Here is a 57,671-nt window from a genome sequence, read left to right as displayed (position 1 = left end):
TTATGCGGGGTTGCGTAATATTGATTCTTACATCAAAGCCAATGGCGTGATTGGCTTTGAAGATAAAGAGATTTACGTTAAAGCCGATAGTTTATTAATTGCAGCCAAAGCCGAGATTGCAATTGGTCAATTACCAGGATCGCTATATAACTGTTCTGGGGCCTGTGGTACTAAAATTGTCCCAATTGATAATTTTGGTCGCAAAGATGATGTACTTGCATCGATTGCTTTTAAACTGGATGGGCAAGGTGAGTTATTTATTATTCCAGGTTTAGAAACAACAGACGGGACACCGGATACAAACTTCTTATCTTTACAAGCAAATTTTCAATTTAAACCATTAACAGATAAGAATGACCGCGGTAGTTACATCAGTTTAATTAATGAAGATGTAAAAGCTGATGGTACTGTGGCAAATGAATCGAGTATTAACCTAAATCGCCTACAGGGTGATCTTGGTTTAGAAACGCGTATTCATATGCAAAAAGACAGCGTGGTTTTGGATAACCAAGTTAAATTTAATCGCTTGTCTACAAAGACAGACACCATTACAAATGGTGCTAAAGTGTTTACAGCTGAACTGGCAATTGCACCTGCAGGGGCAATGCAAAAAATCGCAGATATAGCAATTCCAGGTGGGGTAATGCGCAGTTCAATGGGTATTACACCACGATAATTATAGTTTTACAGGGAATGACAATAATGAAAAAAATATTAGTGGCGACGATCGTCAGTAGTTTGTGGGTTTCAGGGAATGCAACTTCATTTCAAGCGCTATCGGATTCAGAATTATCTTCGGTTGATGGTCAAGCTTTACTGAATTTTTCGAAAGATAATTATACTTATACCAATGCCAACAGTGAAAAAGTTGAATTCTTCAAACTTGGCTTGGGCGCAGAGATGGAGCTAAACACCAATATTAAATCGCTACAATTAGGCTGTGGTGGTGATAAGGGTGCTGGTAAATGTGATATTGATATTTCAAACCTTTCTATTAGTGGTATGCCTTCAAGTTTTGATGCCAATGGTGTGCCAGTTTATGATTCCAATGGTCGTGCGAGCACCAGTGCAAAAATCACCAACCCATTTATTGAATTTGCAATTAAAAATGGGGGGAAAGCATCCACACGTGAAGTCGTTGGCTTTCGTTTAGGTGCTGATGCCATTAGTGGGCTGTTGACGGCAGGTACTGACAATACAGTAAACCCCTCAGATGGTATTCAGTCTTTTTCAGGTTATATGAAAATGGCAGCCACCACAGGTGATGTAAATACCAAGCAGAGTACCTTTGGTGATTCAAAAACTGAAGAAATTAAAGGGAACCTTACAGCCAGTATCTTAGGTTTGGAATTTCCTCGTGAATTTAAAAGTGATTCAACAGCTGCAGACAACAAGGGTGTAACAGTTCCAAGTATTAATGTGAAATTTAATATGCCAGAAACCGTCGTTTCAGGTTCGCGTTTATCTGTTGCGAATGTATCAGGTATTACAGCAAGCATTAAATCTATTCCTTTAGCAGCCAATTCAAGCATGACGCAAGCGCAAAAAGATTTGTTTGCTAATGATCAGTTGTTGGTAACTTTTGATCCGATTCTAGGTTTGGCTAAAAAAGCAATTTTCAAAATGGGGGAAGGCTCAGATATTCAAAACCTCAATATGGAAATTGCATTTAATCAGTCTTTAAGTATGGTACATAATATTCCATTATCTGGTACAGGAGGGTATTTGTCCTTACAAAGTGAGACTTTGAAGTGGGCAGGTACTGAGGTGCAAGATACAGCCCAAAAAGGCTGGTGGATGTCCTTTAAAGACCCAATTCAGTTGGGCTATTTACAAGCTAAAGATCAAGTGGATATCTCGGCAGTACTACCTCAGGTGGCTAATTTAGTTTCGGACTTTTTATTAGATGAAAATAACCGAATTACAACAGGTACAGGAGAATCATTGGGTACCCTATTTAATACTCCTGTAGTGAAACTTTTAAATATTGATTTGGGTAATTATACGCAAGCGAAGCCAGCAACTATTGCTTTAAACTCGCAAATATTGCAAAACCAAACGGTTGTGTCGAACTGTTTCGGTGGTCTAAAGTTCTGTTAATCGGTGATCATAAAAAACCCGCATTAAGCGGGTTTTTTATTTAGAAAAAATTATTTAGCAATCTTAGCTAATAATTCTTCTTTAGTGATATTTACAGATTCAGCATCACGGCGACCTTTATATTCAAAAGTACCCGCATCCAAACCTTTTTCACCAATCACAATACGGTGTGGAATACCTGTGATTTCTAAGTCAGAGAATTTCACACCTGGACGTTCGTCACGGTCGTCTAGAATCACGTCATAATCTGCAGCTTGAAGTTCTGCATAAAGCGCTTCAGCAGCTTCAACAGTACGAGGTGATTTATGTGCATTCATTGGTACGATCGCAACTTCAAATGGCGCAATCGCTGCAGGCCAAATAATGCCTTTGTCATCAAAGTTTTGTTCAATGGCAGATGCAACAACACGGGTAACACCAATACCATAACAACCCATTGTTACAACTAATGGCTTACCATCTTTACCTAATACTTTACAGCCAAGTGCTTCAGAGTATTTTTGGCCCAATTGGAAGATGTGGCCAACTTCAATACCACGTTTAATTTGCAGTGTACCTTTGCCATCTGGAGATGGATCACCTTCAACCACATTACGTAAGTCATAAACTTCAGTGAATTGGGCATCACGCTCCCAGTTCACTCCAACTGCGTGTTGATCAACAATGTTTGCACCTGCCACAAAGTCAGATAATACAGAGGCTGCGCGGTCTACAATTACAGTAAGGCCTTTTTCAACCAAACCTTGTGGACCACAGAAGCCAGCTGTTAAACCGTATTGCGCCAGCTGTTCTTCAGTTGCAAATGTTAATGGTGATGTAATTAAAGGATGTTTTTCAGCTTTAATTTCATTCAGCTCGTGGTCGCCACGCAAGAATAATGCAACAACAGGAACTGCTTTGCCTTCTTCTGCTACGCCCTGAACAAGTAAAGCTTTAACTGATTGAGCTGGATCTGATTTTAAGAAAGCAGATACATCTTCAATGGTTTTTTGATCTGGCGTTGCGACCAATTCAAATGCTTTGTTTGGTGCAGCACGCTCACCAACCAATACAGCTTCAGCCATTTCTACGTTGGCTGCATAGTCTGATTCAGTCGAGAATGCGATATCGTCTTCACCACTTGATGCAAGCACATGGAATTCGTGTGAACCTGAACCACCGATTGAGCCCGTATCTGCTTGTACTGGGCGGAAGTTTAAGCCCAGACGTGTAAAGATACGGCAATATGCGTTATACATATTGTCATAGGTTTCTTGCAGTGACTCTTGGTCAACGTGGAAAGAGTAAGCATCTTTCATAACGAATTCACGTGAGCGCATTACACCAAAACGTGGACGAATTTCATCACGGAATTTAGTTTGAACTTGGTAGAAGTTTGCAGGCAATTGCTTGTAGCTTTTGAGTTCATTACGCGCAAGGTCTGTAATCACTTCTTCGTGTGTAGGCCCAAGTACGAAATCATTGGTATGGCGGTCTTTAAAGCGAAGTAGTTCAGGACCATATTGTACATAACGACCAGATTCTTCCCAAAGTGAAGCGGGTTGTGTGACTGGCATTAAGACTTGAAGAGAGCCTGCACGATCCATTTCTTCACGAACAATCGCTTCTACTTTATTTAATACGCGAACGCCTGTAGGCAACCAAGTGTATAAACCAGAAGCTAACTTACGGATCATCCCCGCACGAAGCATCAATTGATGAGAAATAACTTCCGCATCGTTTGGAGTTTCTCTTAACGTTGCAAATAAAAAGCGGCTTGCGCGCATGAACGGTGTCCTAAAAAGATTAAGCGTTAAAGCTGAGATTATACAATAAAAAATGAGGTGTACATTTTTCAAGTCACCTCATTGTGTTGGATAAAATTATGACATGATTTTTTTAAATTGGCGCATCATAAAGATTTTAAAGTCATCTAAATAGGTGAAGATAACGGGAACCACGACCAATGTTAGGAGGGTAGAGGTAATTACACCACCAATCACGGCATGTGCCATAGGTGCACTTTGTTCGCCACCTTCACCTAAGCCGAGGGCTAAAGGGACCATACCCATGACCATTGCACTGGTCGTCATTAAAATTGGGCGCAGTCGAGTTTTACCTGCAGCAATAATTGCATCATAACGTGAAGTGCCTTCATCCATGGCTTTCTTAATGAAGTCGATTAGTAGAATCGCATTTTTGGTGACCAGCCCCATCAACATAATAATGCCAATGATGGAGAATAAGTTCATGGTCGATTTAAATAAAAATAATGCTAAAAATACACCAATTAACGATAGCGGTAGTGAAGCCATAATCGCTGCTGGATGAATAAAACTATTAAATTGTGAGCCCAGCACAATGTAGATAAAGACAATCGATAAAGTAATAGCTGTAATGGCATAACCTGCTGATTCAGCCATATCTTTATTGGCACCTTGGGTTGCAAAGCGATAGCCCGGTGGCAAGTCAAATTGATCTTCTACTTTTTTAATGTCTGCACCAATGTCACCCGCGGGTCGGCCCGCTGTATTGGCTTGTACCAAGACCTCACGTGCTAAATCACGGCGGTTAATTTGTGAGGCCCCTAAGGTTTCTTCAAAACTAGCCACTGAAGAAAGTGGTACAAGTACGGGTAAACCAGTGGCATCGGTTTTTTGCGAAGTGATATACATATTTTGTAAGTCAGTTGGCAAGCGACGAGTATTTTCGGCTAAGCGCACATTGACATCGTAGGTTTCACCTTTCGGATCTTTCCAAGTGGTGATGTTGTCACCTGCAATCAATGGACGGACCACATTAGCGATTTGATTCACCGACAAGCCTAAGTCGCTGGCCACTACACGATTAATATGTACACCCAAAGTTGGTTTTGGCTCTTTTAAAGAGCTTTCTAAATCGACAATGCCATCAATTTTTGCCACTTCATGCATAAAGCGATCGGAAATTTTTTGAAGTTCATCAAGGTCGGGCCCTTTGATGGAAATCATCACAGGTTTTTGCCCGCCAGACACGGTTTCATCCGCGGAAGCCACAGAAGTAATGGTAATGCCTGCAACACTTTGCAATCGTTGGCGGAATTCATTGTTGAGCTGGGTGAGTGTTTGTTTGCGTTCAGTGCGTGGTGTAACACCTACACGAATACTAATATGGTTTTTACCACGATCTGTAACGCTATTGATTGATCCATACGTTGAACGAACTTCTGGATGTTCACGAATAATGGCATCGACCTGTTTTAATTTGGCTTGTGAATATTGCAAGCTGGCATCTACAGGCGTTTCAAATTTAATGCGAATTTCGCCTTTATCAGGTACAGGTACAAATTCTGTCCCAATCATTTTAGATAATGCCAAGGCACCAAATAGTGACGCAACAGCAACTAAAATGGTTACAAAACGGAATCTCAAGGCAAGTTTGAGGAGCTTTTCATAATGATGACTCAAGTTATCTAATTTGCTTGAAATCCAGTTGAAAAAGCGCTGTAGGGCATTGGGTTTTTTATTTGGATTATGCTTTTCGGCCCAATGCGCGGAAAGCATCGGGTCTAATGTGAAGCTGACAAACATTGAAATCAGTACGGCTGTACTAACGGTCACACCAAATTGATAAAAGAAGCGACCAATAATCCCGCCCATGAAAGCCACTGGTAAAAACACAGCGACAATCGTTAGTGTAGTTGCTAATACGGCCAAACCAATTTCTTTGGTACCATCTAATGCAGCAGTTACATGGTCTTTGCCCATATCGGCATGACGCACGATATTTTCCCGAACCACAATCGCATCATCAATTAATAAACCAATACTGAGCGATAAAGCCAGTAAGGTCATCATGTTGATGGTAAAGCCGAAGGCCCAGATAAAGGTTAAGGTGCCAAGTAATGCAATAGGTAAAGTCAGACCTGTAATGGCTGTAGAACGGAATGAGCCTAAAAACAGTAAGACAATAAAGATGGCTAAAATGGCGCCTTCTACAATTGTGCGCGCGACATCTTTAATACTGCCACGAATCCCTTTGGAAGAATCAACAACAATCTCGGCTGTTGTACCTTCAGGTAATTGGGTTTTAATACGTTCCAATGTTTTACGGGTATTATCCACGACCTGAATAACATTCGAGTCAGAGCTTCTTAAAATATCAATAGCCACGGCAGCTTTACCATTTAGGAAAGCGCTGGATTCCATTTCTGCTTGGCTATCTTCAATTTTGGCGACTTGCTTTAAAAAAATGGGCGCGCCATTTTTATTGGCAATCACCAAGTCACCAAAAGACTGCGGGTGGATTACACGCGATTTAATTTCGACGACAAGTTCAGAGGTGGCTTGATCGAGCGTACCGCCAGGTACTTCAATGTTTTCATTTTTTAAGGTATTCAAAACCTTATCAATACCAATACCAAAACTTTGCAGTTTTTGAGGCTCAATTTGAATACGGATTTGGCGTTGTGAGTCACCCAACAGGTTAACAGTCCCCACACCACTGACTGTTCTGAGCTGCGGTACGATACGTTGATCTAAATAGGAGCTTAGGTCACGCAGAGACATATTTTTAGATTCAAATACAATCGACATGACCGCACTAGCCGTCGGGTCATAGCGTTCTACAATGGGGTCATCAATTTCATCACGAAATTGAGCACTGACGGGTGCAATTTTGTCGCGAATATCTTGCGCTGCAACAGAGGAGGGCACATCTAAATTAAATTCAACGATAATTGTTGATAACCCTTCACTGGATTTAGAAATAACCTGTTTTAAACCAGAGATGGTGTTGATCTGATCTTCCATTTTCTTGGTAATTTCAGATTCGACCGACTCTGGAGATGCGCCAGGATAGTTGGTATAGACCACCACGAAAGGAAAGTCGACATCTGGAAACTCTTCGACGCCCATGCGTTGCCATGATGCGAGCCCTAAGACCATCAGACAGAACATCATCATAATGGTGAATACAGGGTATTTGACACTAATTCGGGTGAACCACATAACCGCTATCCTGCTTTGTTATTTTAGTTTTTGCTGATACTGACATCTTGTCGGATTTGATTGTCGCTAAACTTGACGCGACTTACGAGATCGCTATCTTCTAAGCCTGTTACCACAGCAATATTGGTGCTGTAGCGCTGTTCTAAAACTTTTATGCTGGCCTTAGCAATTTTATTTTGACGCACGACCCAAACATAAGGGTTATTATCGATGTCTTGTACAGTATTCAGTGGAATTAATTGCCCCGAAACCTGATCTGAACCTAAAATTTGGCCTTCAACAAATGCACCAATACTCAAAGAAGTAATGGCTTCTTTGGGTTGGGCAAAAAATTCAATTTGACGGCTGGCAGGATCGGCAATCGGTGAAATTCGACTTAAGGTTGCATTCAATAGGTTATTGTTGCCTTGAATACGATATTCAATGGCTTGGCCAAGTTTTAATGCTGACTGTGAGTCACTTGGTAGCTGTGCCTGAATTTCTAAGTGTGCTGGATCGATAATTTCAAATAAAGTTGTACCCGCAGCAACTGTTTGACCAGGCTCAACTTGACGCTTGGTAATTACACCACTGATTGGGCTGGTAATTGTACCGTCCTGATCTGCTTTACGCGCAATGTTGACATTAGCCTGTTGCGCATTGGTATTTTCTAATTGCGCTTGGTAATCCACTTTGCTTTGTTCGTATTCTACTTTTGATACAAAGCCCTGTTGTAATAAGCGTTCTTTACGTTGCACCATAAGGCGGGCTTGATTGGCCTGTGCTTGAGCTGAAACTAAATTGGCCTGTGCTTGGGCAAGACGTGCTGCATTGTCTTGGTTGTTAAGGCGGACCAACACTTGACCTTTTTGCACAGTTTGACCCACTTGGGCATTCACTGCAGTAGCTGTTGCCGTAACTTGAGCTTGAATCGTACTTTGATTTACAGCACGAATAGTGCCTGTAAAAGTGGTCTTGCTGACAGAACTGCCTTGTTGAATGCGCACTAAATCCTGCTGAATAAGTTCAACTTTAGTGATTGGTTTTTCAGTGGCCACGGGTTCACTTTTTTGACATCCGACGAAAGCAAGGCTTAAGCAAATTAAGCCAATTGAAGCTAAGCGCGCTTGTAATGTAAGTGGGGTATACGTTGAATGCTGTGCTGATTGCATAATCGTCCTTTATATTCAGCTGTCAACAGAAGCAATTGAAACTGCAAAATTATTCCATTGCTTTTAAGCGGGTGATAATTTTGTCGTATTCGGCTGCTGTATTTCGATAGCGCGTTTGTAAAGATTGAATATCTTGTTTTTTCGCTACGATATTTTTTTGGTTATTATTCAAAATACTTTGTAATTGTGCAGGTACAGGTTGCCCTTTACGTGAGTATTCACGTTCTTGACGAACAAACATAATACGGTCTTCCTGTAATTGCTTTAATTGTTGTTGTTGGAAAATAAGTTGTTTCGAAATTCCAGTAAGTATTTCTTTCTTTTTTTGACTTGCTACACTGCTGTTATTATAAGCACTTTTTAGTTGTGTGTCTGCGGCTAATTTTTGGGCAGCCACGGCGCGCTGTGGCGCTTGCTTAATATCTGCTTCTGCATTATAAGGTCTATTACGCTTAATCACTTGCATATTCTGATCAAGTGCTTCATAGCCGTAACGAATATGGTTAGGTGTAACATTGGTGCTTACATTTGCAACACCTTTACTATCATAATAACGAAACCAAGTTGCTTTTTGAGGGAGATTAGTCGCAAAAGTAAACGGAGTTAGTGATACCAATACTAAGACTAAAATGAGTTTCTGGGTCATTTTTTTATAAGCAATATAAGAGTGATTTACGCTAAACTGACTTCGCATTGGGCTCCCCAATATAAAGTTGACTAAATTACTTATTTTTAAGTAATAATAGTGCTATATTAGACTTAAAATAGAGAATTAAAAACTATTCCAAGTTAAAAATAAATTGTTGGTCATCGGAAAGTGTGAAGCTGTTAATGGTATTGAAAAATACTGTGTGCTTGAGCAGAAAATGTTCATTGAAAATGAAAGTAAATATATGTTAAAAATGTTAACAACTGTTAACTAAAAGTAACTGCGAATAAAATTCCAGCATTCTATATATCCATATTTTGGGAAGGGTCTTTAAATGGACGATAAATTTCAAAATCTAAAAGTCATGGTAATTGACGACTCAAAAACTATTCGCCGTACAGCAGAAACTCTTCTTCAACGTGAAGGTTGTGAAGTTGTGACTGCAGTAGATGGCTTTGAAGCCTTGTCAAAAATTGCTGAAGCAAATCCAGACATTGTGTTTGTTGATATTATGATGCCTCGCTTAGATGGCTACCAAACATGCGCATTAATTAAAAATTCGCAAAATTATCAAAATATTCCAGTCGTAATGCTGTCAAGTAAAGACGGTTTATTTGATCAGGCGAAAGGCCGTGTCGTGGGTTCAGACGAATACCTAACAAAACCATTCAGTAAAGATGAATTATTGAATGCGATTCGTAACCACGTAACTGCTTAATTAGTTTTATTTTTTATTGGGGAAAGGCATGACACGTATTTTGATTGTAGATGATTCACCGACAGAAACATTTCGATTCAAAGAAATTTTAGGCAAACATGGCTTTGAAGTTCTTGAGGCGTCAAATGGTGCAGACGGTGTAACAGTCGCACAAGCAGAACTTCCGGACCTCGTCCTCATGGATGTGGTCATGCCAGGTGTAAACGGTTTTCAGGCAACTCGTCAAATTGCACGTGGTTCAACAACGAAGCACATTCCAATTGTGATTGTAAGCACAAAGGACCAAGCAACAGACCGTGTTTGGGGTAAGCGTCAAGGCGCATGTGATTATTTAACAAAGCCTGTAGACGAAAAACAATTAATTGATGTGATAAAACAGCACCTCAATGCAGGATAAAGCTCTATGGCAGCAAATGGATTTATCGAATTGCTTCGAATTGCGAAACGTGGAAATAAAAACTACGTTTCAACTGAGAATGAAGTCAACCGATGGTCAGGCATTGCTTTTGAGATGATGGGGCAATATTTTGTTGCTCCTTTAGGTGAAGTATCCGAAGTGATCTATCCGCCTAAGTGTACGCCAGTTCCAAACACTCAATCATGGGTGCAAGGTTTGGCGAATATTCGGGGACGTCTACTTTCAGTTTCAGATTTGGCTCAATATATTACGGGTCATAGAAGTAGCTATACTCCGACTCAAAAAGTTTTATGCATTAGTCATAATGATCATTATGTTGGTTTGGTCGTTGATCAAGTTTTGGGTATACAGCATTTTAATAAGAAGAGTTATTTTTCTAAAGACGCTGAATTAGGCAGTAATTTACAAGAATATTGTCAGGGATATTTTCACCAGCATAACCAGCAGTGGCATGTCTTTTTATTCAGTCGTTTATTGCAAAATCCAAAATATATGAACGCATCTATAAAATTTATAAATTAACTGTCACGCATTTAACGAATGAAGACGTAAATCGGGGAGAAGCTGAATGGGCTTTAAACTTAAAAAGAAAAATACAGGTGAAAGCGCAGGCCGTCCAAGTGGCAATGCTTTATTAGCTAAGATTCAATCACAAACAGATCAGTTATCGCGTGTATTTGGTGATAGTGAAAAGTCAAAGCCATTGATTTACGGTGCTGTTGGTTCACTGGTACTGGCAACTCTGATTTTATTTTACCTTTTCTATAGCGTTCCTCGTAATAACGAACTTACGCGTAGCCTAGGTGAATTACGTCTTCTTTCACAAACCATTTCGCGTCAAGCAACAGAAGCAACCGCTTCTGGTACGCCTGAAGCAATGAAAAAATTAACTGAATCTCAAGAAAGTTTTGCTAAAAACTTGGAGACAGTTACTGATATTCATGCGAATACTGATTCACTCAAATCTGTAGAATCACAATGGAAAACAGTATCTTCAAATATTGATTTGATTTCTTCGCAACAAAAAATCATTAATCAACTTTATGATACGAACATTGCAATCGGTGAAACGATTCCGGGTATTCAGGCTGAATACAACTTGATGGTTGACCAAATGGCGCGTCAAGACATGCCATCTAACCAGGTTGTAATTGCAAAAAACCAAGTATTCATTGCGGAACGTATTTTACGTTCGATCAGTTCTGTACTTACAGGTTCAGACAGCTCACGTGAGTCTGCAGATGACTTTAGTGCCGATACAGAAACATTCGGTTCATACTTAAATGCACAGCTTAATGGTAGTGCAGAATTAGGTGTGCAACGTATTGAAAATGCTGAATTACGTGAATCACTAAAAGGCATTAAGTCTGAATATGATGATGTACTAAAATCAGCTGCAGCGACGATCTTGCAGAACTCACAACAAATTGTGAAAGTACGTCAAGCATCTTCATCAATTTTTGCTGAATCAGACAAACTATTAGATAGCTTAAATGGTTTGAAATCAGGTTCAGGTTGGGCAACAGTTTTACCTGCATTGCTCTTAATTTTAACGTTAATTGCCTTCTTGATTTGTGTATTCAAATTACTTTCTTTACGTGGTCAGTCAGATAAACAACGTGTAGGTCGCTTACAAGAAGAATATGACCGTAACCAAAACGCGATTTTACGTTTACTTGACGAGATTGCCGACTTAGCAGACGGTGACTTACGTTCATACGCAACAGTATCTGAAGACTTTACGGGTGCAATTGCCGACTCGATTAACTTCGCGATTGATCAGTTACGTGACTTAGTATCGCGTATTACAGAAACATCAGAAGAGGTTGCACAATATACGGCAAATACGCAGGGTATTACCAACCAGTTAGCAGAAGCTTCTGAGCATCAGGCACAAGAGATTGCAGGTGCCTCTGCCGCAATTAACGAAATGGCACTGTCAATTGACCAAGTATCTGCCAACGCTGAAGAATCAGCAGTCGTTGCGGAACGTTCGGTACAAATTGCTGCCAATGGTGCAGACGTTGTAAACCGCTCGATCGAGGGTATGGACACGATTCGTGAACAGATTCAAGAAACATCTAAACGTATTAAACGTTTGGGTGAATCTTCTCAAGAGATTGGTAACATTGTTGCCTTGATTAACGATATTGCCGACCAAACGAACATCTTGGCATTGAACGCAGCAATTCAGGCGTCGATGGCGGGTGAAGCTGGTCGTGGTTTCGCCGTGGTTGCCGACGAAGTACAGCGTCTAGCTGAACGTTCAGCATCTGCAACAAAACAGATTGAAGGCCTTGTAAAAACCATTCAAACGGATACAAACGAAGCCGTAATCTCAATGGAGCAAACAACTGCCGAGGTTGTACGTGGTGCGAACTTGTCTAAGGATGCGGGTGTAGCCCTAGACGAAATTCAAACGGTATCGAACAGCTTGGCAAAACTGATTGCAAACATTTCGGATGCTGCAAAACTTCAGGCTGCTTCAGCGGGTCATATTGCTACAACGATGAACGTTGTACAGGAAATTACGTCGCAAACAACGAGTGCAACATTCGATACTGCGCGTTCGGTTTCTGAATTGGCAAATATGGCCGAAACATTACGTGACTCTGTATCTGACTTTAAACTTCCAGACTAAAGTTAGCGCGCTTTGGGGAAAGGCATACCGTGCAATTGAGCAGGGTATGCCAATAAGAAACAGACTAAGCATCGGCAAGATGAACTTAACTTTTTCTAAAGTTAAGTCTCGCGTGATGGTCACAATTAAGTTTGAGCACCCTTCTTGGTGGCAAAACGTAAGAAGCCTTAGCTATGAAAGAAATATTAAAAAATTTAGTCGAAACGACAACGCTTCCTGAGGATAGCTATCTCGATCAAGATGCAGAAATTTTAGAAATTTTTGTTGAAGAGATCGAGGAGATTTTTGGCGAGCTTGATAATTTATTATCTGATTGGCTGGACAAACCGCAAGATAAAGACTTGCTCACGACAATTCGTCGCCATTTCCATACCTTAAAGGGTTCTGGTCGTATGGTGGGCGCAAAGACGGCGGGTGAGGCGGCATGGACAGTTGAAGATACTTTGAACCGCGTTATTGGTGGTTCGCTTACGCTTAGCCCAACGATTCAACAGTATGCTCAAACGGTTTTAAATGTTTATCAATATAAGCTGTATCCAAGCTTTAAAAATGTCACCGAGCTGACGGTTGATTTGCGTCCGATTGTCCTTTTAGGACAACAATTACAACAAGGTCTAAGCCCAGAGCCAGCATTACAAGAGCTCTTAGGTTTGGCAACTCGCTTAAAGTCCTCTTCGGATGTCACAGGTCTAGAGCTTGATACAGTTGAGGCAGTTGAAACAACAGAATTTGTAACACCTGATTTGGCAGCGATTGAACTTCCTGCTGAAGATAATTTAATTGCAGAAACAGTTGCGATCTTCATTGAAGAAGCAGAAGAGCATCTGCAGACAATTGAAAACTTCTTGAAACAAGAAGATACCAAACATCAAGATTATAATGCCTTAATCCGTGCGCTACACACTTTGCGTGGTAGTTCATCAATGGCACAAATCGATCAAATTTTTGAAGCAAGCTCTAAAGTTGAAAATTTATTCAAAACACAGCTTCAAGAAGAAATCGGTTCGACTTCAAAAGAAACTGCATTGCTGATTCAGTACTCTGAGTTTGTACGCGACTTTTTACATACCTTACGTAAGGGTGAAACAAGCCAGTTAAATGCAATTTACAATACCTTCAATGATGCATGGAATGATTATGGTTTTGCATCTGAAAGTATGGAGTCAGATATTCAACCACAAGGTTTAGTATCGAAACTCATTGAATTAAATATTGATTTGTTATTGGATGCTGAGTTTGAGTTTGATACGCGAGCTAAAGCTGAATTCCCAGAATACTTAGAAACACTGAGCACGCAAGCAGATGAACTACTTGCACATACTGATAATCGTGCCTCTGTGGGAATTCATCAGTTTACCACTGAGCTAAAATCAGGCTATGACAATCTACGTCAAAAACCGCAACTGTTAAATCTGGATTATGCTTATGAGTTATTTGCTCAAGCACATCAAGAATTTATTCATTTATTTGATACCTTGGCTGCAGGTCAGCGTGTAGTATTATCAGATGAAGCACAAAAGTTGCTGAGTGATTTAACTGCATTTGTACAACAAGATATTGAAGATACAGCTGAAAGTAGCAATGTATTGTCTACATTAAGTGCGAAAGTTGAAATTGCACCAAGTAGTGCCTCAACAGCTGTAGAGTCAAGCAGTCTCCATGTTCCTGCGCCTGCTGAAACCAGCACTGCAGGTATCGATTTTGCGACCTTAAGTCAAAAATTAGCTAAAGATCAAGCCAAGCATCAATCTACAGACTCAAATACTGACTTTGATCCAGATTTGCTTGAAATCTTCCTTGAAGAAGCTGATGAGTTATTGTCGGGTATTGATAGCGACTTAAATACTTGGAATAAAGATCTAACAAATACAGGATCTTTAAATAATTTAATGCGCTATTTGCATACGCTGAAAGGCGGTGCAAACATGATTTCAGCGACCAATATTGGCTTAATTGCACATGAACTAGAGTCTATCTACGAACGTGTAATTCGTGGTCAGATGCAAGCTACTGTGCCATTGGTACAAGTCATTCGTTTGGTGCAAGATGATCTTTCAGATCGTATTCAAACGATTCGTGATGTGGGCGTAGACTACGCTGCGACTGAAGCTGTTGATATCCTTACCCATATCCAAAGCATTGTTGAAGGTCAGGTCGAATCAAGTGCGACTGTGGCAAGTACTCCTGAAGTTGTGGACATTGAGGTGCACCCTGCACCAGTCGAAGACAGTCCAGTCATTGAATTTGAAGTACCAACTGTTTCAATTGAAGCGATTGAATTTGAAACACCTGCTGTGATTGAACCAGTTGCTCAAGTCATCGAGCCAAGTTCTTCAGTAGCAAGTGCTTCTACATCGGTGGACGATGAACTTCTTTCAGTGGTGGAAGAAACCTTTCTGGAAGAAGCTGAAGAGATTCTGGAACAAGCTGCTGAGTTATTAATTCAATGGTTTGATCAGCGTAGTGACCGTAGTATTTTGCTTCAATTACAACGTGCAGCCCACAGTATTAAAGGTGGCGCGCGCATGGTTGAAAATGAGCCAGTCGCGGCTGTTGCTTATCAGTTGGAAACAACGTTTGAGCAATTCGCGGTTCATCATTTTAACTCAAACGCTTACGACGACTTACTACAAACAACACTCAGCTGGTTGAAGCAAGGAATCTTCGAAAAAGATTACAGCAACTTCGATAGTATTAAACGTAGTTTAGAGTCGATTGAATACGTCGATGTAACGGCACAGTTGCCAAGCCGTCGCAGTGTGGATGGTCAAGGTTCAGCAACACGTAACTTTGAATTTATTCAGGGTGATGGTGTAGAGCCACCTTCTATGCAAGGTGAATGGACAGATACATTAGCCACTGATAATAGCAATGAAATGATTCGTATCTCAGCTGATTTGGTTGAGAAGATGATTGACTTGTCAGGCGAAAACTCAATTAACCGTTCGCGTATTGAGATGGATCTGGGGCAATTGGGTAATACGCTCAATGAGATGGAATTGGCGATTAAGCGTTTAGCTGACCAGCTACGTCGAATGGACGGTGAGCTTGAATCACAAATTCTTGCTAAGCATGGTACAGAAAACTCACGTTATGCTGATTTTGACCCATTGGAAATGGACCAATATTCATCCTTAAACCAATTGTCAAAATCATTGGCCGAGTCTGCATCGGATTTGGTGGACTTTAAGAGTACGCTGTCCGAGAAAATCCGTGATACAGAAGGTTTGTTATTACAACAGTCACGTATTCAGGCAGAAATTCAAGAAAGTTTAATGCGTACTCGCTTGGTTCCGTTCTCACGGATGTTACCTCGTTTACAACGTATTGTGCGTCAAACCTCAACCACCTTAAACCGCCCAGCGGAGTTGGTGGTGCAAAACACCGAAGGTGAATTAGACCGTACGATCTTAGAGCGTCTGGTTACGCCTTTCGAGCACATGCTTCGAAACGCGATTGACCATGGTCTAGAGGAAACGACAGATCGTATTGCGTTGAATAAGCCTGAGGTGGGTCATATTGTTCTGAACATTAGTCGCCAAGGTACAGACGTTCTTGTGTCATTTAGCGATGATGGTAAAGGGATTGATGAGAGCAAAATTAAAGAAAAAGCGCTCAGCCAAGGTTTAATTAAGGCCGATCAAGTACTCGACAAGCAAGAAATTTTGCAGTTAATTTTCCATCCTGGTTTTAGTACCGCGAAGGAAGTAACCCAAATTTCTGGTCGTGGTGTAGGTCTGGACGTAGTACAAAGTGAAATCAAAGCTTTGGGTGGTCATGTGAGTGTTGAGTCTGAATTGGGCAAAGGCACGACCTTTACGATTCGTGTACCAACCACAGTGGCTGTAAGTGATGCCTTGATGGTGAAAGTGGGTGATCAACAATTTGCGATTTCGTTGGCACAAATTGACCGTATTGTACGTATTGGGCCATCTGCTTTAGAAAGCTATTTCAATAGCAAGGCAGATACATTCAAAATTGATAATGAAAATTACAAGTTACGTTATCTATCTGAATTTGTGTCAAACCAGCCAGTACCACGTTTAAGCAGTGTTTCTCATTCATTGCCTGTACTTTTAATTAAAGGAAACAGTGGTCAAACGATTGCATTATTGGTTGATCAATTAATTGGTTCGCGTGCTCAAATTGTGGTGAAACCAATTGGTCAGCAGTTCTCTAATATTGGAGCAATTGCAGGTGCAACGATCTTAGGTGATGGTCAGGTGTGTTTGATTTTAGATGGTCAAAATATTGCCCGTCAGATTCAAACGACGCAGCGTCTTAAACATGTGTCTGATTCGCGTGATCTGAGCCGTCATGGTAATGCACGTCGTCTTGTGATGATTGTCGATGACTCCGTAACGGTACGTAAAGTAACGTCGCGTCTGCTTGAGCGTCAAGGCTATGACATCATTACCGCTAAAGATGGTGTGGATGCGATTGAACAGCTTGAAAATGTAAGACCAGACTTGATGTTACTGGATATCGAAATGCCACGTATGGATGGTTTCGAAGTAACCAACTTGGTTCGACATCACGACATCCACAAAGAATTGCCAATTATTATGATCACATCGCGTACGGGTGAAAAACACCGTGAGCGTGCGTTCAGTTTGGGCGTCAGCCACTATATGGGTAAACCATTCCAAGAAGCGGAATTGCTTGCTAACATTGAAGCGTTGATTGCCGAAAAACAGGAGTTGATCTATGACTGAACAAACTTCGGTGAATACAGTAACTGATAAAATTAATCAGCAAGAATTACAGCATTTAATTACTGTTTCTACAGGGTTTATTGATGCTTATATTATTGAATGTCATGGTAAAGAGCCGATGCTTTTACCACAAAACATCATTTTATCTGCACTAGACAGCGAAACCAAAGTGCAATTCGTGCAATGGCATGAATTGAAACTCCCTGTATATGCGGTCAACCAACCAGAGCGCAAATCTGGTGTAGCATTGGTGATTGAAGGTGAAGACGTACAGCAACGTTTTGCATTGATGTGCGATGAAATGCCAAAAACGATTCGTTTACGTATTTCTGAAATTGTAGATGAAGATAAGACTTTAACCGATCCTGCAATTTTCCAATATGTGCGTATGGGGGAGAAAGTTTTTCATATCCCAAATATGAACTACATACAAACGCAGCTTCAATCCTAATGTCATGAGGCATAAAAAAAGGAATTCTACGGAATTCCTTTTTTGTTTTATGTAAAAATTAAACAGCCAATAAGCCTTCTAAAATTTGTTCATAAATTTCAGCTAGAGGCTCGAGATCGGCCACATTTACATGTTCATTGATCTGATGGATTGTGGCATTTAATACGCCTAATTCGAGCACCTGAGCGCCAGTAGGAGCAATGAAGCGACCATCAGATGTTCCACCACTGGTTGAAAGCTCAGTCTCAACACCTGTCACATTTAAAATGGCAGTTTTGGCAGCATTGACCAACTCGCCCACAGGAGTGAGGAAAGGTAAGCCAGACAGTGTCCATTCAATGTCATATTCTACATTGTGACGGTCTAAAATTTCTAAAGTACGTGCCTTTAACTCTTCTGCAGTGACTTCTGTTGAGTAGCGGAAGTTAAATAATGACGTCATAGTCCCAGGTACAACATTGGTTGCGCCTGTGCCAGAGTTAATATTTGAAATTTGGAATGTGGTGGCAGGGAAGTATTCATTGCCATTGTCCCAAACAGTTTCACACAGTTCTGCAATCGCTTTAGATGCCGTATGAATTGGGTTTACTGCAAGGTGTGGGTAAGCCACATGGCCCTGTTTGCCTTTAACTGTTAATTTGGCATTGAGTGAACCACGACGGCCATTTTTAACAATGTCACCAAGAGTATTTGTGCTCGATGGTTCACCCACCAAACACCATGTCATTTTTTCTTGGCGTGCTTCAAGTGTTTCAATGACTTTGACCGTACCATTAATAGATGGGCCTTCTTCATCCGAAGTAATTAAAAAAGCAATAGAGCCTTTATGGTTAGGGTGCTTTGCAACAAAGCGCTCAGAAGCAACGACCATTGCTGCCAAGGCCGTTTTCATGTCAGCACTACCACGGCCATACAGTTTACCGTCGCGAATTTCGGGTTGGAATGGATCTGAACCCCAAGCATCTAAATTACCCGTAGGTACAACATCGGTATGTCCTGCAAAACAAAACACAGGAGATTCAGTGCCTTTACGTGCCCAAAGATTATCTACGTCGTCAAAACGCATATTTTCAATCTTAAAGCCAATATTTTCCAAACGTTCAGCCATAATGTTTTGGCAACTGTGGTCTACTGGCGTTACTGAGGGTTGACGTAAAAGCTGTAGGCTTAGATCGAGTGTCGCTGATGAAGTCATGCTGAATCTTTAAGTCAAAAATGTCGCAATATAATAGGCGAATCCTGACGATAAGGAAAATTTAAACATAAAAAAACCCTATTTAAATAGGGTTTTCAATAATCAGCCGATTAAGCCGATTTTATTCGCATTAATTGCGACGAATTTCATCAGAAGTGCGCTCTGCTGTGCCTGTTACAGCTTGCCCAGCCTTAGATACGTCTTGACCCACACCCTTTACAGTATTACAGCCAGCTAAAGCAAAGGCTACAAGAAGTGAAGCAGCAATAATTTTCTTCATGTGTTTCTCCAGTTTTACGAATAATAAATTTTCTCCGTAAAATTAGATTAAAAAATACACTGCGTGAAAAGTATGCAATTTTTATAGGTGTTCGGTAATTAAATGTAATAAAAACAAATCTCGAACTGTTTAAAATTCAACCTTAATGGGTTTGTAATAAATTTGGTTGACGATACATATAGTAATTTTCTTGATGTGATTGCTTATAAAGACCATCCGTCCACCAGTATGCAGGGATACTGCTAAGTGCTGCGTGTGCACAGATCCATTCATGACGTTGCAATCGATAATACTGCTCACTTGGATGAGGGATGTGATGGCCCCAGTGACCAATTCTACGCGCTGGATTGACCCAATCGGGTAATTCATGTGATTTATCTACGGGTAGATAAAGCTGTCCTTTGAGCATGCAGTATTTACGTTGTATGCGGTGTTCTAAAGCGTCGTTAAATTGAAACTGCTTTTGTGTGAAATGATGGAGCTTTCTACTGAGTGTGTCACTGCGGTTGAGACCATACCAAGAGGGCATTGAACAATCACCTTCAGCAAGATAGTATTTGAGCGCAATTTCCCAATGTTCAATTTCTTGGGTTTCTAAGTTGCGAAGGACAAAATCAAGTTCGCCTAGCGTTTTAGGGCCATCAATTTTTTGAATGCTGTGCCCAATCAGTTCGTAATGATGGTAATCACGATCAAGTAACCAAAACCAAATCAACATTTCAAAGCGCAGGCCAAGACGGGTACTTTTGAGTTGGTGTATAAAATCTAATAATTCAGTTGGGTCTTTATCTAAAGCCTCTAAGCGCGGTATATAGCGCGTATAGTGCTGTTTCCAGATAAGATCATCATGCAATTCAAATAGGTGTGTAAGTGCGAGCTCTGGTGGAAGTTGAGTTAAAATATTTGGACTGGCAATGCTAAAAGCCAGTTGTCTGACACAGGGCTGCTGATAGCTTAACCATGGCTCAAAATAGCAAGACGGCAATGAGATGTGAGTCATGGTGGCCTAGGCCTCAATATAAGAATAGCACCAGTATGCTATGACAATAATGCAGAATTGCAACGGTGCAGCTTAAAAAACGCATTATACTAAGCGTATTGTACGAATTAGGTCTGGGTATGAAAACGTTGTTTTGGCGAAGCTTAGTATTGATCTTTGTTCTATTGGGCTTCATCGGGGCACTTTTACCTGGAATGCCAACAACAGTATTTTTGATATTAGCGGCATGGGCGGCCTCTAAAGGTTGGCCACAGATGGATGCATGGCTGTTAAATCATCCTAAATATGGCGCAACGCTTCGTGCATGGCGAGAAAATGGCACAGTGCCACGTAAAGCAAAGTGGTTCGCATCGATCATGATGTTTATAAGTGCAGTGGTCATGCTGTTTACCAATGCACCTTTGGCCGTCAAAATATTTACCGATGTAACCATGCTGGCGGTTGCCATTTGGCTATGGCTACGTCCAGAACCTGAATCACGTGCTAAAACCACAAAAATTGAAACAGAGAAAGCGCCATGATGGAATTTAGTCCAGATCAAGTTGACGTTGTGATTGATTTAGATCAGCAACGTTTAAGCCTACCCAAATTCAATAAAAGCTATCTTATTTCGAGTGGTAAAAATGGCATAGGTGAAACTGAAAATAGTGGTAAGACACCAAGAGGTTGGCACCGTATTGCGGAGAAATTTGGTGCAGACATGCCACAAAATACAGTTTTTAAAGCACGCCAAGCCACGGGTGAAATCTATAGTCCTGCTTTAGCTACGCAATATCCTGAACGTGATTGGATTTTATCCCGCATTTTATGGTTGGCGGGTTTAGAGGCTGGTTTTAATCAAGGCGAGGGATGTGATACCTATCAGCGCTATATTTACATTCATGGTACACCGGACACAGAACCGATGGGAGTTCCTATTTCACATGGCTGTATTCGTATGCGCAATACAGATGTGATGGAATTATTTGAATTGATCCCAGTTGATGCGATCGTATATTTAAAATCAGAACAAATCTGATGGTATATGCACGACTCATCTATTTATGAAATAAGCGAAATACTTAAGACAAGCGTTATAGTATTCATTAATAGCAGTTCAATTGATTGCCTAAATTTAAATAGCAAGTCAAAAAATGCTTTTTAAAACAACGTTGCTTAAAAATGATGCGATTTTACAGTGAAAATTGAATATCACGCTAAATAAATATGCCGTGAAGGCTAGTCGATATAAAATAAAAAGCATTTTTATGTGCATTCATTACATGAAATGAATGCATTGAATTAAAAAATAAGCAGAATATGTTGATTTTTATAGCAGATTACTTATTTTTTAATCAGTCAAACATAAAAAGTGGAAAACTGGCATAAAAGCGTTTGACACTGGGTGAGGATTCTCTATAATGCACCTCATCAAGCGATGAAGTGCTTTGAAAGGGCGCTTAGCTCAGTTGGTAGAGCGTCTGCCTTACAAGCAGAATGTCGGCGGTTCGATCCCGTCAGCGCCCACCAAACTCTTTCATTGTTAGATTTATAGTGCAGCGGTAGTTCAGTTGGTTAGAATACCGGCCTGTCACGCCGGGGGTCGCGGGTTCAAGTCCCGTCCGCTGCGCCACTTTAAATCTAAAAACATCGTTTGATCCGCAATAGCGATATTGTGTAAGTGCAGCGGTAGTTCAGTTGGTTAGAATACCGGCCTGTCACGCCGGGGGTCGCGGGTTCAAGTCCCGTCCGCTGCGCCATTTACACAGTTTAGCATATTGAGGGCGCTTAGCTCAGTTGGTAGAGCGTCTGCCTTACAAGCAGAATGTCGGCGGTTCGATCCCGTCAGCGCCCACCAGATTCTTGTGATGCAGCGGTAGTTCAGTTGGTTAGAATACCGGCCTGTCACGCCGGGGGTCGCGGGTTCAAGTCCCGTCCGCTGCGCCATTCCTAGAATCAAAACCCTTAAAGGGCGCTTAGCTCAGTTGGTAGAGCGTCTGCCTTACAAGCAGAATGTCGGCGGTTCGATCCCGTCAGCGCCCACCATATATCTTTAAGATATAATGTGCTTCCTCGGAAGTAACGTGATGCAGCGGTAGTTCAGTTGGTTAGAATACCGGCCTGTCACGCCGGGGGTCGCGGGTTCAAGTCCCGTCCGCTGCGCCATTTATCTTAAGAAGTCTTAAATTCCTGAGATTTAAGATGTTTCAAATACCAAGACTACAAATTTCGTTTGTCTTGCGTCATAAAAACAACAGCGTTGTTTTTATTCCTCAGGGCGCTTAGCTCAGTTGGTAGAGCGTCTGCCTTACAAGCAGAATGTCGGCGGTTCGATCCCGTCAGCGCCCACCATATTTTCTATATATCTCAATTTAAATATTATTAAGCGCACTGCTTTGATATTGCCTATTGCATAATTTTTCCATAAAATCCGTAATGTATAATAATTTTAATTTGTATGGACAATAATGAGAAATCCTTATCAGCGCAAGGCCGCGTCTAAAACACAAAATACAACTTTTAATCCTCAAGATATTTATAAACAATTTATTGAACACCTTGTTGGTCAGGGCAATTTAATCGCACTGTATCAAGATGGCTGGGCTTTGTGTGCAACACCAACAGGCCAAAAAGCATTTGCTGTGTGGCGTAATAAAAGTTTGGCTAAACTGCTGATTAAAGACAATTGGGCAAAATACGAAATTCAAGAAATTTCACTTAAAGATTTTATTGAAAAAGTCATTCCTTTTTTACGTCAAGAAAATACTGCTTTGTCGCTGGATTTAACACCAGAAGGGCAGAATATTTTGGTTGCCCCTGAAAAAATGTTACTAGATTTAAAAAATTATTTATATCAGGTATATACGCAGCGACCAGAAGTCTTTAAAGAAATGGACTTTCCTTTACCGCGCAATATCCGTTTAAATTAATTTTATAGCAAGCCAATGGTGCTGATTAATATTCACCTAATGCATATCCACTGATATAGGCAAAATATTCTCTTAGCCAAGCGTTATAGCGTAAGTATAGCGGTGTTGGAGCGGATACTGCATATACCTGACGATATGCTTGGTGGTGGGCAATTGCGATAGCACGGGGCAGGTGAAAGTCATTGCTGACCACTGCAATGGGTTGATTTAGGTCAATTCCTAGCTTTGCTAACACTGTTTTACTATAGGCAAAATTGAGTTCAGTACTGGTACTTTTTTCTTCTAAATAAATACGTGAAGCTGGAATGTGCTGCTGTTGTATCAGATAACGTTGCATAACCGAAGCTTCAGATACTGTTTTATTGAGTCCAATTCCACCAGTCATTATCAGTGGGATATTCGGATGATCAGTTGCTAATCGAGCTGCGGTGTTTAAGCGTTCAATCACAGCGGGTGGTGCTTGGTTATTTTGAGTACCGCCACCCAGCACAATAATTGCTTTTACATTTGGAATGTACTGCGTTTGATTACTGTAGTGTTGCATAAAAGAAAAAAATCCCAGCAAACTAATAAGCCACAGCCAAAATATTCCCCATAAACACATCCAACTACGTTTAAACCAGATTTTTTGCTGATATAAGATCTTAATCTGAGGGCTTAAAATAGTAATCAGGATAAAAATAACTCCAAGTAAGAGGGGAAGCTGCACGCCAAAATGGTCTTCACCTAAACAAAGTAGCCAAATGCTGTCGATGCAAAGTAGTAGACCAACGATTAATACAACTATTCTTTTCATAATGGATTAGGAGTTAGGTGCTCAAGATATCTGTGGCAAGTGTACTGGGTTTGGCGTGCATAAAAAACCGAGCAATGATGCTCGGTTTCTTATTCAACAAATTATGCCTTCCGAGTGCATTAATAGACATCTCGACGATAACGGCCTTCTTGTTTTAATTGGTCAATGCTTGCTTCGCCCAAGATATCTTGTAGCGCTTGATCTACATCGGTTGCCATCCCTTGAATGCTACCGCATACGTAGATTACAGCACCTTGTTCAACCCAAGTGCGAAGTTCATTGGCTTGCTCACGAAGTTTATGATGAACATAAACTTTTTCTGCTTGGTCGCGTGAAAAAGCAAGGTCAAGGCGTTTCAGCATGCCAGTATTTTGCCATGCTTCTACTGTACTTTGATAGAAGAAGTCATGTTCACGTTGACGTTCGCCGAAGATTAGCCAGTTTTGGGTAAAGTCTGAGCGAATACGTGCACTGAGTAGACTCATAAGCCCAGCAATCCCTGTACCATTACCAATTAAAATCACTGGACGATTGTCCGAAATTAAATGGAAGGATTCGTTGGTACGAATACGCATAGCGATTTGCTCACCTACCTGCGCATGTGCTGTTAACCAACCCGAACCTAGACCTAATTGACCTTGGGCATCAGATTGTTGGCGTATCACCAAACGCAGTACATGCTGTTCTGGAATACTGGCAATCGAGTATTCACGTGATGGTAGGCGCGGGAGCTGTTCAAGCAAATGATCTAAGTTGGCAAAGGGTTCAACTTCAATTGTTAAATCACGATCCCATAGCATCTGTTCAATACATTGCTGTGTAGTATCCACAAGGGCATGCGGCGCAATATGATGTTGTTGCATGAAGGCGTGAATGCGTTCTTGGCTATTGGCTGGTTGTATTTCAGCAATATCACCCGCTTTCCAGCTCACATCATGCGTGGCGTGTAATTCAATATTAAATGCAGGTGCACCCAAGCTATTTGGGTTAAGTAACGTGCGTTGTTTTAGTTGCCATTGATCAAAGGTTTTTTCAATGCTCATGGCTTGTAATTCAAGCTTTGTGCTTTTGGCTAAGGCCTGATTCCACTGCTGAATTGCTTGTGCATTGGCATTGTCCACTTCAATAAGAGGGAACAAAGCTTGAGCAGCATTTTGCTTCAACCATGCATCGAGACGATGACCAAAGCTACAGAAAGTCTCAGTATATTCTTGTGAGCCCAAAGCCAAAACAGCATAACGAACATGGCTTAAATCCAGTGTTTGCGTCATGATTTTTTTCTCAAAACTTGCCGCTAAATCAGGTGCTTCGCCTGTACCATAGGTGCTGGCAACCAATAAGATTTGGCCATTGGATTTGAGATCATCTACGGTGACGTGCTGTAGTGCTTTAACGGACGCAGGTTGGCGAGCTTCTTGTAGACTTGTTGCAGTACGCCAAGCCAATTGCTCAGACACGCCTGTTTGCGAAGCATAGATTACCAGCCAAGGGCTTGCATTCGGATCAAGACTGACTGCTGTTAAGCTCTGACGTGCCTCTTGTGTTAAGCGCTTTTGCTTACGGCGTTTGAGGTACAGCATCCAACCCGTTACAAAGAACAAGGGCATGATCAATGATGAAAGCATGGCAAAGAACTGGTAAACAGGCCCGAAGAAACTACCACGATGCACAGGAAGCATGCTCGTCATAATTTTTTCATTCAGCTTTTTATCTTCATACAGTTCTAATTTTTCAATAGATGTCGTTTGATAGTTATAGCTGGCTTTGTTGCGTGCACGTTCGTGCTGTGGCACAGCGTCCACAAAGGTGAGTTCGACCGTACCATTTGATTTTTTAGGAATATTCAGCGTTAAACTCGAGTATTCACGTGCAATCTTTTGGTTAAAGCCAGTCCAGGTTTGTGTAAGCGCATAGCTGATTTGTTCTGGTGCTAAGCCTTTTTTCTCAGATGGATTCTTTTTACCTTCGGAAGTAGAGCCTGTGCTTTCAGCCCGCTGCGCATTTGTAGAAGATCCTTTAGCTTCTGAACCTTGTGCTTTAGGGCCTGCATTGGCTTGCATTTCAGGTTGTGGACGCTCTACACCTAAAACTTTAAACATGCCATCACGCCACCAGCCATAAGACCAATACAAGCCTGTACATGCCAAAACTAGATAAAAAATAACCACCCATGTGCCAATCACTGCATGTAAATCCCAAATAAAGTTACGGCCTTTTAATTGGGGTTTAACTGCAAACCATTGCTTTATAGAATGCTTTTTTGGCCAGCGTAAGTACAAGCCACTAAGTAAAAAATAAATCAGAATGAGCGTACAAGCACCTGTAATTTGTTTACCCACAGGACCAACGGTTAAATTACGATGCAATTGCTGAACAAATTGGAAGAATTCTCGGCCTTTAACTTCTGGAAGTACCGTTGCGTCATAAGGATTAATCATCATGTTATAACCACGACGTGCACCTTCTTTGACGATATTCACAGTAGACGATGCAGAGGCTTCTGATTCAATCGTGATGCTATTAATTTTGATTGAAGCATCTGTACGCTGAAAATGTTGATAAATTTCAGCAGGTGTCATTTTGGGGGTATTGGGCACCTGAACCGTATAACTGTCGGCATTCAGCCACTTTTGGATGGGCTGTTCATAGGAATACAAAGCGCCAGTAATACCCATGAGGGAAAGAATCAGGCCGGCACTAATACCGAAAAACCAGTGGAGTTGGAAGAGGATCTTTTTAAACATGCGAGGGGTGGCGTGAGAGTTCGAAATGAGAACTATTATAATCTGAGAAAGTGTAAAAATAATGTGGATTACAAATAATATTTATTCTCATTTACATTTTAATGCATTGATTCAAATTTTTAAGAGAAGGATCAAGCATAAAAAAGCCCCCAAAGAGGAGGCTTTTTTAATTCAACAGCAAGAATTAAACAGCTTTTGCTTCGCCTACAGTTTCTTTTAAGTGTTTGCGAATCGTGTTGAATGAGAAGTTTTTACTGTCTAGACGGTTAGGTAAAATATATGCACCTTGTTGGCCTTTAATTTTAAAGTTCACCAAGATGAATTCAGGTGTGTTGTACCATTCATAAATGTCTTTCCAGCCCACAGTCATATTGCCCATTTGTAGGCCAACTTGCTGTTGCATAGATAAACCATGTGGCTGTACACCTAAGCGTAAACCTTTGATTTCTTGAACAGGTGTTTCTTTCAATTTACGTTTAACATACCACTCGATACCAAATTTGCGTACCAAGAAGTAAATCACAACACAGACGATAGCAACCCAACAGAAAATAGTTGAATAGTTTTTTAATAAAATGATGCCAGCCATCGCAAGCACTAAAATAGCGCCCATGATGATCCATGCTTTGGTGCCAATTTTGAAGTTGCTACGTGAAAGAACCAATTGCGCGTTGCGTTGTTCTTCTTCAGAAACTTCATAAGGTATAGGCTGTAAAGTGTAGGCGTATAAGTTTTTCGCGGTCATAGTGAAACTAACAGATTTTTAACTCCCAAAAGTTTAGCATTATTTATGCCGATTCAGGGAGCATATTGTGTCAAAAATACTCAAATTATAATGAGGCCAATTCAGTCGACTTTTGATCATGGTCATGACTTAAATTTTGCTTTAACTGACTGAGTTGTTTCAAAATACTAAACATTAAAGACAGTTGTTGCAAAATAATCAGTGACTTTTGGTCTTCGTCATTTTGTAGTGCTAAACGCTGACGAATCTGACTAATCATATTCTGTGCGCTTAAGTCTGGGACTTCATCTTTTAACAGAGCACCTTGAATATCATCCAGTGCTTGTGCCATCAGTTGTAAAATTTCAGGATCTCCAATTTTTGCACGATGTGCACCTAAGGCTGCAATATAGCTAATGAAAGTGTGGTTAAGACATAAAAACTCAAAAGCGAGCGCTTTTTGATGGCTGTCAAAATCTGGTTCTGTGGCAAGCGTTGAAATTAAAGAGGCGACATCTGCATCGGTATTATGCGCAGCACGACGCACAATGCGATAATTTAAACCATTGTTGCGGCCATGTTTATATTGTTCTACCACCTCGGTTAAATAATCACACTGTGCTTGTAATGAACGATTGATGGTGCGCCCCAGACGGCGGAATTTCCAATCGGGGAAAATAAAACTCACACCAAACCAGGCCAAGGCACAGCCAATTAAAGTATCAATCATACGGGGCATGGCTGCTTCAAAGCCTAGACCATCTAGATTAAAGTTTATCAGCGCTAAAATGGTGATAAATGCAGTGGCTTGTGCATATTGCTTACTGCGAAGCTCAAAAAATAAAATACCACTCAAAATCAGTAGGAGCAGTTGACCTTCGACTGAGGGAATAAAATACAAAATTGCATAACCCAAGATAATCCCAATCAGCGTCCCGACAATACGTAAATACAGGCGACGTTTAGTGGCGTTAAAGTTAGGTTGGCTGACAAACAGCGCAGTAAGCAAAATCCAATAGCCATATTCAATATTGGTTAATTGCACAAAGACATAGCCAATAAACAGCACAACGGATAATCGAATGGCGTGACGGAACAGCACAGATTCAGGTGTAAGATGTTGTTTTACTCGTACGACGACGTCATCCCAGCCTTTGAGATCATCATCTTTGAGTTGGTTTTCGACATGTTTCACTTTATCAAATTTAATATGACGCTCTGTTTCAACGTTTTGTAATTGCGAGTCGATGGCTTTTAAATTTTGGTACAGCGAAAACAGTGCATTGACCCACACTTGGTCATAGTGTTGTTCTGCGCGTAGTTTATCCAAAGAATGGCGTAAATTACGAAATGCATGTTTGAAGCGGGTATTATGATGATAGGGTTGACGATGTAAAATACTGATACTTAAATCTTTACAGGCTTTGGCTTGAATGGAAAGCACACGCTGAAAACGAAATAAAATGTCGCTATGTTCAAAAATCTTGGCCAGCTTTTGGTAGTCAATATGTGCAGAATCGGCACGCTCATGAATATCTTGTGCGACAAAATAATATTGCAAACTACGACGCGTATCTTTTTGACCACGGTCGCCTTTAAGTCGGGTCAGGAGCGCTGTTTTCATGTCATTAAAAATGGCAATCAATTTACCGTTTTCTAGAGACAGCTCAATCATACTTTGCTGATAACTTGTGGGCGTCATATCGACATCAAACAAGTTGGATTTGGCAAAGAGGAAATCGCCTAAAGATGAATAGCTTTGAGCTAACTTATCTTGTGCTTGGCGTACAGGAAAGAGTAAAAAACTAATGGTCGAGATTAAGCCATACCACATGGCTCCAATAACCAGCAGGCCAGCTTGGGTGTACCAATGCTCAAATAAATGCACACCTAACATAGAATAAACAGAAATCACTAAGCAACCATAAGAAATGGTGGCATAACGTCTACCTAAAGAACCCAATAAAATCCACCCAATACAGGACACAATCAGTCCGATTGCGAAGAGAATGGGATAAGGAAACAACACATAAATAGAAACAGCGGTAATGAAAAAGCCAATATAGGTATAGAGCTGATTCATAATTCGGACAGAGAAGCGATCGTCAATATCACTGAGGCCTGCTGCCACCACACCCAAGGTTAAGGGAATGGTATACAGTTGGTTACCATAGAAATAAGGGACGAACGCAGTCCCTGCAAATGCAATCAGCATCCGCAGTGTGTACATAAAGGTGGTGTTATAGGTTGCCTGCTGAATGCGGCTAAGCCAAGAGTTCAATGTCGATCCTTTGCGTAGCGATAGACTGAGTTACAGTGCTGAGAATGTGTGAAATTTCACGATGGTCTTAGTCAAATCATACTATGAGCAGTGTAAACTTGTCTTCATAGTGCCTATTTAAAAATGAAATACCAATATCAATATGCAGAAGAATATCACGACACCTACAAGTTACTCTAAGCCTTGGATTTTACTCTTAGCGCTCCTTACGTCTTTAGGGCCACTTTCCATTGATATGTACTTACCCGCATTGCCAGAAATGGCGATGGACTTGGGGGTAAGTACGCAAATGATTTCCAATACTTTACCTGCATATTTTTTAGGTTTAGCTTTAGGGCAGTTAATTTATGGACCCGTGAGTGATCGTATTGGGCGTAAAAAACCACTGTATTTTGGCTTGAGTTTGTATGTTGTTGCTAGTTTGATGTGCTACTTCGCGCAAAATGAATGGAGTTTAATTGCCGCACGTACTTTACAAGCTTTGGGTGGTTGTGTAGGTGTGGTCATTGCCCGAGCAACGATTCGTGATCGTTTGGATGTACAAAGCTCAGCGCAAGCCTTTTCGAGCATGATGATTGTGATGGGGATTGCCCCAATCTTAGCACCAACGATAGGGGCTTGGATTTTAGGATTTTTTAGTTGGCATGCGGTCTTTGGCTTCTTGGCTTTTATGGGATGTGTATGTCTATTCTGTGTGCATTTTTTCTTTAAAGAAAGTTTGCCCACCAGTCGACGTTTGGAGCTGAGCTTTAAGCAAGTGCTACAGCTGTATGCCACAATTTACCGAGACAAACGCTTTTTATACCCAATGCTGATTGGTTGCTTCTCAGGTGGGATCTTGTTTTGTTATATCAGTGCATCCGCGAGCATTTTGATGGTTGACTTTGCCATGTCGCAACAGCATTTTGCTTATGCCTTTGGCTTTAATGCCTTTGGGATCATGTTGCTATCGACATTGAATAATGTATTGGCAAATAAAACCACGGTATATGGGCGCTTAAAACTAGGATTGAGCATTCAAAGTTTTGGGGTGTTAGTTTTATTACTCAGTGCAGTGTTTGTGCAGAGCTTGCCTTTGGTGATGTTGGGTATGTTCTGTGCGGTATCTGGCATTGGCCTTACAGGTCCGAATGCAATGGCTTTCGCTATGTCACATCAAGGTGCACGTGCAGGAACAGCCAGCGCCATTATGGGCAGTATGCAATTTGCCTGTGGCTTGTTGGGTGGTGTCATTCTCAATTTCTTAATGTGGAGTGCACAGCTCAATATGGCTGTGCTGATGCTTGGTTTTGTTGCTGTCGCATTTATGGCTTATCGATATATGCGCATTGATCAGCAACGAACTGCAAGCTAAATTGTCGCTGGGTAGCTGTACGGAAGTACGATGAAATACCCGACACGGGCTTATTCATCTACAAATACGGCAAACTCATCGACTGCAACGCGTGGCGTTAAAAACTGATTCACAATCGCGTCAGGATCTGCGTAGCCCAAGGCCATGCCACAGACCAATTCTTCATCTGCGGGTGCGCCAATCGTATCTAAAACTAGCTGATGGAAATGATTCCAAGCGGCTTGCGGGCAGGTATCGAGGCCACGTGCTTTGGCTGCTAGCATGACATTTTGAATCATCATGGCGATATCCATTTTAGAGCCGATCGCTAAAGATTGGTGTGCCGTAAAAAATAGCCCGACAGGCGCATCGAACAATTTATAGTTACGCAGTTGCTGCGCCGCCATTTTTTCTTTTTCGCCTTTTTGGATGTTGAGTAAGCCATACAAGCCCCAGCCATTTTCACGGCGACGCTCAATAAATGGCGAAAGCCACTGCTGTGGATAATAGGCAAAAGTTTCTTGGTATTGCGCTGACAAAGCAGGGTTTACAAATAACTCATTTTGGGCTGTACATACACGTTCAACTAAAAGGTCGCGTGTTTGACCACGTACCACATAGACTTTCCAGGGCTGGGTATTGGTTCCTGATGGTGCACGACTGGCAACATGCAAAATCTCTTTCAGCATTTCGGTAGAAATAGGGGTATCTAAAAAAGCACGTACAGAATGGCGTGACCTGATTACGTGGTCGACAGCTTGGGTGAGAGACGAATTCATGGGCATCCTTTTATTTTAAAATTGTGATTTTTTATGGCTGTCTTGGACTGAGCCGTGCGTAAGTTAGCTTGTTTATTTACTGCGCTGTGTTGAAATGTGCAAGATTGTGCGCTGTGTGGAATAAAACTAAAACAGAGTTGATGAATGGTTAAATACCTTTTTGATATAAAAATATACCTAAAAGGTTGGTAGTGGGTCGAAATATGCAAGCATTAATGTATGGACATGACAAAGAGATGACAGGGCATCAAGTGTTTAAGCTGTGATGCGACATAATCAAAACATACGATTGAGGGTTTATGCCAAGCTTCGCAGAAATATTGCGTATAGCTAAGACTAAAGCAGTGATGGTCAGGCTGGGTAAATTTAGCTCAAATATCCAACATCTTTGATGCAATGCAGTTGTATCGATAGAAGGGAGTAGGTTGTTTGTATGGATATTAACCTATTAAACATAAAAATGGACGAGCTTCACGCATAATGCGAAAGCTAATTTTTCTAAGAACTCTTCCTAATTTGCTCGATTAGTTTATATGATTAAATTATAAAGCAATGGGGTAATGCTTAGAAAAATTAATATAGAATCTGCACATCACCTGTGGGGGAAAGGGATTTTACTTAAAATGTAAAATTTCAAAAAATAATCGTCTTTCAGCATAATTTTTGCATGCGATGTATGCAATTTAAAATTTAAAACAAAGATTTCTTTGGAGGAAATATGAAACTTGTACAGCTTAAAGCGCCAGTACTTAAAGTGAGTTTAGCAGCGGCCGTTACTGCAATTATGTTGAGCTCAGCGCAAGCCGCAACAACTGAACAAAAAGAAATTGCACAACTACGTGCAGAAGTTGCCGAGCTTAAGGCATTAATCCAACAACAACAGCAAGTACAAGTTCAGCAACAAGCTGACATTCAACAAGTAAAAGCACGTCCAGCACCAGTGGCTGCACCAACTTCATCACCATTGTCTGGTTTTAAATCTAAAGCGGGTGCAGAAGTTAACCTATATGGTTTTGTCCGCGGTGATGCCAACTACATTATTGAAGGCGCGGATGGCGACTTCGGCGGTGTTGCAGGATCTACGGGTCAAGCCAGCGACAAGCTGCGCGCAACGGCTAAAACCACACGTCTAGGCTTAGACTTCACTACCAATGTCGGTGAAGGCAATAAAGTCGGCGGTAAAGTTGAGGCTGACTTTGCCGATCCAGATAGCGTTAAGGGTGAAGGTTTCCGAATTCGTCATGCATATTTAACCTATAACAACTGGTTATTCGGTCAAACAACTTCTAACTTCCTATCTAGCCATGCGCCTGAAATGATTGATTTCAGCACAAACATCGGCGGCGGCACCACTCGTGTACCGCAAGTGCGCTATAACTTTAATCTTGCGCCGCTGACACAGCTGCTGGTTTCTGCGGAAGAAGGTGACAGCAAAGCGTTTACTGCTGACGATTTAAGCTACCGTGTTCCAAACCTGACTGCGAAACTGTTTCATGGCTTTGCTGACGGCAAAGGCACAGCTTCTGCCCGCGCATTGGTGGAAAACTATAAATCTAAAGCTGCCGATGATACAGAAACCGCTTGGGGTCTGGCTGCCGGCGCGACTTATGCTGTAAATGATCAGCTGAAACTGAACGGTGATGTATCTTATAGCCAAGGCAACAGCAACTATTTATATGGCGCAAATTCAGCATATATTGTTGATGGTAAAAACATTGAACAAAATGAATTTACTGCTGTACAAGTGGGTGCAACCTATAAATTTAACGAAAAACTTCGTTCAACTTTAGGTTATGGCATTATTTTAGCGGATGACGATACTAAATATGCAAAAACACTTAAAGCTGCTTCAGATGTCAGTGCAAATGCCAACAAAGAACTACAACAGGCTTGGTTAAACATTATTTATTCACCAGTTAAACCGATTGAGCTTGGCTTGGAATATGTAGACGGCAAACGTGAAACATTTGCAGGTAAAACATTTAACGATGACCGTGTTGGTTTAATGGCAAAATATAGCTTCTAATACTGAAGTATTAGATGGTTAATTAAAGCCAATATAAAACAGGAGCTTAATGCTCCTGTTTTTTGTTTTTGAAGTAAATAAAACTTAAAATTGAGTAAAAAAACAGCGTAATTTAAACACTTTATTGTAAATAAAGAAGCAATTGTTTCAAAAAACTGCATAATGTCCAACTTTTCTTCATATTGAACTTTTGGCAGTGATATTTCTGCATCAATATGAAATGGAATCTGTGCTTTAAATAAGCCAACTCCATAATTTGTGCCCTAATTTCATTTTGTGGGCATTGCGATCATTCCAGCGGGCTTTAAATCAGTGGCTGTGAATGGGAAGTCTAACTCAAGAATGCACGAAGTTTGTATGACTCAAGCTTTTGGATACGCTGTACTTTAAGTTACTAAAATGAGCTTGAAGTAAGGTGTAATTCAATGGCTTATTAATCATATAACAACAACTAAGTGCACCTTAAGGATAATGATGATGGAATTAACATTTAACGCATTTTATACCTTGATTGCGGCTGTGATTGTGCTATTGCTCGGTCGCTTTTTAGTGAATAAAATCGATTTTCTTAAGCGCTATAATATTCCAGAACCTGTTGCAGGTGGTTTAGTCGCTGCCATTCTCTCTCTTGTTGTGCACAGTCTATGGGGATTTAGTATTTCCACAAGTGCACAACTACAAACCAGTTTCATGCTGATCTTCTTTGCTTCTATTGGCTTAAGTGCAAACTTTGCAAAATTAAGAGAAGGTGGTATTGGTCTGGTGATCTTCTTGATTGCTGTATCTACTTTTATTGTCGTGCAAAACGCAGTAGGGATGAGTTTAGCAACTCTCCTAGGTCTAGATCCTTTAATTGGTTTAATTGCGGGTTCAATTACCTTAACGGGCGGACATGGTACAGCAGGTGCTTGGGGCGAAATCCTTGAAACCCAACATGGTATTCAAGGTGCATTGGCCTTAGGTATGGCGAGTGCGACCTTTGGTTTGATTATTGGTGGTATTATTGGTGGTCCTTTAGCCAAGTTGCTGATTAACCGTCACAATATTTCAGCACCACGTACTCAAGAGCAAATTGCACAAAGCGATGAAACACCTCTGACAGATATTAATTCTACAGAATATGTTCCATTTGAATATCCACATCGTGTTCGTTTAATTACTGCAGATAATGCGATTACAACGTTAGGGCTTTTTGCTGCATGTTTGGCCTTTGCTGAATTTATGACGACTTATAGCAAGGGTACATTCTTTGAATTACCGACCTTTGTTTGGGCACTAGCAGGTGGTGTTATTCTGCGTAATGTGCTCGAAGGTATTTTTAAAATTCAGATATTCGACCGCGCCATTGATGTTTTCGGAAATGCTTCATTGTCTTTGTATTTGGCGATGGCGCTTTTGTCTTTAAAACTCTGGCAATTGGCCGACCTTGCAGGTCCACTTGTTGTGATTTTGGGCGCGCAAACTTTAACAATGGCCTTGTATGCAGCCTTCATTACCTTCCGTGTGATGGGTAAAAACTATGATGCTGCTGTATTGGCTGCGGGTCATTGTGGATTTGGTATGGGTGCAACACCAACTGCTGTTGCCAACATGCAAGCCATTACCAATATGTATGGACCTTCGCATAAAGCCTTTTTAATTGTTCCACTGTGTGGTGCATTTTTCGTAGACTTGATTAATGCGACAGTCATTCAGTTGATTCTTAAATTCTTTGTCTAAGAGATAGGAAAAAAGCCTCTATGTAGGCTTTTTTCTTTATAGAGTCGCTTAAAATTTGGGATATTCAGAATGAACGATCAACTTAACGATAGCTTGTTGAAGTGGATTAATACCTTAAACACCCCATTGTGGGATTTTTTGGTGGTGTTTTTAGTTGCAGTAGGTATTTTTTATACTGTGGCAACAGGTGCAGTACAAGTTCGATTATTTGTACATAGTATTAAAGTGATGAAGGGAAGCCGTAAGGCGGGTGATGATCAACATGGCATCACACCATTTCAAGCCTTTGTGACAGGACTCGCAAGCCGTGTAGGTGTGGGTAATGTTGCAGGTGTTGCCATTGCCATTGCAATTGGTGGTCCTGGCGCCGTATTTTGGATGTGGTTAACCGCATTTTTAGGCATGAGTTCTGCTTTTGTAGAGTCCTCACTTGCGCAACTTTTTAAGGTGCGTGATAGCCAAAATAAACAGTTTCGTGGTGGGCCAGCATATTACATCAGCCAAGGCTTAAAACAAAAATGGTTAGGGATTGTGTTTGCCATAACCCTTATTTCGACCTATGGCTTTGTATTTAATGCAGTACAAGCCAATGCTATTACGGGTGCAACTGCACATGCTTGGGGATGGGACAAAGCTAACCTTGTTTTAAACCTCGGTGGCTTTGATTTTGTAGTTTCATGGGTGGGAATTTGTCTAGTTGTACTCACGGGTGTGCTTATTTTTGGTGGTATTAAGCGTATTGCCAAAGTTGCTGAAACCTTTGTACCTGTAATGGCGATACTGTATTTAATCGTGGCCCTATATATTGCCGTGATTAACTACGATATTTTACCGTCAATCTTCCAGCTCGTTTTTAGTAAAGCTTTTGAGTTTGATGCCGCTGCGGGTGGTTTCTTTGGTGCTATGGTCTCTATGGCCATGATGATGGGTATCAAGCGCGGTTTGTTTTCAAATGAAGCAGGCATGGGGTCTGCACCCAATGCAGCAGCAGCCTCTGATGTGAAACATCCTGTGAATCAGGGTTTGATCCAAATGTTAGGCGTATTTGTTGATACCTTTGTGGTGTGTACCTGTACGGCGATTATTATTTTAGCATCAGGCTTATATGAAAACGCTGGCTTTGAAGGGGTGACATTGACGCAAATGGCCTTAGAAAGCCAAATTGGTTCATGGGGCGATGACTTCCTAGCGATTATTTTGTTTATGTTTGCGTTCTCATCTGTGATTGGTAACTATGCTTATGCAGAAGGTAATGTACAGTTTATTAACAATAACCGCCGTGTGATGTTTAGTTTCCGTGTGATTGTGCTGGTGATGGTCTATATCGGTTCAATTATGAGTGTACCTGTGATTTGGAACCTTGCAGATTTGTTTATGGGTGTGATGGCAAGTATTAACTTATTTGCAATTCTATTGTTAACACCATTCTTATTGATGCTGATGAAAGACTATTCATCACAACTCAAGAAAGGAGTAAAAGAGCCAGTGTTTAAATTAGATGATCATCCAAAATTTAAAGACAAAGTAGACTCTGATATCTGGTAAATTGCATCTCTGCGGAAGCAATTTCAGCATGTAAAAAGCCCTAATTCAATTGGGGCTTTTTATATGGGAGCTACATCATGCAGAACATGTATACATAGCGATGCCGATGATTAAAATTTTATCATGATGCAAGATGGTCAAGACATTAAAATAACTGACCCACTTGTCATCATTCTCTATGGTTTCTCCATGATTTAAAGCACAGAGTGACTTATACTTTTTGTAATAGAGTCTTAACGTTTCATAACAGTGCAAATTTAGGGATCGTTCTAGACTAGGCGTCTTTATAAAACGAATAATATGTTGGATCAAGTGTCGTGAATATAAACACAGTTTTAATAACGTGTCTGATGACTGGCGTTGTGGGTTGTCAGAGTATTGGTGCACAAGCCACAAAAGCAACAGATCAGGCCTTAATATCGAGCTCAAAGAGCACACAGGGTTCAGGTGAAATTGCGGAAGCCCATGTGGTACCGAATCAGGTCGATTTTAAAAAATTAAAACAGCAAAACAAGCGTCCAATCGTCGCATTGGTCTTGGGTAGTGGTGGTGCACGTGGCTACGCCCATATTGGTGTTATTCAAGTGTTAGAACAACACGGCATACGTCCAGATTTTATTGTTGGTACCAGTGCAGGCAGTATTGTGGGTTCAATCTATGCCTCTGGGAAGTCTGCAGATGAACTACGTGACATTGCATTGAATATGAAGCCTGCAGATGTTCGCGAGATTCGTTTAGATAAAAAAGGCGTATTGGATGGCAAAAAAGTAGAAGACTATGTCAATACGCAAGTCGATCATGTCCCTTTAGAAAAGCTCAAAATCCCAATGTATGTGGTGGCAACCGAACTGCAAGAAGGACATAAAGTGGTGTTTAATGCAGGAAATACAGGACAAGCTGTACGCGCATCCGTATCAATACCGAGTATGTTCATTCCTGCAGTAATTCAAAAGCAAGAATATGTTGATGGCGGTTTGGTGAGTCCAGTGCCTGTGGACACTGCACGCGAACTAGGCGCTGATATTATTATTGCTGTCGATATTTTGGCGAAGCCTATTCATACTGAAACCAGTAATGTATGGGGCTTGTTTAACCAAAACATTAACATTATGCAGTTTTATTTAGCCAAAGAAGAAATGAAACGCGCAGATGTTGTGATTCAGCCAGACTTACGTGAAAAGGCACATATTTTTGATGTGAAAGGCCGTGAAGCGACTATGCAGGCTGGGGTAGAAGCAGCAGACGAAAAGCTTAATGAGATTTCATTGGCTTATGCTAAACACCACTATCCGCTGAATCAAAATATTCAATATACAGTTCAGCAGTAAGGCCTAATCTATATAAGTCAACTGGGTTAATTTATTAAAAAAGAGTAGGTATATACCTGCTCTTTTTTTATAGTGCAAAAAATCATATTCAACTGAAGTTTATAGTCTGCAACTTTTTTAGTTCAAAATATTTAATAAAAGCAGAATATATTTGATTAAAGCATTGAATTGTATTTATTATTTTTGATTAATCTGTAAAAGATTATGAATAAGACAATTTATATATTTAACCTATATATTCACATATTTAAGTTTACCAGTGTATTGAAATTCTCTAGACTAAAATCCAAAGTTTAATACTTTAAATCAATAAAACTGAGTCCAGAAAAAAGAGTGCTGTATGCAAAAATTTCAAATTGGTGACCGCGTAACTTTGGCCTCTATGCCAAATTATATTTTCGTGGTGGTTCAGCTCAAGATTGATGGCTCTTATGTGATTGAGTCACCTGAAGGAAACGGATCTACATTAACCTATGACAATGTTTCAGCAGAAATGTTAAAAAGTTCTTTGGCTATAGATGCACAGTCATAAAGTATTTATTTATCTGTTTGGTGCAAGGTCGTAGGGTAAAACATACAGATTGAAACTTTAAATAGATGGCTTTAAGTCATGGTAGATGTGCCTCAACCGAATCATAAATTTCCCTGCACCCTGCATATTATTGATCTATAGTGATTTATACCTCTTGATATATATTTTCTTGAATGATGGTTGAATCACTATAAATAATAATGATGGTTTTTTGCCGATTTGAACATTTTATTTGGCTTAAAAAAGTTATAATAATCTCAATAATCTTTGTTCTATCACGAGTCTAGAGAAACGCGATGTCCCCATTAGATCAAATTGCTCCAGCATCAGATGACCAATCCGAATTAACAATGTCGGTACTAATGACGCCAGATATGGCGAATTTTTCCGGTAATGTTCATGGCGGTACAATTCTGAAGTTACTGGATCAAGTTGCATACGCTTGTGCGAGCCGTTTTTCAGGTAGTTATGTAGTGACTTTATCTGTAGATAAAGTGAATTTTAAAGAGCCGATCCATGTGGGTGAATTGGTGACTTTCTTGGCTTGCGTGAATCATGTGGGACGTACTTCCATGGAAATTGGTATCCGTGTTGAAGCTCAAAATATTCAAAAACGTACTGTGCGCCATACCAATAGTTGCTATTTCACCATGGTTGCTGTGGATGAAAATGGTAAACCTAAGCCAATTCCACAACTCAACTTAGACAATGACTGGAAACGTTGTCGCTTTGAAGCGGCTGAGCAACGTAAAATTGCACGTTTACAAGAAAACCATCATCCATCTTGTAGTATTTACAAAAAATCGATGCACAACTAAATGCAAGGTTTTTAAAAATAAAAGGTCGCTTCGGTGGCCTTTTTTATGCGCTGATGATTGTGCTGTGCGGGATTCAACAGGCATTGAAAGCGAATACAGGCCAAGAATTTTCGTACTTGGCTATGGTGTTTACTGAATCTCAATATAATCCGAGTATTCCACTAAAGTTTAAGCCAGATTGGTCGATTAGCAGTAGTACATGCAGTCAATTAAGCTTAAAATAAAACGATACGTATCGTTTCGAAATTTTGAAAATATATTGTAGAAATTAGCTTGATCGCATAGCACCCATACATTCAAAGTGCGACGTGATGCATACAGGATAAGCATGTAATGAATGATGCCGAAAAAACATCAAGACGTAAGCAATGCATACTTAAAGCAGTGAATGAAGCTTTACTCGATGTCGACTACAGTAAGCTCAGTATTGAAGATATTGCAGCACGTGCGGGTGTAGGGAAGTCGACGATTTACCGCTGGTGGAATCATAAGTCTGATTTGGTTTTTGATGCTTTCAAAGAAAATACTGAGTCAGTCTTTGATTTGGACTTTAGCCAAACAGTGCAATACAACTTAACACAACAGCTTTTGAAATTATCTATTGCACTGAATCATCAGGTCGGTCGTGCATTGTTGGTGGTGATGGCTGAGCATCGCGAAGCTGCGGGTGACTTTTTTAAGCAGTATTTATTACCCCGTCGTGAGCAAACACGAAAATTGATTCAGTTGGCTATAGCACGTCAAGAGATTTGTGCTGATTATGATTTCGAGTCGATGCTCGATATGTTGTACGGTGCAATTCATTATCAAATTATTTTTTTCAATGCCGTACCTGATCAGCCTTATATTGAAAAGATTATTCAGGTTGCACTGGCACCAATGTTATTGGCTGAGCAGGGTGGCGCATAAATGGCTCAAGATATACAGGTGACACCAGAGCATTTATGGAATCGCTCTTTTATTTTGTGCCTATGCAATAACTTATTTCTGTTTATTTATTATTTCGCCACGCTCACGGTTTTGCCTGTTTACATCATGCAAGATTTGGGAGGCAGTGTAAAAGAGGCGGGTTTAGCCCTCACGCTATTTTTGCTTTCTTCCATTGCGATTCGGCCATTTTCAGGCTTAATTGTGCAAAAGTGGGGGAAAAAACCATCACTGCGTTATGCAGGCTTATTGTTTGTTCTTTTTACCTTTAGTTATTTGCTCATTGATAGTTTATGGAGCTTATTGCTGGTTCGTTTTTTACATGGTTTTTGGTTCAGTATTTTGACCACGGTCAATGTCCCTGTAGTGAATGACTTTATACCCGATCGCCGTAAAGGTGAGGGTATGGGCTATTTTGTGATGTCGACCAATTTAGGTGCGGTATTTGGCCCTTTACTCGCGCTCAGTATTATTCAGTTTTCTAGTTTTACGGTGTTATTTGCATTACTTACAGGCGTCACTTTTATTGGTTATGCATTTTGCTTAACGCTTAAAGTAGAAGAAAACCCGACAGTAAAAACGGTGAATAGCAGTTCAGCTGAAGTAGCTGCGCAACAGCCACGCAAAGGCATTGCTTTACACGATATTGTGGAAACCAAAGTTTTACCAATTAGCTTGGTGGCCATGCTGGTGGCATTTTCATATTCCAGCATTACCAGCTTTATTACAGCATTTGCAGACAGCAAAAAACTGTTGGCCTATGCCAGTTTATTTTTCATTGTTTTTGCCGTCTCTATGATTACTGTGCGCCCTTGGGTGGGCAAGCGCTATGATCAGAAAGGACCAAGCTCAGTTATTTATCCATCGTTTATTGCCTTTTTTATTGGTCTGGTCATTGTGAGCTTTATGCAAAACCAGTGGATTTTATGGCTATCTGCGGTATTTATTGGTGTGGGATATGGATCATTGTTTCCATGCATGCAAACGATAGCCATTCAGGCTGTGTCAAAGCAACGAATGGGGCATGCAATTTCAACATTTTTTGCTTTATTCGACATTGGATTGGCAGTAGGCTCGGTGATTATGGGCTTCCTGATTGCCAAATTTGATTATCAATTTACCTATTTATTTTGTGCTTTGATGGTGCTGTTTACCTTACTGATTTATCGTGTATCGGCAGTTCCAGCAAGTGTACAAGCTCAAACATCCAACAAGGGGTAAAATGTGGAATTGCGTCATTTACGTTATTTTGTAGCTGTGGCTGAAGAGCTCAATTTTACCAAAGCAGCACAGCGCATGTGTACAGTGCAACCTTCGTTAAGCCAGCAAATTAAAGACTTAGAGCATGAAGTGGGTGTGCAGTTATTAATACGCTCAAACCGTAAAGTGGAGCTGACGGAAGAAGGTAAGGCTTTTTTAAAAGAGGCACGTTTAAGTTTAGAACATGCAGAAAAAGCGGTGATTGATGCTCGTCAAATTGCACAGTTAAACAAAGAACAGTTAAATATTGGTTTTGTACCTGTGGCGGAAATGAAAGTTTTTCCGTATATCATGCCAAATATTCGTGCGAAGTTTCCTGAGCTTAAAATCCACTTTCATAGCTTAACCGACAGTGATCAGCTCAAGGCCTTACAGCGTGGCGAAATTGATATTGCTTTTACGCGATACCCTGCAGACTCGGCAGATATAGAAACCATTCAAGTTTTTACTGAACCGTTGGCACTTATTATGCCCAAAGACTGTAGCGCTGCGCAGCAACGACACATCAGTATTAAAACGTTTAATCAGCAAGATTTTATTGTGAGTGATGAGCACTCATCTCCTGAGTTATATCGCATTATTCAAGGTTTCTTTAAGCAATCGAAATTGGATGTCAATGTGGTTCAATATTCGACCAATATTTTGCTCAATGTCAATTTAGTCGGCATGGGGGTGGGTTGGAGTTTAGTCCCTTCTTATGTGATCCCTTTATTGGGCGATAAAATTGTGGTGAAAAGCACGATTGAACCTTTGCCCATGATTGGGCTTTATGCGAGTTATCATAAAGAGAAACGCAATGAGGCGATTGAACTGATTTTGAAGGTGTTAAGAGAACAGTTCTATATGGATTTCTCACCGCTTTAAGCATGCAGTGATGTTTATTTTAAAGCCAGTCTCTAGACTGGCTTTTTTGTACAACGATTCTCTTAATTCAATTTATGGCGAGGCGAGAAAATTACTGTGATAGCAAAACATGGCCAGAGAACAAGTTTAGAAAATGGTTTTTCGTTCTATCCTAATGGCCAATTTTCAGGCGAAACGCACTGTATAATTTTAATTGTGCGATTCAGCAAAATTTGCAGATAACTTTGCTGTGACTGATATGCATATCTATAAAAATATAGAAGTATTCACGTCTTGAATTACTGTTATGAATTAAAAAGACTCACGAGCAGAACTCGAGCTACCTGAGATTGCTAAGAGCAATTTTTGCGAATGCATAAAAAAGGCCACGCATTAGCGTGGCCTTTTTATCTGTGATCCCCTAAAAAAGGGGATCAGCAATGTCGTGCATTATTTTGCATGCAACTTAGCGAATAATTGTTCGCTCACGGCATTCATGCTTTGTGGAATAGCCAAGGCAGCCACAAAACGGTCAGGACGTAAAATCACGATAGAGTCTGAAGTTTTACCGAACCATGTGCGAATATCTGTACCGATATCACCAATCGTAATCACACCTTCAAATTTCTTACGGTTTTCATTGCCCAATTGAACCGCTGGAATCACTTGGATAAATTTAACACCCAGTTTTTGCCATTGTTTCATATTTGCTTCTGACAGACCCCATTGAGGATCAACACCCCAAGCAATCACCGCGAAATCATTCCCAATCACTTCATCTAGTAAAATGGTTTCACCATTTTCAAGTTTTACGTGTGGTTGAATAAACATTTTGCCTACAGGGCTGTCTTTACTGTTATTGGTTACCAAAGCACCGTCATTGTATTTAGGCATTGGTTTGAAACGCATTTCGAGTAAGTACTGTTTGATTGGCTTGATGTAATTTAATGCATAAGCAATACCATCACGTACAAAACCTTGCCATTTTTTAGGTGGCGCAAGTACATGACCCGCCATAACAGATAGGTCGATCATCGCTTTTGCATGGTCTTTACGTTCTACTTGGTAGGTGTCTAGTAATTCAGGACCTGCATTACCTTTCACAACCAATGCGACTTTCCAAGCCAAGTTGAAGGCATCACGCATACCACTGTTATAGCCTTGACCTTGCCATACTGGCATGATGTGCGCAGCATCACCCGCAAGTAAAATACGGTCTACACGGAATTTATCCGCAATACGTGCATTGTGTGTATAAACACGTTGACGAATGACTTCAATACCATCTGTATTTGGCAATACTTTAGACAATAATTTTGCAATATTTTCTGGTTTGCTTAATTCTTCTTGAGTTTCACCTGGCATTACCATGAATTCGAAACGACGGATACCGTGTGGTAATGCAGCCGATACGTATGGACGAACAGGGTCACAGCATAGATAAATATGTGGTGTCGCTAATGGGTCGTTTTCAATATCAATAACGATCCATTGGTTTGGTGCAGTTTCACCTTCAAAAGGAACACCTAAAGTACGGCGTACAATAGAGTTACCGCCATCACATGCGATAAGATATTTTGCAGTGATTACTTCTTCAGCGCCGTCTTTATTCTTCACATTTAAAGTCACACCATCCGCATTTTGGCTAAAGTGTGTTAAATGACGGGCAAAGCGAACTTCAGTGGTTTTGTATTGTTTTAAACCTTGTAGTAAAACATTATCCACTTGTGGCTGAATGAATGCATTACGACGAGAGAAACCAAATTCACGTGTTAATGGCTGAATATCAGCAAAGCAACGGCCTTTAGGCGTTAAGAAGCGCATTGCGTGATTTGGTGTAGTATGCGGTAGTACTTGGTCAACTAAGCCCAATGACTGAATGGTACGTAAAGATTCATCATCAATACCAATTGCACGTGGGTAATCAATTAGACTGTCGAGTTGCTCAACTACAGTGACTTGAACACCTTGTTTGCTCAAGTAGTTTGCAATCGTTAAGCCGACTGGGCCTGCACCCAAAACAGCGACTTCAGTAGTGTAATTTGCTTTATTGCTCATGTGCAAAGATCCAATCATTTGACATCCGTTGAGCTCTATTAAGGTCTAAGTGTTTGGTCTAAACAAGCTATGCATAAGTAGAGACTATGTATGCTATTCATGCCTTATTCAATTGGGTCTTTTTTTAAGTATTTGATATAAAATAATATAATTAAATTTATGGTATAGATTTAGCTAATTTATCTATTCATTTTTTCTATGGTTGATAGGCATTTTTGATCAAAAAAAGCGGAATAACTGTAAAGGTTATTCCGCTTTTAAAGTTGAATAGAGTTGATGATTCAGCAGTCCCTCAACCCAATCAACTTTATGGCAATAAAACTTCTTCTGGAGTAAAAAGAATTATTGTGCTGCTGGAGCTGTTTCTGCAGAAGCTTCAGATGCTGGTGCAGATGCATCTGCTGCAGTCGTTGTTGTGTCAGTTGTTGCAGGCTGTTCTTGTGTGCTTACAACGACTTTGTCAGTTTGAGGTTGAGTTGCTTGTTCTTCTGTTGCAGCAAAAGTTGTTAATGCTGTTGCAGATAAAAGCGAAGCTAATAATACTTGAGATAATTTCATGATAGGGCATCCTTAAATTTAATTTGATCTTTCTCAAACCAATGCATCACCATTCGTTTGGATGTAGGACATGCTAAAAGTTGAATTAAGGATGATCAATGCAACTCACAAAAGTTACGTTTAGAGATTACTTTTTGTCACATATCCATACGCTTTGTAGGGGAATTGTTGATATGGCGCCTAGAAAACAATCAAATGTAAATTATTCATGTTCTGATGTGCCATGAAATGACGATTTATCTTCACAGTTGGGTTACATCAAACAGTCAAAGTGCTTGTTTTATGAGAATATTCACATAACCAAGTGTAAGATGATGTTTCGAAAAAACAGAGTTTCGACACATAATGATAAGTACGTCACATTTATTTTTTTCTTGTCTGGTGTGGCATTGAGCTGTCTCATGGTTTATTCGTTTTAGTATTCACCTTCGGTTCTGGTTGATGAGATAGGCGAGATCAAAGCTTTTCACTTGCAAGCTCAAGTCTAAGCCGTTATAAGCAGTAGGTCTTGATGCAAACCTGACTTGGGTGAAGTTTTGAAAATTATCGCAACGCCAAAAGTGATTCCTGTCCATATTATTTCTGGTTTTTTGGGCGCAGGAAAAACCACTTTACTTAAGCATGTATTGAGCCAAAAGCCCAATGGTGAAGTGTGGGCAGTGCTCATGAATGAATTTGGCCAAATTGGGGTAGATCAAGCCTTGCTTCCACAAGATCAGGGCTATGCAGTCAAAGAGCTATTAGGGGGCTGTTTGTGTTGTAGTAGCCAAATGCCTATGCAAATTGCTTTATCGCGCTTATTAAGCGAAAACAAACCAGACCGTTTATTTATAGAACCCACAGGTTTAGGCCATCCTGCACAGCTTTTGGAGCAATTGACTGAACCGCATTGGCAAAGTCATCTCAATATGCGTGCTTTGGTAACAGTGGTAGATGCCTCTCGGTTGCATGATCGTGAGTGGAGCACGCAAAATTTATATGCAGATCAATTAAAAGCAGCGCAAATCGTTGCTTTATCTCATGTTGACCAGATGACGGATGCTGACCAGCAAGCTTTGGATCTTTTAAAACAGGAATATCAACCTTACCAACAACTATGGTTGGATGCACCGCAGGGTCAAGTAGCACTTGCACAGATCGATTTAGCATACACCGCCAGTACCCGAAAAATGCAGCCTTTATTGCAACGCATACAACAGCAACCTGAATTGGCTCAACAAGTGATTAAACAATTGCCTTATCACTATGTAGAAACGAGAGCTGACTATAGTGTGGCAGGTTGGAAGCTTCCTAAAGGTTGGCATTTTCATTTTATGGACCTGCTGGACCTTTTGTGTGAACAACAAGATTGGCTGCGGATTAAAGGAATATTTGCTACGGATGAAGGCTGGAAAAGCTTTAACTTCAATCCTGCACAATTTAATTATCAGTCGGTTGAAGAAGGCATTGATAATCGAATTGAGATTATTTACCTCACCACCGAAGCGCGTGATTGGTTAGCTTTTGAAAATGCTTTAATGCAATGTCGTATTGTAGAGGCAGAGTAGTCAGCTCGTGAGTAATCGCGTGCTAAACCTGTGCCGAATCAGGGGCAATCATGAGCCTTAAGCGATGTTTAATCATCAGCAAAGCCACATTCGACGGGTGAAATCGAGTATGCTAAGCGCCAAATTTGAGGACTTAATGTATGGCGCTTAAAGCTACGATTTATAAGGCAGACTTGAACATAGCCAATATGGATGTACACCAATATGGTGACTTTCAATTGACCATGGCACTGCATCCGTCTGAAACCATTGAACGTCTTATGGTTCGTATTTTGGCCTATGCACGTTATGCCGATGAAGCTTTAGAGTTTACCAAAGATCTCTTTGAAACGGATGAACCTGCGCTATGGGAAAAAGATCTCACAGGTCAGCTGATCAAGTGGATTGAAGTCGGCTTGCCAGACGAAGACAAAGTGAAAAAAGCGTGTGCACGTTGCCAACAAGTCGCGGTTGTGGCTTATGGTAGTTCGGTGGATGAGTGGTTTAAGCGTAATAGCAAGCTAAAAACACTTAAAAACCTTGAAGTATGGCAACTTTCAACGGCAACCACAGACGCAATTCAAGCGCTTTGTGAACGTACGATGCAGTTACAGCTCAACGTGATGGATGGTGAATGGACCTTAATTGGCGATTCAGCACAAGCTGTAATTGAGTGGGAACAATTAAAATAAGCTGGGTTTTGACCCTATTGATACGGCCAACTTGTTTCCAAATAGGGCCAATCACATGAAGAAAGATGCGGTTTAGGCTTGCATCTTTCTTTTGTTTCTGGGTATACCAAAGAGAGTTAAAACAACAATAGGCCACAGCATGCCAAATGAGATTTATCATTTGCTGATTGCACTTGGTATTGGTGCAGTCATTGGCGCAGAACGCGAATATCGAAGTAAATCTGCAGGCTTAAGAACCATGATTATGGTGAGCCTCAGTGCGTGCTTATTAACTATGCTGTCGCTGAAAATTGGGGTAGAAAATCCAGATCGTTTAGCCGCTAATATTTTAACAGGCTTAGGTTTTTTGGGCGCAGGGGTGATTTTTAAAGATGACAACCGAATTTCAGGGATTACAACAGCCACCACCATTTGGATGACCGCAGCGCTCGGAATGGCTGTTGGTGCAGGTTATGTGGTGCTGAGTTTATTTGCCACTTTTGTGGTATTGGTGGTACTGGTGTTACTCATGTATGTACAAGAGTGGATAGAGCAGCGCCATCAGGCACGTAAATACCGCATTGTATGCATGTATCAGCAAGAAACCTTAGATAAATATGAAGAGCTATTTAAGCACTATGGCATGCAAGTGATTCGTAACGAACAATATAAAAGTGAACAGAAAATTGTGGGCAGATGGGTGCTCATTGGTTCTGCACAGCACCATCGGCAGTTAACCGATTATTTGTTAGATGATCGCGATATTTTAGAGTTAAGTTTTTAAAGATAGTGACGCAACATGAGGACATATTCGCGCTTTGACAATATCGCGTTGATGAGCTGTTATAATGTCCTTATCTTGTTATATCTGTAATTAGGCAAAATCATGTCAAACGAACTTGAAATTATTGATTTAAAAATTGGTGAAGGTAAAGAGGCTGTAAAAGGTGCGTTAATTACTACGCATTATACAGGCTGGTTAGAAGATGGTACTAAGTTTGACTCTTCAATTGACCGCGGTAATTATTTTGAAACTGTCATTGGGACTGGCCGTGTGATTAAAGGTTGGGATCAAGGGATTATGGGTATGAAAGTGGGCGGTAAACGTAAACTTTTGGTACCTGCGCATTTGGCTTATGGTGAGCGCAAAATGGGCAAAATTATTCCTGCGAATTCAAACTTAATTTTTGAAATTGAATTGTTTGACGTGAAAACACGTGATTAATAGCGAAAAGTGAACATCGTGATAAACAGCAATTGCTGTTTATCACTAAAATTAAAAAATATTTGTCGATTCAGTAATTTAAACGTACATTAAGTTTGATGTGCAAAATATCTAAATAAATTGGATGCTCAAACTAGTGTCGATAGCTGTAAAATTTCTGTGCAAATTAAAAACCTGGTTATTTTTAGGTTGGTTGCTGGCGTGTCTATCGACTGTGGCGTTTGCACAGTATGAACCAGAGCCTGAGTCTTATTATTCAAAGCATCAGGTCCACACGCTTAATTTTAATACTGACAATACCATTGCCTTAGGTGGTGACTGGTTATTTTATCCAAATCATTTATTACGTGACCCCAATACCGTACTGAGGGCAGAACCTATAACGCTTCCTAGTGCCTTGGAAAAAGGCTTAGGTTCTAACCGTGGTTATGGCACTTATATTGCGCATTTTCGCTTACCTCAACATGCTGTAGGGCGCCGTGTTGCGATTAAAATTCCTCATCAATATGGCGCTTATAAGGTTTTTTTAAATGGCGACTTGCTGGTTCGTGCAGGTGAAGTGAATGCAGATTTGGCTAAAATTGAAGTTGAAAAAGCGCCTAAAATTGCATATTTCGTAGCGAATGATGCGTATTTTACGCTCAGTATTCAGGTCGCTAATACATCTGAATTACATGGGGGCTTAGAAAATCCACTGCGAATTGGCTTAGCCCGCAATATTAATCGGCAGTTTCAACAACAACAAATGAGTATAGCGGCTGTATGTGGTGCAGTGCTCGGTGTGAGTTTATTTACATTATTATTTTCATTGTTTCGTGGCCCAATGGTACGTGAAAGCCAAAAAGAGTTTGTTTTCGGTCTGTTTATTTTATTTTTGGCCTTACATAATCTTTTTACAGCGCCGTATGCTTATACCGCTTTTACCACAATAGATTGGAAACTAGGGGCACGCCTAGAATATTTATTTAGCTACATCGCGATTTTATTTTTTCTCAGCTATATCTATATGCTGAAGCGTAAATATTTACACCGTTATATTTATGGAATGTCAGTTGTTCTTCTCAGTATAAATATGGGCGCGGTATGTGTACTTGAGCCAGAGCAATTTAATCAGCTTGGTATGTATTGTGCGATTTTTTGTTTGCCGGTAATTATTAATCTTATCTATGGATTTTCACAGACGCTGAAGTTTAAAGAGAGCTATTCTGTGTGGAATCTGTGGGCTGTTATTTTCTTATGTAGTGCATTTTTAAATGACTTCTTGCTCATGGCCAATGTGATTGATTCGGTGTACTTATCTTTTGTGGCGACCAGTTTGTATGCTTTATTAATTATGTTTCAGCAATCGAGAAATTATGCGTTTTATACTTATCACACAGAGCAATTAAATACCCGCTTACTTGAGCTAAATAGTTCACTCGACCAAAAAGTGAAAAGTCGTACTGAAGAGTTGCATAACTTAAATGCAAAGCTAGAATTACAAGTGAAAACTGATGCATTAACAGGTGCTTTTAACCGCTATGCGTTAAATCATGAGATACAACAGCTATTTGATCAAACGCCAACTTATTCAGACAAAACCCTGATTTTTGCCATGTTAGATGTCGATTATTTCAAAAATTATAATGACTATTATGGGCATCTTAAGGGTGATGTGATTTTACAGAGCCTTGTGAAAGTTCTGAAGCAAAGTTTGCCTGAAACAGCATTTTTGGCACGTTACGGTGGTGAAGAGTTTGCAATTGTGATGCATAACGTGCCAATTCCCGTGGCAGAGCAATATTTACTCCAAGTTTTGGATGCAGTCCGTCAGCAACAATTTGAACACCTTAACCGTAGTGATGGCAAAGACTATGTCACATTAAGCATAGGGGTGGCGTATAAAAACCGTGAGCACCCTTATGCAAATATTCATGAGTTAATGAAAGCCGCTGATGTTCAATTGTATGCTGCAAAACAAGCAGGGCGAGACCAACTGAAGGTGAGTCCACATCAAGCTTGAGTCTAATGTAAAAGATTTATAGTGGGCTTACTTGTTTGACCAATAACATAGAATCACTATTGGAAGGCTGAGTGCGTTCGAAGCCATATTTTTGGTAAAACGGCAATGCGGTCTGTGTACTTTCTAAGGTCAATTGAGAAATATTTTTAGTGTGGCAAGTTTCAAATAATTTGAGTAACAGGGCTTCGCCAAAGCCACGAAGTTGCATCTCAGGGGCAACATAATTCAGTAGAATGTTTCCTTGATCATTCACCATAATAACGCCCGCAATGCGGTACTCATCTACATAGACCCAGCTGTCGTTATAGAGCATCCATAAGGTTAAATTTGCTTGATTCATTTCTTCAAGTAGAATCTGAATGCTACTTTCATCACGTTGATGATCGTCTATACAGGTGCGAATACTTTCGTGAATAATTTTTAATATATGCGGTATATCTTCAATCCTTGCTTCGCGTATCATATTTTTTTCTAATTGATCAATCTGAAAATATTTTTAATTTCACAAGAAAAGGGTTAAACATAAAAGCCAAGAACTGTTGCATTGTGATGCGTTTCTGAAGCATTTGTGCCTGAGTTTTATGTTTTATGACAGTTGTGTTGCGCTTTTAAGGTGACTTTGTTTTGAATATGTGACTTCACAGCGTGTGAATATGGCTGGATGGTTGGTATTTGCGTGCGCCATCTAGAAGAATAATAATGAGATGAGTGCGTAGCTCTACAGGTGAAAAATAATGCTCAATTTTTTATTGTGGATTTGTGTTCTTATTGTCCTGAGTGTGCTTTGGATGGTGATAAAGAAAATTGTGAAAAAGCAACGCTATGTCGAGCGTTTAAAGCGCTATCAAGCACCAGAAAAACTAGCCAATATTAGCGCACAAAGCGCGGGACAAAACGACAGCATTACGCATGTGGTGGATGAATATGAGCAACAATTGTTTGATGATGTTGCCAGCATGTTTTGTGAACAGCACTATGAAGTGAGCACTCTAGATGAAGCTAAAGCATTACAGGCCGAGATTCTGCGCAAAATGCCTGTGACCTGTAAAACCCAAATTCGTGCCTTAGATCTAGATGAATACTCGATTTACTGGAATTTTTACGAGCAGTCCTTGGAATATTATATGGGGCGCTATGGTGTGTTTTATGCGCATGTAGACCGTTTGGGAACAGAGCACAAAAGAGAAATTACCAAAGCTCCCATAGAATGATCTCAAGTTCGGCTAAAGATCATCTTTCATGTCATGTACTCAGTGCTACGTACAAAGGCCTTTGAAACGAGTTCGGCATGCTCACGTCATTAAGCTGATTTTTGCACAGATAGATCTTGAGTAAATGTATTGAGCATATCGTCCCATAGCTTTTCTGCACCTTGGCGGAAATAGCCCATGTGACCAATGGCTTTTAAGCCTAAATCTTTGGCTTGCACATCGATATAATGTAATGGTGCCTGACGATAGTGTTGCATAAAGGCTTGTCGTGATGCTGGTAAGGCCCAGTCATCATCTAAGGCTGCCACTGCATAAATTGGGGTTTTCACTTGAGCATATTGTGCATGCAAATGTTGTTGCTGTGGATCTGCAAAAAAGTAATTCGGGTGTTTGCACCACTGACGCCATTGACGATAAACATCCAATGGTAAATCAGCGCCCATATTAAATTTACTCCATGGCAAATAACCATGTGTAGCTACAAAGGGTGGGAAAATAATATTCCAAATTACTTGCACCTGTACTTTGGTTTTGAAAGGCATATAACCATGCCAGCCGGCGCCTGTGCCAAAGCAGTACATCATTCTTACTAGATCATGATTGCGGGTGAGTCCAAGTGCTTGTCCACCATAAGAGTGTCCAACCATATAAATGGGTAAGTCCGACTGTGCCAAATAATCGATTGCAGCAGTTAAGTCATGTTGGCCCCAATCTAAATAAGACATACGAAAGTTTTGTAATTGTGCAGGTGCGGATTGCGCAATCCCACGGTAATCAAAGGTGAGTACTTGAAAGCCCTGTGTTGTGGCATGGGTTGCAAAGCGTCGATAAAAACCTTGAGGTACACCTGTCGCACTCGCCACGACAATACTGGCCTTGGGCTGTTTACATGTATATAAATGTGCAGCAATACTGTAGCCATCTGCTGTACTGATATAAATAGGTTTTACCGCTTCATTGGTCTGAGTGTGCTGGGTCATAAAAGGCTCTTATCGTTTTATGTTTTTAAATGGTCATATAGGCTTTTCAAGTTCTATTTTTGTACTCGTGTGCTCGAATTGTCAAATGATGGTTGTATACGTACGCGTTCAGAAAGCACATGAGCAGAAAGAGGCGTGCATAACAGAAAGAGGATTGCAGTTATTGTATTTTTTTCCATAATAGCGCTTTTAAAATAAAGTAGGCGACAGGCATGTCGGAGCTCGAAATTATTGCGGTACTGGTGAGTTGTATTGCGGTTGCACTTACGGTATGTCGCCACATGTTGTGCTGGCCGTTTAATTTATTGGCTTATGTGCTTTATGCTTTTATTTTCTTTGATTATAAATTGTATGGTGAAACCATTCTGCAAATCTTATTTATGGGATTGGCAGTGTATGGCTTTTTACAGTGGAAGCAAGGTCAAGCCACAGATCATGAAATTCGTATTGAGCCTTTGCCACAGGGTCAGCTCTGGTTACAAGTTGCAGTGACTGCATTGTTTGGGGTGCTGTTTGGGGCTGGCTTAAAATTCCTCACCGATGCGGCCGTGCCGTGGCTGGATGCGCAATTGGCAGCCTTTAGTTTGTTGGCAACTTATTGGACCAGTCGAAAATATATTGCCACTTGGGTACTTTGGGTAGTGGTAGACATTATTTATGTCGGCATGTTTATTTATAAAGATTTACTGTTAACAGCGGGTTTATATGCCGTTTTTGTGCTGTTGGCGGCCTATGGTTGGTATACATGGTTGCAGGCGAAACACAAACAACAGAGCATGCCGAGTGGATAAAATGACATGGTAGAGAAAGAACATGTTAATTGATTTCAAGCTTGAGCAACAAAAGCAGTTTGATGCCGTGGCCGAGCAAATTTATCAAACACCTGAGCAATTTCTAAATTTTGCGCAGCTTAGCGACGCTTATGCAATACCGTGGTTGCAGGACTTTCCTAAAGCCACACAAATGATTGTATCTGGTTTAGATGATGGTGCAGAGCATTACTGTATGAAGCTTCAATATTTAGCACAATATATGCAGATTGATTATGCCACCCAGATCAGTGTGTTGTGGTGTGGTCGATTTGGGCATAAGCATGCGCTAAAGTTGGTATGAACTAGGCTCTAGGCGATTTAGCGGTATCAACTTTTATTGTATGTTGCAGTATTGGCATATTTAGGTGGTTGGCTCAAATGATGGTTAAGTTTGCAACGATAGGCCAGTTTGCCGATAAAATGTAGATCTATAGTCAATGTAAAGACTCGATTTAAATTATTTAATAGTATGAGTTATTCAATAGCATAAGCTATAAATCAAACTGTAATGCTACAGTGATGAATACAACAATAAAACGAAATATAAAAAGGGTATAACATGGCGCATCAATTTACTGTGCAAGCTTCAATTCAAGGCATTTCATTACAAGATTTTAAACGTTTAGCTGCTCGAACAGAACTACACGAAGCTGTGTGTAAGCGCATTCCAGGGGAGCAACTTGAAATTATTGAATCAGAAAAAATGGGCGATATTTATACGCTGAAGCGTGCTTATAACTTAGATGTAAAAATTCCTGACACTGCGAAAAAATTTTTGAAAGATGCATTTCGTTTACATCGCACGGATGTGAGTAATTTAGAGGCCATGACCTCAGAAGTGATTTTAAAGCCAAATCTTCCACTTAAGGCCAACTGCCAACGCCGTGTGACTGGCGATGACACTCATGTGGTATTTCATTTAGATTGGAATGTGAATATTAAAGTACCACTCATTGGTGGGATGTTAGAACGTCATGCTGAAAGCGAAATCCGTCGTTTTAGCCAAGTCGAAATTGAAATTATTGAAGACGAATTACGCAAGCATTTATAAATAAAGCTTAAGCGCTAGACCTGATTAATCGTGCATGTCTTATAATGTAAAAGCTTGGTCAGAATGCACGTGTTAAGCATCATGCATATATAAAAAAGAGCAGTTTAACTGCTCTTTTTGAGTTTCAAGGATGAGGTGTTTTAAGTGTTGCCCAGCCTTTTTTTAGCACATACTTTGTTAATAATCATTGTTTAACGATTTAATTTAACTCGCGCCATTAGCTCGGCCGAAAGTTGGCTTTCTCAAATTTTGCGCGATACAGCATGGCTGTGAAGAATGCCACCATGCATACCACCCAAACATAGTACAAAGCACCAATTGGGCTAAACGCGCTTAACCACTGTACCAATGGCAAAGTAATGCCTCCAGCAATGGCATAGGCCAAGTTGTATGAAAATGAAATGCCTGTAAAACGAATTTGTGCAGGGAACATTTTCACCATGCTATAAGACACCATTCCGACAGTACCTGAGCTAAAGCCCAAAAGCATATACAACACAAACACAGTCGATGGAGCAACATGACCTAAGCTGTTGTAAAACACAGTAGCCAGTACAGTGACGAGTAAAGAACCAAATAGCATGACTTTGCCCGCACCTAAGCGATCTGCCAATAAGCCTGCAACAATACAACCTGCCATTTGCATAATAATGGCCGCACTTTGCATTTTAAACGCATCGGCACGTTCAAAGCCAAAGCCTGTGCTGAGTAAGTTGGGCATGGCCAAAATCAGGACCACGACACAGCCTGTTAAGAACCATGTAAACAACATACCAATTACGACAGCTGTTTTATGCTTTGCCAGCACCTGTTTAACAGGCAGTTCTTTTGCCAGTGCTTTTTTCTCTTGCATGGCTTTAAATACAGGAGTTTCTTTGAGGTAACTACGTAAATACAGCGCTACAAAACCAAAAATACCGCCAACAATAAAGGGAATACGCCATGCCCAGTCGTGAATTTCAGCTTCAGAAAATTTGAGCGAAATAAACAGTGACATTAAAGCACCTAACAAAATGCCTAAGGATAAACCCGCAGTCAGCAGGCCATTGGCAATCCCAATTTTCTTTTCAGGTACATGTTCAGAAACAAAGGTCCAAGCTGCTGGAATTTCACCGCCAATTGCAATGCCTTGAACCATACGCATAAGTAAGAGTAATAAGGGCGCTGCATAACCAATGCTTTCGAAGGTTGGCATGACACCAATGAGTAAGGTAGGCAAAGCCATGAGTAAAATAGACAAGCTAAATAGGCGTTTACGGCCCACTAAGTCACCAAAATGCGCCATGACCACGCCACCCAGTGGGCGGAAGAAGTAACCTGCTGCAAAAATGCCATAAGTATTGAGCATGGCCCAAAATGGGCTGAGTGTACTTGGGAAAAATAATTCAGAAATAATTTTGGCGTAAAAAACATAAATCACGAAGTCATAGAACTCAAGCGCACCACCTAATGAGGAGAGGCCGAGTGTTCGTTTGTCTTCACGAGTTAGGCGTGGATGAGCTTCCATGCGAAAATCCAAGGTAAAACAAGTCAGTATCTTTGGATTGTAGATAAGGGATATTTGCTTGAATAATCAAACTTTATTGGTGGTTTAATAACTTTTAATTATATAATTTTGTATTACTTATCATGTAAATATTTAAAAAAATAGTATGCTTTAGATGAAGTTTATAGACGAATAAATTTAGGAATCACACAAAGAATAAGGCCAAGCGCCAACATGATGCTGATGTTTTCAATAAAATAAGGGTAAATAATTAAAGCAATACCGCAGATCAAGGGCACCGATTTTTGTTGTTTTTTACCATATAAAAAATAGCCGAAGCCTATGGAGCTAAACAGCACACCCAATAAAAGTATAGTCGCGTTCACGCTAACTTCCTCCCTGTAAAATTACATATATAGCAACAGGAACTGAAAATTAACTTAAGTGCATGTGTATCAGTATTTTATATCTTGGTGACTCAATTGCGAGATTAAATTGATTAAGATGAGCGCGTCTCTGAGGACTCAGTGCTTTTGGCGAAACGGCCATACACAATACGCACCAACAAAATACAGAAGATGACTGCGCCAATAATGACAATTTTATGTTGATGGGGCAGAAGCATGTGCCAAAAAATATGAAGCCAATGACTGACCTGTAAACCGACACTCACCACCACAAAGGCCCAGATAAAACTGGCAATCAAATTGATCACCAAATAGCGCAGTGCTGGATAATGCATAATGCCAAAGCTCATGGGGATGATGGTTCTTAAGCCCCATAAAAAACGCATGATTAAAATGGCAACTGTGGGATAACGCGCAATAATTTGGCTGGCACTTTCAAATTTTTGATTGAGCCGTGGGCGAGTTTGAATAAAGCCGTAGCCATATTTTGCACCAATGAAATAATACAGTTGATCGCCTAAAAAGCCACCAATCATGGCAATTCCCACCAGAGGCCAAAAAGATAAAATGTGTTGATGTACTGCATAAGCACCGAGCATTAATACGGTTTCGCCTTCAAAAAATGCACCGACAAATACAGCTAAATAGCCGTAATGTTGCAATAAGGCAGACCAGTCAAACATAATAATTTACTTAATCTCAATCCAAAGCAGGTTTATTCTCTCTTACGAGGCTTAAGCCATAATGAAAAAGCATCAAATAATTTATATTAAATAAAATACCTGACAAATGGACCTTTAATATTTGGAGTAACTTGTATGAATACGGTATTAAC

General features: G+C 40.5%; 49 protein-coding genes and 8 tRNA genes (1 of these 57 running past the window's edge). 38 read left to right on the top strand and 19 right to left on the bottom strand.

The window, feature by feature from the left end; all coding sequences use genetic code 11:
• Both EXE29_RS09930 and EXE29_RS09925 read left to right on the top strand, forming a co-directional pair.
• Positions 1–676, top strand: the final stretch of a protein-coding gene (locus EXE29_RS09930; RefSeq protein ID WP_117007627.1) for a DUF6160 family protein. The gene continues 1,658 nt to the left of window position 1, outside the view; the window shows 676 of its 2,334 coding nt (coding positions 1,659–2,334); the start codon falls outside the window, past its left edge; its stop codon occupies positions 674–676.
• Positions 677–702: 26 nt separating this feature from the next.
• A complete protein-coding gene (locus EXE29_RS09925; protein ID WP_106985078.1) occupies positions 703–2,100 on the top strand; it encodes a hypothetical protein in 1,398 nt (465 codons plus the stop codon).
• 50 nt (positions 2,101–2,150) lie between these two features.
• Here the strand turns inward: EXE29_RS09925 and EXE29_RS09920 are convergent, their stop codons facing one another.
• From EXE29_RS09920 to EXE29_RS09905, 4 genes are all read right to left on the bottom strand, one after another.
• Positions 2,151–3,866, bottom strand: coding sequence for a proline--tRNA ligase (locus EXE29_RS09920; protein WP_120364541.1), 1,716 nt, complete (start codon positions 3,864–3,866; stop codon positions 2,151–2,153).
• 96 nt (positions 3,867–3,962) lie between these two features.
• Positions 3,963–7,067, bottom strand: a complete 3,105-nt coding sequence (locus EXE29_RS09915) for an efflux RND transporter permease subunit (protein WP_120364542.1) — start codon at positions 7,065–7,067, stop codon at positions 3,963–3,965.
• A 23-nt stretch (positions 7,068–7,090) separates the two neighbouring features.
• A complete protein-coding gene (locus EXE29_RS09910; RefSeq protein WP_120364543.1) occupies positions 7,091–8,218 on the bottom strand; it encodes an efflux RND transporter periplasmic adaptor subunit in 1,128 nt (375 codons plus the stop codon).
• A gap of 49 nt (positions 8,219–8,267) precedes the next feature.
• Positions 8,268–8,912, bottom strand: a complete 645-nt coding sequence (locus EXE29_RS09905; RefSeq protein ID WP_120364544.1) for a hypothetical protein — start codon at positions 8,910–8,912, stop codon at positions 8,268–8,270.
• 289 nt (positions 8,913–9,201) lie between these two features.
• Between EXE29_RS09905 and pilG the strand changes: the two genes are divergently transcribed.
• The 6 genes from pilG to EXE29_RS09875 all read left to right on the top strand — a co-directional run bounded on the left by pilG (position 9,202) and on the right by EXE29_RS09875 (position 17,810).
• The gene (pilG, locus tag EXE29_RS09900; protein ID WP_106985073.1) at positions 9,202–9,585 is read left to right on the top strand and encodes a twitching motility response regulator PilG; all 384 of its coding nucleotides are present in this window, start codon (positions 9,202–9,204) and stop codon (positions 9,583–9,585) included.
• 28 nt (positions 9,586–9,613) lie between these two features.
• Positions 9,614–9,982 (top strand): response regulator, encoded by a 369-nt coding sequence (locus EXE29_RS09895; RefSeq protein WP_106985072.1) that lies wholly within the window; start codon positions 9,614–9,616, stop codon positions 9,980–9,982.
• Positions 9,983–9,988: 6 nt separating this feature from the next.
• The gene (locus tag EXE29_RS09890; protein WP_106985071.1) at positions 9,989–10,525 is read left to right on the top strand and encodes a chemotaxis protein CheW; all 537 of its coding nucleotides are present in this window, start codon (positions 9,989–9,991) and stop codon (positions 10,523–10,525) included.
• Positions 10,526–10,571: 46 nt separating this feature from the next.
• Complete coding sequence (locus EXE29_RS09885) at positions 10,572–12,644, top strand: methyl-accepting chemotaxis protein (RefSeq protein ID WP_117007632.1); 2,073 nt, start codon at positions 10,572–10,574, stop codon at positions 12,642–12,644.
• 173 nt (positions 12,645–12,817) lie between these two features.
• The gene (locus EXE29_RS09880; RefSeq protein ID WP_106985069.1) at positions 12,818–17,359 is read left to right on the top strand and encodes a hybrid sensor histidine kinase/response regulator; all 4,542 of its coding nucleotides are present in this window, start codon (positions 12,818–12,820) and stop codon (positions 17,357–17,359) included.
• On the top strand, positions 17,352–17,810 hold the full coding sequence (locus EXE29_RS09875) for a hypothetical protein (RefSeq protein ID WP_106985068.1): 459 nt from the start codon (positions 17,352–17,354) through the stop codon (positions 17,808–17,810). The genes EXE29_RS09880 and EXE29_RS09875 overlap by 8 nt, the downstream gene beginning before the upstream one ends.
• Positions 17,811–17,868: 58 nt before the next feature.
• On the opposite strand, the gene dapE is transcribed toward EXE29_RS09875, so the two are convergent.
• From dapE to EXE29_RS09860, 3 genes are all read right to left on the bottom strand, one after another.
• The gene (dapE, locus tag EXE29_RS09870) at positions 17,869–19,005 is read right to left on the bottom strand and encodes a succinyl-diaminopimelate desuccinylase (protein ID WP_106985067.1); all 1,137 of its coding nucleotides are present in this window, start codon (positions 19,003–19,005) and stop codon (positions 17,869–17,871) included.
• Positions 19,006–19,135: 130 nt separating this feature from the next.
• A complete protein-coding gene (locus EXE29_RS09865; protein WP_106985066.1) occupies positions 19,136–19,285 on the bottom strand; it encodes an entericidin A/B family lipoprotein in 150 nt (49 codons plus the stop codon).
• A 142-nt stretch (positions 19,286–19,427) separates the two neighbouring features.
• The gene (locus EXE29_RS09860; protein WP_120364545.1) at positions 19,428–20,285 is read right to left on the bottom strand and encodes a DUF1853 family protein; all 858 of its coding nucleotides are present in this window, start codon (positions 20,283–20,285) and stop codon (positions 19,428–19,430) included.
• Between the two features lie 119 nt (positions 20,286–20,404).
• On the opposite strand from EXE29_RS09860, the gene EXE29_RS09855 reads away from it, so the two are divergent.
• The 11 genes from EXE29_RS09855 to EXE29_RS09805 all read left to right on the top strand — a co-directional run bounded on the left by EXE29_RS09855 (position 20,405) and on the right by EXE29_RS09805 (position 23,194).
• Entirely contained in the window at positions 20,405–20,806 is a 402-nt protein-coding gene (locus EXE29_RS09855; protein WP_106985064.1) for a YbaN family protein, read from the top strand.
• Positions 20,806–21,303, top strand: coding sequence for a cell wall-recycling L,D-carboxypeptidase ElsL (gene elsL, locus EXE29_RS09850; RefSeq protein ID WP_171406265.1), 498 nt, complete (start codon positions 20,806–20,808; stop codon positions 21,301–21,303). The genes EXE29_RS09855 and elsL overlap by 1 nt, the downstream gene beginning before the upstream one ends.
• Before the next feature lie 415 nt (positions 21,304–21,718).
• Positions 21,719–21,794, top strand: a tRNA-Val gene (locus EXE29_RS09845).
• Between the two features lie 26 nt (positions 21,795–21,820).
• A tRNA-Asp gene (locus tag EXE29_RS09840) sits at positions 21,821–21,897 on the top strand.
• A gap of 50 nt (positions 21,898–21,947) precedes the next feature.
• A tRNA-Asp gene (locus tag EXE29_RS09835) sits at positions 21,948–22,024 on the top strand.
• A 22-nt stretch (positions 22,025–22,046) separates the two neighbouring features.
• Positions 22,047–22,122, top strand: a tRNA-Val gene (locus EXE29_RS09830).
• A 12-nt stretch (positions 22,123–22,134) separates the two neighbouring features.
• Positions 22,135–22,211 (top strand) — tRNA-Asp (locus EXE29_RS09825).
• Positions 22,212–22,234: 23 nt separating this feature from the next.
• Positions 22,235–22,310: transfer RNA gene (locus EXE29_RS09820), tRNA-Val, on the top strand.
• 43 nt (positions 22,311–22,353) lie between these two features.
• A tRNA-Asp gene (locus tag EXE29_RS09815) sits at positions 22,354–22,430 on the top strand.
• Positions 22,431–22,540: 110 nt separating this feature from the next.
• Positions 22,541–22,616 (top strand) — tRNA-Val (locus EXE29_RS09810).
• A 116-nt stretch (positions 22,617–22,732) separates the two neighbouring features.
• Entirely contained in the window at positions 22,733–23,194 is a 462-nt protein-coding gene (locus EXE29_RS09805) for a DUF2750 domain-containing protein (RefSeq protein ID WP_106985062.1), read from the top strand.
• A 25-nt stretch (positions 23,195–23,219) separates the two neighbouring features.
• On the opposite strand, the gene EXE29_RS09800 is transcribed toward EXE29_RS09805, so the two are convergent.
• The 4 genes from EXE29_RS09800 to yccS form a co-directional block, all read right to left on the bottom strand.
• The gene (locus EXE29_RS09800) at positions 23,220–23,738 is read right to left on the bottom strand and encodes a YdcF family protein (protein WP_228198770.1); all 519 of its coding nucleotides are present in this window, start codon (positions 23,736–23,738) and stop codon (positions 23,220–23,222) included.
• 371 nt (positions 23,739–24,109) lie between these two features.
• Positions 24,110–26,734 carry a PepSY domain-containing protein gene (locus EXE29_RS09795; RefSeq protein WP_120364548.1) on the bottom strand — a complete coding sequence of 875 codons (2,625 nt, stop codon included), beginning with the start codon at positions 26,732–26,734 and terminating at the stop codon, positions 24,110–24,112.
• Positions 26,735–26,918: 184 nt separating this feature from the next.
• Positions 26,919–27,479 (bottom strand): hypothetical protein, encoded by a 561-nt coding sequence (locus tag EXE29_RS09790; protein WP_106985059.1) that lies wholly within the window; start codon positions 27,477–27,479, stop codon positions 26,919–26,921.
• Between the two features lie 85 nt (positions 27,480–27,564).
• Positions 27,565–29,739 (bottom strand): YccS family putative transporter, encoded by a 2,175-nt coding sequence (gene yccS / locus EXE29_RS09785; protein ID WP_120364549.1) that lies wholly within the window; start codon positions 29,737–29,739, stop codon positions 27,565–27,567.
• Between the two features lie 142 nt (positions 29,740–29,881).
• Here yccS and EXE29_RS09780 point away from each other — a divergent pair, with 142 nt between their 5' ends.
• On the top strand, positions 29,882–31,093 hold the full coding sequence (locus EXE29_RS09780; protein ID WP_171406264.1) for a multidrug effflux MFS transporter: 1,212 nt from the start codon (positions 29,882–29,884) through the stop codon (positions 31,091–31,093).
• 50 nt (positions 31,094–31,143) lie between these two features.
• Here the strand turns inward: EXE29_RS09780 and EXE29_RS09775 are convergent, their stop codons facing one another.
• Positions 31,144–31,851, bottom strand: coding sequence for a nitroreductase (locus EXE29_RS09775; protein ID WP_117007638.1), 708 nt, complete (start codon positions 31,849–31,851; stop codon positions 31,144–31,146).
• 718 nt (positions 31,852–32,569) lie between these two features.
• Here EXE29_RS09775 and EXE29_RS09770 point away from each other — a divergent pair.
• From EXE29_RS09770 to EXE29_RS09730, 9 genes are all read left to right on the top strand, one after another.
• Complete coding sequence (locus tag EXE29_RS09770) at positions 32,570–33,877, top strand: DcaP family trimeric outer membrane transporter (protein WP_120364551.1); 1,308 nt, start codon at positions 32,570–32,572, stop codon at positions 33,875–33,877.
• 477 nt (positions 33,878–34,354) lie between these two features.
• Complete coding sequence (gene gltS, locus EXE29_RS09765; RefSeq protein WP_120364552.1) at positions 34,355–35,596, top strand: sodium/glutamate symporter; 1,242 nt, start codon at positions 34,355–34,357, stop codon at positions 35,594–35,596.
• A 69-nt stretch (positions 35,597–35,665) separates the two neighbouring features.
• Positions 35,666–37,141 carry an alanine/glycine:cation symporter family protein gene (locus tag EXE29_RS09760; protein WP_106985053.1) on the top strand — a complete coding sequence of 492 codons (1,476 nt, stop codon included), beginning with the start codon at positions 35,666–35,668 and terminating at the stop codon, positions 37,139–37,141.
• A 350-nt stretch (positions 37,142–37,491) separates the two neighbouring features.
• The gene (locus tag EXE29_RS09755) at positions 37,492–38,469 is read left to right on the top strand and encodes a patatin-like phospholipase family protein (RefSeq protein ID WP_106985052.1); all 978 of its coding nucleotides are present in this window, start codon (positions 37,492–37,494) and stop codon (positions 38,467–38,469) included.
• 340 nt (positions 38,470–38,809) lie between these two features.
• Positions 38,810–39,001, top strand: coding sequence for a hypothetical protein (locus EXE29_RS09750; RefSeq protein ID WP_120364553.1), 192 nt, complete (start codon positions 38,810–38,812; stop codon positions 38,999–39,001).
• Positions 39,002–39,297: 296 nt separating this feature from the next.
• Positions 39,298–39,819 carry an acyl-CoA thioesterase gene (locus EXE29_RS09745; RefSeq protein WP_106985050.1) on the top strand — a complete coding sequence of 174 codons (522 nt, stop codon included), beginning with the start codon at positions 39,298–39,300 and terminating at the stop codon, positions 39,817–39,819.
• Between the two features lie 333 nt (positions 39,820–40,152).
• Positions 40,153–40,728, top strand: a complete 576-nt coding sequence (locus EXE29_RS09740) for a TetR/AcrR family transcriptional regulator (RefSeq protein WP_106985049.1) — start codon at positions 40,153–40,155, stop codon at positions 40,726–40,728.
• A complete protein-coding gene (locus tag EXE29_RS09735) occupies positions 40,729–41,967 on the top strand; it encodes an MFS transporter (protein WP_120364554.1) in 1,239 nt (412 codons plus the stop codon).
• Positions 41,968–41,970: 3 nt separating this feature from the next.
• Positions 41,971–42,870 (top strand): LysR substrate-binding domain-containing protein, encoded by a 900-nt coding sequence (locus tag EXE29_RS09730; RefSeq protein ID WP_120364555.1) that lies wholly within the window; start codon positions 41,971–41,973, stop codon positions 42,868–42,870.
• A 429-nt stretch (positions 42,871–43,299) separates the two neighbouring features.
• On the opposite strand, the gene EXE29_RS09725 is transcribed toward EXE29_RS09730, so the two are convergent.
• On the bottom strand, positions 43,300–44,907 hold the full coding sequence (locus tag EXE29_RS09725; RefSeq protein WP_106985046.1) for a bifunctional 3-(3-hydroxy-phenyl)propionate/3-hydroxycinnamic acid hydroxylase: 1,608 nt from the start codon (positions 44,905–44,907) through the stop codon (positions 43,300–43,302).
• A gap of 342 nt (positions 44,908–45,249) precedes the next feature.
• Complete coding sequence (locus tag EXE29_RS09720; protein WP_106985045.1) at positions 45,250–45,465, bottom strand: hypothetical protein; 216 nt, start codon at positions 45,463–45,465, stop codon at positions 45,250–45,252.
• A 536-nt stretch (positions 45,466–46,001) separates the two neighbouring features.
• Between EXE29_RS09720 and EXE29_RS09715 the strand changes: the two genes are divergently transcribed.
• From EXE29_RS09715 to EXE29_RS09695, 5 genes are all read left to right on the top strand, one after another.
• A complete protein-coding gene (locus tag EXE29_RS09715; RefSeq protein ID WP_120364562.1) occupies positions 46,002–47,012 on the top strand; it encodes a CobW family GTP-binding protein in 1,011 nt (336 codons plus the stop codon).
• A gap of 140 nt (positions 47,013–47,152) precedes the next feature.
• Complete coding sequence (locus EXE29_RS09710; protein WP_120364556.1) at positions 47,153–47,683, top strand: YaeQ family protein; 531 nt, start codon at positions 47,153–47,155, stop codon at positions 47,681–47,683.
• A 139-nt stretch (positions 47,684–47,822) separates the two neighbouring features.
• The gene (locus EXE29_RS09705) at positions 47,823–48,446 is read left to right on the top strand and encodes an MgtC/SapB family protein (RefSeq protein ID WP_120364557.1); all 624 of its coding nucleotides are present in this window, start codon (positions 47,823–47,825) and stop codon (positions 48,444–48,446) included.
• 102 nt (positions 48,447–48,548) lie between these two features.
• A complete protein-coding gene (locus tag EXE29_RS09700; protein ID WP_106985042.1) occupies positions 48,549–48,887 on the top strand; it encodes an FKBP-type peptidyl-prolyl cis-trans isomerase in 339 nt (112 codons plus the stop codon).
• 136 nt (positions 48,888–49,023) lie between these two features.
• Complete coding sequence (locus tag EXE29_RS09695) at positions 49,024–50,889, top strand: sensor domain-containing diguanylate cyclase (RefSeq protein ID WP_228198772.1); 1,866 nt, start codon at positions 49,024–49,026, stop codon at positions 50,887–50,889.
• 16 nt (positions 50,890–50,905) lie between these two features.
• Here the strand turns inward: EXE29_RS09695 and EXE29_RS09690 are convergent, their stop codons facing one another.
• A complete protein-coding gene (locus tag EXE29_RS09690; RefSeq protein WP_120364559.1) occupies positions 50,906–51,352 on the bottom strand; it encodes a GNAT family N-acetyltransferase in 447 nt (148 codons plus the stop codon).
• Between the two features lie 271 nt (positions 51,353–51,623).
• On the opposite strand from EXE29_RS09690, the gene EXE29_RS09685 reads away from it, so the two are divergent.
• Positions 51,624–52,100: a hypothetical protein gene (locus tag EXE29_RS09685; protein ID WP_106985039.1), complete on the top strand. Its 477-nt coding sequence runs from the start codon at positions 51,624–51,626 to the stop codon at positions 52,098–52,100.
• A gap of 89 nt (positions 52,101–52,189) precedes the next feature.
• Here EXE29_RS09685 and EXE29_RS09680 read toward each other — a convergent pair whose 3' ends face one another.
• Positions 52,190–53,080, bottom strand: coding sequence for an alpha/beta hydrolase family protein (locus EXE29_RS09680; RefSeq protein WP_106985038.1), 891 nt, complete (start codon positions 53,078–53,080; stop codon positions 52,190–52,192).
• 212 nt (positions 53,081–53,292) lie between these two features.
• Between EXE29_RS09680 and pnuC the strand changes: the two genes are divergently transcribed.
• The 3 genes from pnuC to EXE29_RS09665 all read left to right on the top strand — a co-directional run bounded on the left by pnuC (position 53,293) and on the right by EXE29_RS09665 (position 54,943).
• On the top strand, positions 53,293–53,871 hold the full coding sequence (gene pnuC, locus EXE29_RS09675; protein ID WP_106985037.1) for a nicotinamide riboside transporter PnuC: 579 nt from the start codon (positions 53,293–53,295) through the stop codon (positions 53,869–53,871).
• Between the two features lie 22 nt (positions 53,872–53,893).
• A complete protein-coding gene (locus EXE29_RS09670) occupies positions 53,894–54,193 on the top strand; it encodes a hypothetical protein (protein ID WP_106985036.1) in 300 nt (99 codons plus the stop codon).
• A gap of 258 nt (positions 54,194–54,451) precedes the next feature.
• Complete coding sequence (locus EXE29_RS09665; protein WP_106985035.1) at positions 54,452–54,943, top strand: DUF2505 family protein; 492 nt, start codon at positions 54,452–54,454, stop codon at positions 54,941–54,943.
• A 217-nt stretch (positions 54,944–55,160) separates the two neighbouring features.
• Here the strand turns inward: EXE29_RS09665 and EXE29_RS09660 are convergent, their stop codons facing one another.
• From EXE29_RS09660 to EXE29_RS09650, 3 genes are all read right to left on the bottom strand, one after another.
• Complete coding sequence (locus EXE29_RS09660; RefSeq protein ID WP_117007649.1) at positions 55,161–56,450, bottom strand: MFS transporter; 1,290 nt, start codon at positions 56,448–56,450, stop codon at positions 55,161–55,163.
• 161 nt (positions 56,451–56,611) lie between these two features.
• Positions 56,612–56,815 (bottom strand): amino acid transport protein, encoded by a 204-nt coding sequence (locus EXE29_RS09655; RefSeq protein WP_106985781.1) that lies wholly within the window; start codon positions 56,813–56,815, stop codon positions 56,612–56,614.
• Positions 56,816–56,928: 113 nt separating this feature from the next.
• Positions 56,929–57,519 (bottom strand): DedA family protein, encoded by a 591-nt coding sequence (locus EXE29_RS09650; RefSeq protein WP_120364560.1) that lies wholly within the window; start codon positions 57,517–57,519, stop codon positions 56,929–56,931.
• Positions 57,520–57,671: the final 152 nt, after the last annotated feature.

This window comes from Acinetobacter sp. WCHAc060006, from assembly GCF_004209135.1.
Lineage (GTDB): Bacteria > Pseudomonadota > Gammaproteobacteria > Pseudomonadales > Moraxellaceae > Acinetobacter > Acinetobacter cumulans.
Note: the sequence above shows the minus strand (reverse complement) of the source record. Positions and strands in the feature narration are given on the sequence as shown.

What these genes read in the sequence shown, in the direction of transcription:
- EXE29_RS09790 (WP_106985059.1), bottom strand. Translation starts at nt 27,479, where the DNA reads ATGACCGCGAAAAACTTATACGCCTACACTTTACAGCCTATACCTTAT.
- EXE29_RS09855 (WP_106985064.1), top strand. Translation starts at nt 20,405, where the DNA reads ATGAAAACGTTGTTTTGGCGAAGCTTAGTATTGATCTTTGTTCTATTG.
- EXE29_RS09925 (WP_106985078.1), top strand. Translation starts at nt 703, where the DNA reads ATGAAAAAAATATTAGTGGCGACGATCGTCAGTAGTTTGTGGGTTTCA.
- EXE29_RS09770 (WP_120364551.1), top strand. Translation starts at nt 32,570, where the DNA reads ATGAAACTTGTACAGCTTAAAGCGCCAGTACTTAAAGTGAGTTTAGCA.
- EXE29_RS09915 (WP_120364542.1), bottom strand. Translation starts at nt 7,067, where the DNA reads ATGTGGTTCACCCGAATTAGTGTCAAATACCCTGTATTCACCATTATG.
- EXE29_RS09690 (WP_120364559.1), bottom strand. Translation starts at nt 51,352, where the DNA reads ATGATACGCGAAGCAAGGATTGAAGATATACCGCATATATTAAAAATT.
- EXE29_RS09880 (WP_106985069.1), top strand. Translation starts at nt 12,818, where the DNA reads ATGAAAGAAATATTAAAAAATTTAGTCGAAACGACAACGCTTCCTGAG.
- EXE29_RS09725 (WP_106985046.1), bottom strand. Translation starts at nt 44,907, where the DNA reads ATGAGCAATAAAGCAAATTACACTACTGAAGTCGCTGTTTTGGGTGCA.
- EXE29_RS09910 (WP_120364543.1), bottom strand. Translation starts at nt 8,218, where the DNA reads ATGCAATCAGCACAGCATTCAACGTATACCCCACTTACATTACAAGCG.
- gltS (WP_120364552.1), top strand. Translation starts at nt 34,355, where the DNA reads ATGGAATTAACATTTAACGCATTTTATACCTTGATTGCGGCTGTGATT.
- EXE29_RS09660 (WP_117007649.1), bottom strand. Translation starts at nt 56,450, where the DNA reads ATGGAAGCTCATCCACGCCTAACTCGTGAAGACAAACGAACACTCGGC.
- EXE29_RS09860 (WP_120364545.1), bottom strand. Translation starts at nt 20,285, where the DNA reads ATGACTCACATCTCATTGCCGTCTTGCTATTTTGAGCCATGGTTAAGC.
- dapE (WP_106985067.1), bottom strand. Translation starts at nt 19,005, where the DNA reads ATGACTTCATCAGCGACACTCGATCTAAGCCTACAGCTTTTACGTCAA.
- EXE29_RS09800 (WP_228198770.1), bottom strand. Translation starts at nt 23,738, where the DNA reads ATGCAACACTACAGTAATCAAACGCAGTACATTCCAAATGTAAAAGCA.
- pilG (WP_106985073.1), top strand. Translation starts at nt 9,202, where the DNA reads ATGGACGATAAATTTCAAAATCTAAAAGTCATGGTAATTGACGACTCA.
- EXE29_RS09685 (WP_106985039.1), top strand. Translation starts at nt 51,624, where the DNA reads ATGCTCAATTTTTTATTGTGGATTTGTGTTCTTATTGTCCTGAGTGTG.
- EXE29_RS09920 (WP_120364541.1), bottom strand. Translation starts at nt 3,866, where the DNA reads ATGCGCGCAAGCCGCTTTTTATTTGCAACGTTAAGAGAAACTCCAAAC.
- EXE29_RS09650 (WP_120364560.1), bottom strand. Translation starts at nt 57,519, where the DNA reads ATGTTTGACTGGTCTGCCTTATTGCAACATTACGGCTATTTAGCTGTA.
- EXE29_RS09780 (WP_171406264.1), top strand. Translation starts at nt 29,882, where the DNA reads ATGCAGAAGAATATCACGACACCTACAAGTTACTCTAAGCCTTGGATT.
- EXE29_RS09705 (WP_120364557.1), top strand. Translation starts at nt 47,823, where the DNA reads ATGCCAAATGAGATTTATCATTTGCTGATTGCACTTGGTATTGGTGCA.
- EXE29_RS09720 (WP_106985045.1), bottom strand. Translation starts at nt 45,465, where the DNA reads ATGAAATTATCTCAAGTATTATTAGCTTCGCTTTTATCTGCAACAGCA.
- EXE29_RS09775 (WP_117007638.1), bottom strand. Translation starts at nt 31,851, where the DNA reads ATGAATTCGTCTCTCACCCAAGCTGTCGACCACGTAATCAGGTCACGC.
- EXE29_RS09885 (WP_117007632.1), top strand. Translation starts at nt 10,572, where the DNA reads ATGGGCTTTAAACTTAAAAAGAAAAATACAGGTGAAAGCGCAGGCCGT.
- EXE29_RS09665 (WP_106985035.1), top strand. Translation starts at nt 54,452, where the DNA reads ATGGCGCATCAATTTACTGTGCAAGCTTCAATTCAAGGCATTTCATTA.
- EXE29_RS09670 (WP_106985036.1), top strand. Translation starts at nt 53,894, where the DNA reads ATGTTAATTGATTTCAAGCTTGAGCAACAAAAGCAGTTTGATGCCGTG.
- EXE29_RS09905 (WP_120364544.1), bottom strand. Translation starts at nt 8,912, where the DNA reads ATGCGAAGTCAGTTTAGCGTAAATCACTCTTATATTGCTTATAAAAAA.
- EXE29_RS09700 (WP_106985042.1), top strand. Translation starts at nt 48,549, where the DNA reads ATGTCAAACGAACTTGAAATTATTGATTTAAAAATTGGTGAAGGTAAA.
- pnuC (WP_106985037.1), top strand. Translation starts at nt 53,293, where the DNA reads ATGTCGGAGCTCGAAATTATTGCGGTACTGGTGAGTTGTATTGCGGTT.
- EXE29_RS09890 (WP_106985071.1), top strand. Translation starts at nt 9,989, where the DNA reads ATGGCAGCAAATGGATTTATCGAATTGCTTCGAATTGCGAAACGTGGA.
- EXE29_RS09680 (WP_106985038.1), bottom strand. Translation starts at nt 53,080, where the DNA reads ATGACCCAGCACACTCAGACCAATGAAGCGGTAAAACCTATTTATATC.
- EXE29_RS09735 (WP_120364554.1), top strand. Translation starts at nt 40,729, where the DNA reads ATGGCTCAAGATATACAGGTGACACCAGAGCATTTATGGAATCGCTCT.
- EXE29_RS09875 (WP_106985068.1), top strand. Translation starts at nt 17,352, where the DNA reads ATGACTGAACAAACTTCGGTGAATACAGTAACTGATAAAATTAATCAG.
- elsL (WP_171406265.1), top strand. Translation starts at nt 20,806, where the DNA reads ATGGAATTTAGTCCAGATCAAGTTGACGTTGTGATTGATTTAGATCAG.
- EXE29_RS09760 (WP_106985053.1), top strand. Translation starts at nt 35,666, where the DNA reads ATGAACGATCAACTTAACGATAGCTTGTTGAAGTGGATTAATACCTTA.
- EXE29_RS09740 (WP_106985049.1), top strand. Translation starts at nt 40,153, where the DNA reads ATGAATGATGCCGAAAAAACATCAAGACGTAAGCAATGCATACTTAAA.
- EXE29_RS09895 (WP_106985072.1), top strand. Translation starts at nt 9,614, where the DNA reads ATGACACGTATTTTGATTGTAGATGATTCACCGACAGAAACATTTCGA.
- EXE29_RS09745 (WP_106985050.1), top strand. Translation starts at nt 39,298, where the DNA reads ATGTCCCCATTAGATCAAATTGCTCCAGCATCAGATGACCAATCCGAA.
- EXE29_RS09865 (WP_106985066.1), bottom strand. Translation starts at nt 19,285, where the DNA reads ATGAAGAAAATTATTGCTGCTTCACTTCTTGTAGCCTTTGCTTTAGCT.
- EXE29_RS09805 (WP_106985062.1), top strand. Translation starts at nt 22,733, where the DNA reads ATGAGAAATCCTTATCAGCGCAAGGCCGCGTCTAAAACACAAAATACA.
- EXE29_RS09755 (WP_106985052.1), top strand. Translation starts at nt 37,492, where the DNA reads ATGACTGGCGTTGTGGGTTGTCAGAGTATTGGTGCACAAGCCACAAAA.
- EXE29_RS09750 (WP_120364553.1), top strand. Translation starts at nt 38,810, where the DNA reads ATGCAAAAATTTCAAATTGGTGACCGCGTAACTTTGGCCTCTATGCCA.
- EXE29_RS09710 (WP_120364556.1), top strand. Translation starts at nt 47,153, where the DNA reads ATGGCGCTTAAAGCTACGATTTATAAGGCAGACTTGAACATAGCCAAT.
- EXE29_RS09795 (WP_120364548.1), bottom strand. Translation starts at nt 26,734, where the DNA reads ATGTTTAAAAAGATCCTCTTCCAACTCCACTGGTTTTTCGGTATTAGT.